At 71.0% G+C, this 55,950-nt stretch carries 56 protein-coding genes and 2 tRNA genes (2 of these 58 running past the window's edge); 24 read left to right on the top strand and 34 right to left on the bottom strand.

All coding sequences use genetic code 11. The annotated features are described in order from the left end of the window. On the top strand, positions 1-281 hold the end of the coding sequence (locus BA062_RS33495; RefSeq protein ID WP_110343137.1) for a bifunctional metallophosphatase/5'-nucleotidase. 1,564 nt of this gene lie to the left of the window's left edge; only the last 281 of its 1,845 coding nucleotides appear in the window; its start codon lies off the left edge, out of view; it ends in the stop codon at positions 279-281. A gap of 157 nt (positions 282-438) precedes the next feature. Beyond that, positions 439-1,659 (top strand): acetyl-CoA C-acetyltransferase, encoded by a 1,221-nt coding sequence (locus BA062_RS33490; protein WP_110343136.1) that lies wholly within the window; start codon positions 439-441, stop codon positions 1,657-1,659. Positions 1,660-1,662: 3 nt separating this feature from the next. Here the strand turns inward: BA062_RS33490 and BA062_RS33485 are convergent, their stop codons facing one another. Together BA062_RS33485 and BA062_RS33475 are read right to left on the bottom strand one after the other, a co-directional pair. Continuing rightward, positions 1,663-2,454 carry an LppU/SCO3897 family protein gene (locus tag BA062_RS33485; protein ID WP_245960131.1) on the bottom strand — a complete coding sequence of 264 codons (792 nt, stop codon included), beginning with the start codon at positions 2,452-2,454 and terminating at the stop codon, positions 1,663-1,665. 139 nt (positions 2,455-2,593) lie between these two features. Then, positions 2,594-3,412 (bottom strand): Bax inhibitor-1/YccA family protein, encoded by an 819-nt coding sequence (locus tag BA062_RS33475; protein ID WP_110343135.1) that lies wholly within the window; start codon positions 3,410-3,412, stop codon positions 2,594-2,596. 264 nt (positions 3,413-3,676) lie between these two features. On the opposite strand from BA062_RS33475, the gene BA062_RS33470 reads away from it, so the two are divergent. The 4 genes from BA062_RS33470 to BA062_RS33455 all read left to right on the top strand — a co-directional run bounded on the left by BA062_RS33470 (position 3,677) and on the right by BA062_RS33455 (position 8,929). Further along, positions 3,677-5,086 (top strand): MSCRAMM family protein, encoded by a 1,410-nt coding sequence (locus BA062_RS33470; protein WP_110343134.1) that lies wholly within the window; start codon positions 3,677-3,679, stop codon positions 5,084-5,086. Next, positions 5,083-5,808 carry a class F sortase gene (locus BA062_RS33465; protein ID WP_110343133.1) on the top strand — a complete coding sequence of 242 codons (726 nt, stop codon included), beginning with the start codon at positions 5,083-5,085 and terminating at the stop codon, positions 5,806-5,808. Before BA062_RS33470 ends, BA062_RS33465 begins: the two co-directional genes overlap by 4 nt. Positions 5,809-5,820: 12 nt before the next feature. Further along, positions 5,821-7,815, top strand: a complete 1,995-nt coding sequence (locus tag BA062_RS33460; RefSeq protein WP_110343132.1) for an SDR family oxidoreductase — start codon at positions 5,821-5,823, stop codon at positions 7,813-7,815. 118 nt (positions 7,816-7,933) lie between these two features. Then, positions 7,934-8,929: a coiled-coil domain-containing protein gene (locus BA062_RS33455; RefSeq protein ID WP_110343131.1), complete on the top strand. Its 996-nt coding sequence runs from the start codon at positions 7,934-7,936 to the stop codon at positions 8,927-8,929. 62 nt (positions 8,930-8,991) lie between these two features. Here the strand turns inward: BA062_RS33455 and BA062_RS33450 are convergent, their stop codons facing one another. From BA062_RS33450 to BA062_RS33420, 7 genes are read right to left on the bottom strand one after another with little or no spacing between them, the layout of a single operon-like run. Then, the gene (locus BA062_RS33450; RefSeq protein ID WP_110343130.1) at positions 8,992-10,314 is read right to left on the bottom strand and encodes an amidase; all 1,323 of its coding nucleotides are present in this window, start codon (positions 10,312-10,314) and stop codon (positions 8,992-8,994) included. Then, entirely contained in the window at positions 10,314-11,312 is a 999-nt protein-coding gene (locus tag BA062_RS33445; RefSeq protein WP_110343129.1) for an ABC transporter substrate-binding protein, read from the bottom strand. The genes BA062_RS33450 and BA062_RS33445 overlap by 1 nt, the downstream gene beginning before the upstream one ends. A 47-nt stretch (positions 11,313-11,359) precedes the next feature. Then, on the bottom strand, positions 11,360-12,754 hold the full coding sequence (locus tag BA062_RS33440) for a PP2C family protein-serine/threonine phosphatase (RefSeq protein WP_110343128.1): 1,395 nt from the start codon (positions 12,752-12,754) through the stop codon (positions 11,360-11,362). Beyond that, complete coding sequence (locus BA062_RS33435) at positions 12,751-13,749, bottom strand: ATP-binding SpoIIE family protein phosphatase (protein ID WP_110343127.1); 999 nt, start codon at positions 13,747-13,749, stop codon at positions 12,751-12,753. The genes BA062_RS33440 and BA062_RS33435 overlap by 4 nt, the downstream gene beginning before the upstream one ends. Continuing rightward, a complete protein-coding gene (locus BA062_RS33430) occupies positions 13,746-14,174 on the bottom strand; it encodes an anti-sigma regulatory factor (protein ID WP_110343126.1) in 429 nt (142 codons plus the stop codon). Before BA062_RS33430 ends, BA062_RS33435 begins: the two co-directional genes overlap by 4 nt. Next, positions 14,171-14,533: an STAS domain-containing protein gene (locus BA062_RS33425; protein WP_110343125.1), complete on the bottom strand. Its 363-nt coding sequence runs from the start codon at positions 14,531-14,533 to the stop codon at positions 14,171-14,173. Before BA062_RS33425 ends, BA062_RS33430 begins: the two co-directional genes overlap by 4 nt. A gap of 5 nt (positions 14,534-14,538) precedes the next feature. Beyond that, entirely contained in the window at positions 14,539-15,396 is an 858-nt protein-coding gene (locus BA062_RS33420) for an STAS domain-containing protein (RefSeq protein WP_110343124.1), read from the bottom strand. 152 nt (positions 15,397-15,548) lie between these two features. On the opposite strand from BA062_RS33420, the gene BA062_RS33415 reads away from it, so the two are divergent. From BA062_RS33415 to BA062_RS33405, 3 genes are read left to right on the top strand one after another with little or no spacing between them, the layout of a single operon-like run. Next, the gene (locus BA062_RS33415; protein WP_110343123.1) at positions 15,549-15,929 is read left to right on the top strand and encodes an STAS domain-containing protein; all 381 of its coding nucleotides are present in this window, start codon (positions 15,549-15,551) and stop codon (positions 15,927-15,929) included. Further along, entirely contained in the window at positions 15,922-16,320 is a 399-nt protein-coding gene (locus BA062_RS33410) for an ATP-binding protein (protein WP_110343122.1), read from the top strand. The genes BA062_RS33415 and BA062_RS33410 overlap by 8 nt, the downstream gene beginning before the upstream one ends. Positions 16,321-16,378: 58 nt before the next feature. Then, positions 16,379-17,350, top strand: coding sequence for a LysR family transcriptional regulator (locus BA062_RS33405; RefSeq protein WP_110343121.1), 972 nt, complete (start codon positions 16,379-16,381; stop codon positions 17,348-17,350). A gap of 188 nt (positions 17,351-17,538) precedes the next feature. On the opposite strand, the gene BA062_RS40055 is transcribed toward BA062_RS33405, so the two are convergent. Next, positions 17,539-17,697 carry a hypothetical protein gene (locus BA062_RS40055; protein ID WP_168214162.1) on the bottom strand — a complete coding sequence of 53 codons (159 nt, stop codon included), beginning with the start codon at positions 17,695-17,697 and terminating at the stop codon, positions 17,539-17,541. Between the two features lie 354 nt (positions 17,698-18,051). Here BA062_RS40055 and BA062_RS40045 point away from each other — a divergent pair, with 354 nt between their 5' ends. After that, the gene (locus tag BA062_RS40045; RefSeq protein ID WP_168214161.1) at positions 18,052-18,204 is read left to right on the top strand and encodes a hypothetical protein; all 153 of its coding nucleotides are present in this window, start codon (positions 18,052-18,054) and stop codon (positions 18,202-18,204) included. 65 nt (positions 18,205-18,269) lie between these two features. Here the strand turns inward: BA062_RS40045 and BA062_RS33395 are convergent, their stop codons facing one another. Beyond that, positions 18,270-18,776 (bottom strand): MarR family winged helix-turn-helix transcriptional regulator, encoded by a 507-nt coding sequence (locus tag BA062_RS33395; RefSeq protein ID WP_110343119.1) that lies wholly within the window; start codon positions 18,774-18,776, stop codon positions 18,270-18,272. Positions 18,777-18,804: 28 nt separating this feature from the next. Then, positions 18,805-19,692, bottom strand: coding sequence for a hypothetical protein (locus BA062_RS33390; protein ID WP_245960130.1), 888 nt, complete (start codon positions 19,690-19,692; stop codon positions 18,805-18,807). A 204-nt stretch (positions 19,693-19,896) separates the two neighbouring features. On the opposite strand from BA062_RS33390, the gene BA062_RS33380 reads away from it, so the two are divergent. Next, on the top strand, positions 19,897-20,205 hold the full coding sequence (locus BA062_RS33380) for a hypothetical protein (protein ID WP_245960129.1): 309 nt from the start codon (positions 19,897-19,899) through the stop codon (positions 20,203-20,205). Between the two features lie 454 nt (positions 20,206-20,659). Here the strand turns inward: BA062_RS33380 and BA062_RS33375 are convergent. From BA062_RS33375 to BA062_RS33365, 3 genes are all read right to left on the bottom strand, one after another. After that, a tRNA-Leu gene (locus BA062_RS33375) sits at positions 20,660-20,733 on the bottom strand. Between the two features lie 26 nt (positions 20,734-20,759). After that, positions 20,760-22,082 (bottom strand): NAD(P)/FAD-dependent oxidoreductase, encoded by a 1,323-nt coding sequence (locus tag BA062_RS33370; protein ID WP_110343117.1) that lies wholly within the window; start codon positions 22,080-22,082, stop codon positions 20,760-20,762. Positions 22,083-22,165: 83 nt separating this feature from the next. Next, positions 22,166-22,873, bottom strand: a complete 708-nt coding sequence (locus tag BA062_RS33365; protein ID WP_110343116.1) for a uracil-DNA glycosylase — start codon at positions 22,871-22,873, stop codon at positions 22,166-22,168. Positions 22,874-22,905: 32 nt separating this feature from the next. On the opposite strand from BA062_RS33365, the gene BA062_RS33360 reads away from it, so the two are divergent. Next, positions 22,906-24,405 (top strand): S10 family peptidase, encoded by a 1,500-nt coding sequence (locus tag BA062_RS33360; RefSeq protein WP_110343115.1) that lies wholly within the window; start codon positions 22,906-22,908, stop codon positions 24,403-24,405. Between the two features lie 69 nt (positions 24,406-24,474). Here BA062_RS33360 and BA062_RS33355 read toward each other — a convergent pair whose 3' ends face one another. From BA062_RS33355 to BA062_RS33320, 8 genes are all read right to left on the bottom strand, one after another. After that, on the bottom strand, positions 24,475-26,208 hold the full coding sequence (locus BA062_RS33355) for a S8 family serine peptidase (protein WP_110343114.1): 1,734 nt from the start codon (positions 26,206-26,208) through the stop codon (positions 24,475-24,477). Between the two features lie 80 nt (positions 26,209-26,288). Continuing rightward, positions 26,289-27,242: a Ppx/GppA phosphatase family protein gene (locus BA062_RS33350; protein ID WP_110343113.1), complete on the bottom strand. Its 954-nt coding sequence runs from the start codon at positions 27,240-27,242 to the stop codon at positions 26,289-26,291. A gap of 9 nt (positions 27,243-27,251) precedes the next feature. Continuing rightward, complete coding sequence (locus tag BA062_RS33345; protein ID WP_245960128.1) at positions 27,252-28,349, bottom strand: lytic transglycosylase domain-containing protein; 1,098 nt, start codon at positions 28,347-28,349, stop codon at positions 27,252-27,254. 130 nt (positions 28,350-28,479) lie between these two features. Continuing rightward, a complete protein-coding gene (locus BA062_RS33340) occupies positions 28,480-28,980 on the bottom strand; it encodes a DUF501 domain-containing protein (protein ID WP_391353932.1) in 501 nt (166 codons plus the stop codon). Positions 28,981-28,996: 16 nt separating this feature from the next. After that, complete coding sequence (locus BA062_RS33335; RefSeq protein WP_110343111.1) at positions 28,997-29,524, bottom strand: FtsB family cell division protein; 528 nt, start codon at positions 29,522-29,524, stop codon at positions 28,997-28,999. An 8-nt stretch (positions 29,525-29,532) separates the two neighbouring features. After that, complete coding sequence (gene eno / locus BA062_RS33330) at positions 29,533-30,819, bottom strand: phosphopyruvate hydratase (protein ID WP_110343110.1); 1,287 nt, start codon at positions 30,817-30,819, stop codon at positions 29,533-29,535. A 101-nt stretch (positions 30,820-30,920) separates the two neighbouring features. After that, the gene (locus BA062_RS33325; protein WP_110343156.1) at positions 30,921-31,379 is read right to left on the bottom strand and encodes a VOC family protein; all 459 of its coding nucleotides are present in this window, start codon (positions 31,377-31,379) and stop codon (positions 30,921-30,923) included. Between the two features lie 40 nt (positions 31,380-31,419). After that, the gene (locus BA062_RS33320; RefSeq protein ID WP_245960127.1) at positions 31,420-32,448 is read right to left on the bottom strand and encodes a hypothetical protein; all 1,029 of its coding nucleotides are present in this window, start codon (positions 32,446-32,448) and stop codon (positions 31,420-31,422) included. A gap of 122 nt (positions 32,449-32,570) precedes the next feature. Here BA062_RS33320 and BA062_RS33315 point away from each other — a divergent pair, with 122 nt between their 5' ends. Then, positions 32,571-32,975: a tetratricopeptide repeat protein gene (locus BA062_RS33315; protein WP_110343109.1), complete on the top strand. Its 405-nt coding sequence runs from the start codon at positions 32,571-32,573 to the stop codon at positions 32,973-32,975. A 42-nt stretch (positions 32,976-33,017) separates the two neighbouring features. On the opposite strand, the gene BA062_RS33310 is transcribed toward BA062_RS33315, so the two are convergent. The 4 genes from BA062_RS33310 to BA062_RS33295 are packed head-to-tail and all read right to left on the bottom strand — an operon-like array spanning position 33,018 to position 36,401. Further along, a complete protein-coding gene (locus BA062_RS33310) occupies positions 33,018-33,851 on the bottom strand; it encodes a lysozyme family protein (RefSeq protein ID WP_391353878.1) in 834 nt (277 codons plus the stop codon). A 9-nt stretch (positions 33,852-33,860) separates the two neighbouring features. Then, positions 33,861-34,826, bottom strand: coding sequence for a nucleoside triphosphate pyrophosphohydrolase (locus BA062_RS33305; protein ID WP_110343108.1), 966 nt, complete (start codon positions 34,824-34,826; stop codon positions 33,861-33,863). After that, complete coding sequence (locus tag BA062_RS33300) at positions 34,823-35,770, bottom strand: SurA N-terminal domain-containing protein (RefSeq protein ID WP_110343107.1); 948 nt, start codon at positions 35,768-35,770, stop codon at positions 34,823-34,825. The genes BA062_RS33305 and BA062_RS33300 overlap by 4 nt, the downstream gene beginning before the upstream one ends. Before the next feature lie 13 nt (positions 35,771-35,783). Beyond that, the gene (locus BA062_RS33295; protein ID WP_168214165.1) at positions 35,784-36,401 is read right to left on the bottom strand and encodes a TetR/AcrR family transcriptional regulator; all 618 of its coding nucleotides are present in this window, start codon (positions 36,399-36,401) and stop codon (positions 35,784-35,786) included. A gap of 84 nt (positions 36,402-36,485) precedes the next feature. Here BA062_RS33295 and BA062_RS33290 point away from each other — a divergent pair, with 84 nt between their 5' ends. Continuing rightward, a complete protein-coding gene (locus BA062_RS33290; protein WP_110343105.1) occupies positions 36,486-36,722 on the top strand; it encodes a hypothetical protein in 237 nt (78 codons plus the stop codon). Here BA062_RS33290 and mfd read toward each other — a convergent pair whose 3' ends face one another. Further along, positions 36,723-40,304, bottom strand: coding sequence for a transcription-repair coupling factor (mfd, locus tag BA062_RS33285; protein WP_110343104.1), 3,582 nt, complete (start codon positions 40,302-40,304; stop codon positions 36,723-36,725). Between the two features lie 132 nt (positions 40,305-40,436). On the opposite strand from mfd, the gene BA062_RS33280 reads away from it, so the two are divergent. Further along, positions 40,437-41,654, top strand: a complete 1,218-nt coding sequence (locus BA062_RS33280; protein WP_110343103.1) for a PQQ-dependent sugar dehydrogenase — start codon at positions 40,437-40,439, stop codon at positions 41,652-41,654. A 12-nt stretch (positions 41,655-41,666) separates the two neighbouring features. Here BA062_RS33280 and BA062_RS33275 read toward each other — a convergent pair whose 3' ends face one another. After that, the gene (locus tag BA062_RS33275; protein ID WP_110343102.1) at positions 41,667-42,266 is read right to left on the bottom strand and encodes a TetR/AcrR family transcriptional regulator; all 600 of its coding nucleotides are present in this window, start codon (positions 42,264-42,266) and stop codon (positions 41,667-41,669) included. A 159-nt stretch (positions 42,267-42,425) separates the two neighbouring features. Then, positions 42,426-43,376, bottom strand: a complete 951-nt coding sequence (locus tag BA062_RS33270; protein ID WP_110343101.1) for an acyl-CoA desaturase — start codon at positions 43,374-43,376, stop codon at positions 42,426-42,428. A 163-nt stretch (positions 43,377-43,539) separates the two neighbouring features. Between BA062_RS33270 and BA062_RS33265 the strand changes: the two genes are divergently transcribed. The 9 genes from BA062_RS33265 to BA062_RS33225 all read left to right on the top strand — a co-directional run bounded on the left by BA062_RS33265 (position 43,540) and on the right by BA062_RS33225 (position 51,202). Next, positions 43,540-43,611: transfer RNA gene (locus BA062_RS33265), tRNA-Gln, on the top strand. Positions 43,612-43,702: 91 nt separating this feature from the next. Beyond that, positions 43,703-45,409 (top strand): GGDEF domain-containing protein, encoded by a 1,707-nt coding sequence (locus BA062_RS33260; protein WP_110343153.1) that lies wholly within the window; start codon positions 43,703-43,705, stop codon positions 45,407-45,409. Positions 45,410-45,449: 40 nt separating this feature from the next. After that, complete coding sequence (gene glmU, locus BA062_RS33255) at positions 45,450-46,922, top strand: bifunctional UDP-N-acetylglucosamine diphosphorylase/glucosamine-1-phosphate N-acetyltransferase GlmU (RefSeq protein ID WP_110343100.1); 1,473 nt, start codon at positions 45,450-45,452, stop codon at positions 46,920-46,922. Beyond that, positions 46,919-47,899, top strand: a complete 981-nt coding sequence (locus tag BA062_RS33250; RefSeq protein WP_110343099.1) for a ribose-phosphate diphosphokinase — start codon at positions 46,919-46,921, stop codon at positions 47,897-47,899. Before glmU ends, BA062_RS33250 begins: the two co-directional genes overlap by 4 nt. 127 nt (positions 47,900-48,026) lie before the next feature. Beyond that, complete coding sequence (locus BA062_RS33245; protein ID WP_110343152.1) at positions 48,027-48,902, top strand: TIGR03621 family F420-dependent LLM class oxidoreductase; 876 nt, start codon at positions 48,027-48,029, stop codon at positions 48,900-48,902. Between the two features lie 196 nt (positions 48,903-49,098). Further along, complete coding sequence (locus tag BA062_RS33240) at positions 49,099-49,755, top strand: 50S ribosomal protein L25/general stress protein Ctc (RefSeq protein ID WP_110343098.1); 657 nt, start codon at positions 49,099-49,101, stop codon at positions 49,753-49,755. A 10-nt stretch (positions 49,756-49,765) separates the two neighbouring features. Further along, on the top strand, positions 49,766-50,359 hold the full coding sequence (pth, locus tag BA062_RS33235; protein ID WP_110343097.1) for an aminoacyl-tRNA hydrolase: 594 nt from the start codon (positions 49,766-49,768) through the stop codon (positions 50,357-50,359). Positions 50,360-50,521: 162 nt separating this feature from the next. Continuing rightward, positions 50,522-50,854 carry a DivIVA domain-containing protein gene (locus BA062_RS33230; protein ID WP_110343096.1) on the top strand — a complete coding sequence of 111 codons (333 nt, stop codon included), beginning with the start codon at positions 50,522-50,524 and terminating at the stop codon, positions 50,852-50,854. Beyond that, positions 50,855-51,202, top strand: coding sequence for a DivIVA domain-containing protein (locus BA062_RS33225; RefSeq protein WP_110343095.1), 348 nt, complete (start codon positions 50,855-50,857; stop codon positions 51,200-51,202). A gap of 113 nt (positions 51,203-51,315) precedes the next feature. Here the strand turns inward: BA062_RS33225 and BA062_RS33220 are convergent, their stop codons facing one another. The 4 genes from BA062_RS33220 to BA062_RS33205 all read right to left on the bottom strand — a co-directional run. Further along, positions 51,316-53,001 carry a fatty acyl-AMP ligase gene (locus BA062_RS33220; RefSeq protein ID WP_110343151.1) on the bottom strand — a complete coding sequence of 562 codons (1,686 nt, stop codon included), beginning with the start codon at positions 52,999-53,001 and terminating at the stop codon, positions 51,316-51,318. Positions 53,002-53,082: 81 nt separating this feature from the next. After that, positions 53,083-54,867, bottom strand: a complete 1,785-nt coding sequence (locus tag BA062_RS33215) for an ABC-F family ATP-binding cassette domain-containing protein (protein WP_110343094.1) — start codon at positions 54,865-54,867, stop codon at positions 53,083-53,085. A gap of 31 nt (positions 54,868-54,898) precedes the next feature. Continuing rightward, a complete protein-coding gene (locus BA062_RS33210; RefSeq protein ID WP_110343093.1) occupies positions 54,899-55,867 on the bottom strand; it encodes a 4-(cytidine 5'-diphospho)-2-C-methyl-D-erythritol kinase in 969 nt (322 codons plus the stop codon). Between the two features lie 22 nt (positions 55,868-55,889). Beyond that, positions 55,890-55,950 carry the 3' end of a TetR/AcrR family transcriptional regulator gene (locus BA062_RS33205; RefSeq protein ID WP_110343092.1) on the bottom strand. 494 nt of this gene lie beyond the right edge of the window, so only the last 61 of its 555 coding nucleotides appear in the window; the start codon falls outside the window, past its right edge; the stop codon is at positions 55,890-55,892.

The following is a 55,950-nucleotide window of genomic DNA, read 5'->3' as shown; positions in this document are numbered from 1 at the left end:
CGATCGTCACGCCCGGCGAGCGGGTCCGCGACGTCGTGCTGGAGGACGGCACGGTGCTCGTGCGGGACGGCGTGGTCGTGGACGGCCCGCCCGTCTCGATCGCCACGAACGACTTCTCCGCCCGCGGCGGCGACGGTTACCCGTTCGAGGGCCTGCCGTTCACCCCGGTCGGCACCACCTACCAGCAGGCGCTGCAGGACTACCTGACCGACGGCCTCGGCGGCGCGGTCACCTCCGCGCAGTACCCGGTGGGCGGTACGGGCCGGATCGTCGCCCTGTAGCCCATGCAGTGAAGGCCACCTTCACTGTGTTCAACGCAGTGAAGGTGGCCTTCACTGCACTCAACGCAGCCAGGGTGGCCTTCACTGCTGTCAGGATGCAGGATGAAAGGTGAGCTGAGCGCTCGCTTAGTCGTCGTCGTGCAAAGGAGTACGCACCATGCCCGAAGCCGTGATCGTCTCTGTCGCCCGCTCGCCCATCGGCAGGGCCGGCAAGGGTTCGCTGGTGGACCTCCGGCCCGACGACCTCGCCACGCAGATGGTGCGGGCCGCGCTCGACAAGGTTCCCCAGCTCGACCCCGCCGACATCGACGACCTGATGCTCGGCTGCGGCCTGCCCGGCGGTGAGTCCGGGTTCAACATGGGCCGCGTCGTGGCCGTGCAGCTCGGCTACGACCACCTGCCCGGCTGCACCATCACCCGCTACTGCTCGTCGAGCCTGCAGACCACGCGCATGGCGCTGCACGCCATCAAGGCCGGCGAGGGCGACGTGTTCATCTCCGCGGGTGTGGAGACCGTGTCGCGCTTCGCGAAGGGCAGCTCCGACTCGTGGCCCGACACGCACAACCCGCTGTTCGCCGACGCCGAGGCGCGCACCGCGAAGGTCGCCGAGCAGGGCTCCGACACCTGGACCGACCCGAGGGAGAACGGCGACGTCCCCGACATCTACATCGCGATGGGCCAGACCGCCGAGAACCTGGCGCGGCTCAAGGGCGTCACGCGCGAGGAGATGGACGAATTCGGCGTGCGCTCGCAAAACCTCGCCGAGAAGGCCATCGCCGACGGCTTCTGGGCCAAGGACATCACCCCGGTGACGCTGCCGGACGGCACGGTCGTGGCGAAGGACGACGGCCCTCGCCCGGGCGTGACGCTGGAGGGCGTCGCCGGGCTCAAGCCGGTGTTCCGGCCCGACGGCCGCGTCACCGCGGGCAACTGCTGCCCGCTCAACGACGGCGCCGCCGCCGTGGTGATCATGAGCGACACGAAGGCCAAGGAGCTGGGCGTCACGCCGCTGGCCCGCATCGTGTCCACGGGCGTCTCGGGCCTCTCGCCGGAGATCATGGGCTACGGGCCGGTCGAGGCGTCCAAGCAGGCGCTCGCGAGGGCCGGGCTCGGCATCGGCGACATCGATCTCGTCGAGATCAACGAGGCGTTCGCCGCGCAGGTGATCCCGTCCTACCGTGACCTGGGCATCGACATCGAGCGGCTCAACGTCAACGGCGGCGCGATCGCGGTTGGCCACCCCTTCGGGATGACCGGCGCGCGGATCACGTCGACGCTGATCAACTCGCTGCAGCACCACGACAAGCAGTTCGGCCTCGAGACGATGTGCGTCGGCGGCGGCCAGGGCATGGCGATGGTGCTCGAGCGGCTGAACTGACGGCTAAGCGGACTTGGGCTGTGCCAGGCAGACCACGGTGGGCGGTTTGGTGTAGACCGCCCCCGTGGCGGCCTCGGTGCCGGCGCACGCCTTGGCCGGGTCGGTCTGGCCCTCGACGACCTTGACGATCCGGATCTCGGCGGTGGGATCCGTGCAGGGCACCCGCGCGTAGCCCTTGGTCTGCGAGGTGACGTTGGCCCAGCACTCACCGGCCTTCGCGTTGAGCATGAGGCAGAGCTTGATGTCGGAGAGGGCGAGGTAGTCGTAGTCGCCCTGGGGGCAGCTGCCGCCGTCGGTCAGGCGCACGGCCACCTTCACGTTGGCCTCGGGGTCGGCGCAGTCGACCTTCTCGGGGTTCTCCTGCGCCCTCATCGAGAACTCGGGGACGCTGAGGCACTCGCCCTCCTCAGCGCTCCAGCCGCCCAGCGGGAGGTTCCTGACGATCGCGCCGAGCCCGAGGAGTACCAGCACGACGGCGGGCACGCCGACCCGAAGCCAGAGCCTGCGCTTCTTCGGCGGGGGCGGCGGGTCGCCGAACGGCGCGGGCTGCAGCGGCGGGGTGCCGTAGGCGCCCTGCTGCTGGCCGTACCCCGGCTGGCCCGGCGGCGGGTACTGCCCGTACCCGGGCTGCTGCGGGTACTGCGGCGGCTGACCGGGTTGCTGCGGGTACGGCCGGCCCGGCTGCTGCGGGTACTGGGGTGGCTGGCCGTACGCGGGAGGCTGGCCCGTCGGCGGTGGGCCGTAGGGGTTGGGCCTGCCCGGATCGGGCTGGCCTGGGTGGGGCGGAACCGTCACCGGACACCTCATCGCAGACACGTGAACTGGACGGATCCATCTAACACGGGGTGATCACCGCGACCACGATCGGGTGATACAACGAGGGGCGCCCGGCCGATCCGGCCGGGCGCCCCTTCGTCCAGGAGCCGAGTCCGTGTTATTCGCTCTGCAGGTACGAGAGCAGGCGCAGGATCTCGAGGTACAGCCACACGAGCGTGGTCATGAGGCCGAAGGCGACGTACCACGCGAACTTGGCGGGCACGCCCTCGCGGATCGCCTTGTCGGCCATGTCGAAGTCCAGCAGGAAGCTGAACGCGGCGATGCCGATGCAGACGAGGCTGAACACGATCGCGAGGCCGCCGCCGTCACGCAGGCCCATGTTCACGCCGAACAGGCCCAGCACCAGGTTGGCGAGCATGAGCACGGCGACGCCGCCGACCGCGCCGATGATCCACTTGGTGAGCTTCGGCGTCACCTTGACGGCGCCGGTCTTGTAGACCACCAGCATCACCACGAACACGGCCGCGGTGCCCAGCACCGCCTGCAGGGCGATCCCGGGGAAAAGGAGCTCGAAGACACCGGTGATCGCACCGAGGAACACACCCTCGGCCGCCGAGTAGGCGAGCGTCAGGGGGCCGCTGGCGAGCTGCTTGAAGATGATGATCAGCGACAGCACGAGGCCGACGAGCATGCCGCCGATCATGGCGCCCATGATCGGGCCCATCGCGTCGGCGGCGGCCTGGCCCTGCGCCCAGATCGCCGTGACGATGCCGACGAGCAGGGTGACGCCCAGGCTCGCGCCGGTCTTCATCACCACGTCGTCGACGGTCATCGGGCGGTCGGCCGAACCGGCCGGGGCCTGCGGCGCGCCGTAACCGGGGACGCCGCCCTGCGGCTGGTTGAAGCCGGCGTACGGCCCGGCTGCCGCGGTGCTCGTCGGCAGGTTCCGGAACGCCGGGTTGCTTGAGGTTCGCACCTGATCCTCCTGGATCTCCTGGCACTTGCATTGGGCTTAACGACCGCGTGCGCCGGCCGGTTCCCGTAGGTCAGTAAAGGCGACTTTACCCACAATCGCGATCGTGCAGTGTGCACCCACCGTAAATGTTCGGTGCCATTTACCGTCCGGCGACGTCCACCGCTCGGCCGATTGCCCTGCTCACCCGTTTCGGGACATTCTCACCACCAGTGTCCCGATCTTGCCCGAAGGCGTGTCGGGATTTATCACACAAGGGGGGAACTGGTGGGTTCGACGACACGCCGGGCTACCGTCGTGCGCCTGTTGATCGCGTGCGCGCTGGCCGCGTTGTCACTGGTCGTGGTGGCTCCGGCCGCGTCGGCGGCCGTCGAGGAGGGCTCCGGCTACCGCACTACGCCGGGGCAGCCCTGGGGTGGCCGCGACCGCGCCTACGACTGGGTCGGCTCCTACCGGGTCGGCGGCAAGCAGGTGTTCTGCGTGTCGTTCGCGCTGAAGGCGCCCGACAGCGGTGAGGTGTACCGGCCCGGCGACGAGCTGCTGACCAAGTGGGGCGACAAGCTCTCCCCCGAGGTCGCCGCCAACATCTCCTACCTGCTCCTTCGCTACGGCGACACGGAGAGCCCCGACGAGGCCGCCGCGCTCGCCCACCTGCTGCACTCGTGGACCGCGGCGCCGCGCTCGCCCGCCGACCTCGACCCGGACAAGCCGTTCACCGAGATCGGCTACGACGTCGACCTGCAGTACGGCAAACTCCCCGCGAGCGCCCAGCAGGCCGTGGAGCGCCTGCGTACCGACGCCGAGGCCAACCGGGGCCCGTGGACGGCCGCCGTCGCGGCGCCCGAGGAGGCCCAGACCATCGGCACGCCCGGTGAGTGGACGATCAGCGTCACCAACGCGGCGGGCAAGGGCGTGCCGGGAGTACCCGTGGCGCTGACGCTCACCGATGCCGAGGTCGACGGCGAGCAGACCGTCACCACCGGTGAGGACGGCACCGCCACGCTGCGGGTGGTGCCCACCGGCGAGAACCCGAAGGTCTCCGGCACACTCTCGGCCCCGGCCGAGCGGCCGTACGTGCAGGACCCGGTCACCACCGACACCCAGCGCGTGGTCTCGACCGGCGGCGAGCAGGCGCTGACCGCCGAGGCCACCACGCAGGCCGTCACGCCGCCCGGCATCGTGCGGGTCGCGAAGGTCGACGCCGCGACGGACAAGGGCATCGCCGGGGTCCCGCTGCGGATCACGGCCGCCGACAAGACCTCGCCCGCGCTGGGGCAGGACGGCCAGCCGCTCGTCGGCGAGGACGGCAAGCCCGCCGTCGTCACCACCGAGGGCGAGGACGGCGTGGTGACCGTGGAGAACCTGCGCACGCCGCAGGAGATCTGCGTGGTCGAGGTGAGCCCGCCGAACGGTTACGACGACGCGTTCGATCCCGCGAACCCACCGTCGGCGTGCGGCACGGTCCAGCCGGGCGAGACGCTCGTGCTGACGATCGAGAACGTCGCCGACCAGGTTCCCCGCACCATCCCCGCCGGCGAGAAACCGACCACGGTCGCACAGAGCGCCACCACCACGAGCACCCCGGTGGGCGCGCTCGCCGGGATGGGCGTGCTCGCGGTGATGGTGTCCGGGCTCGTGGGCCTGGTCGCCAGAAGGCGGTTCACGCGGGACCGATGACGTACTCCAAGCGCGGCAGGGGCAGGTGGGTCAAGGCCTACCTGCTGGGGGCGGGCACGGTGCTCGCCGCCGAGCTGGCCGTCTTCGGTGCGGTGCTGCTGCCGCCGACCGTCGCGGTCGCGGGCAGCGCGCAACCGGCCGCCGTCGCACAACCACCGGAGCAGGCGGCGCCGCAGACCACCACGGCGACCCCGGAGCCCGAACCGGCGCCGCCTCCGGCGAAGCCCGAGCCGAAACCGGAAGCCGCGCCGCCGCCCGCGCAGGACCGGCCGGTCGCGAGCGGGCAGCGCCCGGGCACCATCCAGCTGCCCCAGGGCGGCACGGCCGAACTCGTGCGCAGGGAGGTCGGCCCCGACGCGGTGCTGCCCGTGCCGGACGACCTGGACGAAGCGACGTGGTGGGGCGCGGGACTCGACGCGCCGAGCGGCGCGAGCGTGTTCGCGGGGCACGTCAACTGGAACGGGCGGACGGGACCGTTCGCCGAGCTCTGGGACATCGGCGTCGGCGAGGAGGTGACCGTCAGCGACACCGGTGGGAAGGTGTGGCGCTACCGCGTCGCCCAGATCGTCACGCTGCACAAGGACGAGCTGCCAGCCCGCGCGACCGAGCTGTTCAGCCAGAGCGGCGGGCACCGGATCGTGCTGGTCACGTGCGGCGGACGGTGGCTCGGCGGAAACACCGGATATGCCGAGAACCGAGTCGTCATCGCCGAACCCGCCTGACACAATGCGCCAATGGCGACGTATCTGGTGACCGGCGCGACGGGATTGATCGGGCGTCACTTCACGCGGCTGCTGCTCGGCAGGGACGACACCGAGCACGTCTCGCTGCTCGTGCGCGAGGCCTCCCGGGACCGCCTCGCCGATCTCGTGCAGCAGTGGCCGCACCCGGAGAAGGTGTCGCTGGTGACCGGCGACCTCGCCGCAGAAGGCCTCGGTGTCGGCGAGAGCGAGCGCGACCGCCTGCGCGGCAACGTCAGCCACCTCGTGCACCTGGCCGCGCTGTACGACCTCACCGCCGACGACGAGGCCAGCGTCAGGGCCAACGTCGACGGCACCCGGCACGTCCTCGACCTGGCCGCCGACCTGCGCGTCGGCTGTCTGCACCACGTGTCCTCCGTCGCCGTCGCCGGCGACTACGCCGGGGTGTTCACCGAGGACATGTTCGACGCGGGCCAGCGCCTGCTCACGCCGTACCACCGCACGAAGTTCGAGGCCGAGCGGCTCGTGCGCGAGCAGCACGACGTGCCGTGGCGCGTCTACCGGCCCGCGATCGTCGTCGGGCACTCCGAGACCGGCGAGATGGACAAGATCGACGGCCCGTACTACCTGTTCAGCGCCATCAGCAGGCTCGCGTCGCTGCCGAACCTGCCCGTGGTGGGCCCCGACATCGGCGACACCAACATCGTGCCGGTCGACTACGTCGCCAAGGCGCTGCTGGAGCTCGTCTCCAAGCCCGGCCTCGACGGCCGCGCCTTCCACCTCGTCAACCCCGAGCCGCAGCCGGTGGCGTCGGTCTACAACGCCTTCGCCCGCGCCGCAGGGGCCCCCACGATCAGCGTCGAGCTCGACGAGCGGATCTCGCGCGGCGTGGTCGGCCTGGTGAAGCTCTCCGAGCACGTGCCGGGCGTGACGATCGCGCGCAACGCCGTGCTCGGCCGCCTCGGCATCCCGCCGGTGCTGCTGGAGAACCTCACGTTCCCTTCGGTGTTCTCGTCGGCCTCGACGCGCAGGGAGCTGGCCGGGTCCGGTGTGGACGTTCCGTCGCTGGAAGGCTACGCGCCCGCGCTGTGGCGGTACTGGCGCGAGCACCTCGACCCGTTCCGCGCGCGCAAGCACGGCCCCCGCGGCGAGCTGGACGGCCGCCGCATCGTGATCACCGGTGCGTCGTCGGGCATCGGGCGGGCGACCTCGCTGAAGGTGGCGGCGGAGGGCGGGGTTCCGCTGCTCGTCGCCAGGCGCAGGCCCGAGCTGGAGGAACTGCGCGACGAGATCGTCGCCGCGGGCGGGCAGGCGTCGGTGTACCCGGCCGACCTGACCGACGAGGAGTCGGTCAACAAGGCCGTCGAGGCGATGCTCGCCGACCACGGACGCGTGGACATGCTGGTCAACAACGCCGGCCGGTCGATCCGGCGCTCCGTGAAGCTGTCCTACGACCGCTTCCACGACTTCGAGCGCGCGATGGCCATCAACTACTTCGGCGCCGTGCGGCTAATCCTCGCGCTGCTGCCGCACATGGCCGAGCGGAAGTTCGGGCACATCGTCAACGTGTCGTCGATCGGGGTGCAGGGCATCGCCCCGCGGTTCTCCGCGTACGTCGCGTCGAAGGCCGCGCTCGACTACTTCAGCAAGATCGTCGCGACCGAGACGCACGGCGACGGCGTCACGTTCACGACCATCCACATGCCCCTCGTGCGCACGCCGATGATCCGCCCGACGAAGATCTACGACGCGTTCCCGACGAAGTCCCCCGAGCAGGCCGCGGGAATGGTCGTGCGCGCGCTGAAGGAGCGGCCGAAGCACATCGGCTCTCCCGAGGGTTACCTGATCCAGGCCGCGTACGCCGTCGCACCGAACCTGGTGAACGCGATCGCGTACGAGGGATACCGGGTTTTCCCCGACTCCACCGCCGCGGGCGGCACCGGAAAGCTGAACATCGGCAAGGGTGACCGCCACCTGTCGAGAGCGGCGGGCGCGCTGGTCAAGCTCACGCGGGGATTCCACTGGTGACACACCCTCGGTAACCGCGGCCCTCGCGGATACCACGAACTCTCAGGTGGACAGACACCACACCCTTTCTCGGCCTGCCTGATGCCGACGACACCCCGTGCGCGGGTACGGTCGGGGCATGGCTTCCGAGCACGACAACCGCCTGCTGCCGCTCCGGCGCGACTTCACCCAGGCGTGGCACGGGTTCGACCGCAACCAGGTGCTGCAGTACGTCGACCACCTCGAAGCGCAGATGCGGCGGGTACTCGCCGAACGCGATTCGGCGATGGCGCAGTCGAGCACCGTCTCCCGCGAACTGGAGAACGCCAGGCGGGAGCTGGGCAGGCTGCAGAACCGCGTGGAGGAGCTGAAGAAGCCACCGGAGCGGGTCGAGGATCTCGACGAGCGCATGCAGCGCACCGTCCAGCTCGCCAACACACGCGCCGAGGAGATCGTCGCGCGCGCGGAGGCCGCGGCGGAGAAGAACTGGGCGGAGAGCAGCGACGTCTCGAAGAAGCTGCACGAGCGCTACATGAAGCTCGTGGAAACGCTCGACCGCCACGCGAAGGCGTTGCAGGAGGAGCACGAGGAGGCGCTCGCGGCCACCAAGGCCGAGGTCGAGGCGCTGACCTCCACGGCGGCGCGCCGGCGTGAGCAGCTCGATGCCGAGGCCGAGCGCAAGCGGCGCAACATCGAGCGCGAGTTCGACGCGAAGACGAGCGCGGAGCGTACGGCGCTGGAGAAGCACATCGCCGACCAGAAGACGGCCAGCAAGAACGCGGCGGAGCGGCGGATCGCGGAGGCGACGGCCGAGGCCAAGCGCCTCGTGGACGAGGCCACGGCGAAGGCCAAGCGCCTGCTCGAGGAGGCCACCAACGAGGCCGACCGGCGGACCACGGAGGCCAACGACACGGTCGAGCGGCTCACCAAGATCCGCGAGGAGGCCCGCGCGCGGCTGCGGGAGGCCGACGAGGTGCTCCAGCGCGGTGAGTCCGCCCTCGTGCCGGTGGAGGACGAGGACAGCGAGCTGGCCGGTCTGCCGTCGTCGGACGGCAAGCGCGACAAGCCGCGCCCCACGCCCAGCGCCGACCGCCAGAAGACCTACTCGGTCTACGCCACCAAGCCGTCCTCCTGACCAGCTGCGCCGGTCCGCAGTGAAGGCCACCTTGCCTGCGTTGAACGCAGTGAAGGTGGCCTTCACTGCATCCAGGTGGTCTCCTCCAGCTGCGCCGCCAGGGCCAGAAGGGTCGCCTCGCCGCCCGGGGCGGCGACCAGGTGCACGCCGATCGGCAGGCCGTCCGCGAAGTGGCCCGCGGGCACCGACATGGCGGGGAAGCCCGCCAGGTTCCACAGGCCCGCGAAACCGGCGAGCCGGATCGACGGGGCCGCGTTGGCCAGGCACGACCGTTCGTGCCAGTTTCGCGCCTTCGGCGGCTTCGCCGCGAGCGTGGGCGTCACCAGCACGTCGTGGTCGGCGAAGAACGCCTCCGCGCGCCGGGTCCATTCCCGCGCGGAATCCTCGCGGACCAGACCTGCCCTGCGCACCGCGTTGCCGATCCGCACGTGCGTACGGGTGCGTGGTTGCAGCAACGCCGGGTCGACGCCGAAGTCGTCCGCCTGCTCGGCGGGCCCGGCGAACCAGCGCGTGAGCAGGCCCAGCGCGGCGGCTCCGTAGGCAGGCGTCGCGGCGACCACCCGGTGCCCGGCCGCGCCGAGCCGCACGCCCGCACGCCGCACGGCGTCCCGCATCGGGCCCGGTACCGGGGCGTGCGTGAGCGGCACCTGTGTCGACACGGCGACCCGCAGCCTGCCGGGGTCGCGCGGCGTGCGCAGGTCGGGGCGTTCGGCGAGCACACCGAGCAGCAGGGCGGCGTCGGCCGCGGTCGTGGCGATGGCGCCGTGTGCGGACATGCCGAACCACTGCGGGTCGCTGGACTCGGCCACCACGCCCCGGCCCGGCTTGATGCCGACCACGCCGCAGATCGCCGACGGCAGGCGGATCGAGCCGAGGCCGTCGGTGCCGTGCGCGATCGGCACCAGGCCCGCGGCCACCGCGGCCGCGCTGCCCCCGGACGACCCACCGGCTACATAGGACGGTTGGCGCGGGTTGCGGGCGATCCCTTCCGGGGTGTCGCTCATGGGCCAGATGCACAGCTCGGGCACGCGCGTGAGCCCCACGATCACGGCGCCCGCCGCCCGCAGGCGGGCGACGACCTCGTGGTCGCCGCCCGCCGGGGCGTGGTCGGTGGCGCGGGAGCCCCATTCGACGCTCTCGCCCGTGACGCTCACGACGTCCTTGACCGCCACGGGAACCCCCGCCAGCGGCAGCTCGCGCAGGTCGGAACGGTCCCGCAGGGCCTTGGCCTCGGCGAGCGCCTCGGCGGCGCGGACCCTGCGGAACGCGCCGACGGCGCCGTCGGCGGTCTCGATCCGGGCGAGCGCGTCCTCGGTCGGGCGCACGGGATCCAGCTCGCTCGCCCGCACTGCCGCGGCGATGTCCACGGCGCCGGAAGTCACCATCAGGTGACCTTACGCGAACCCTCCAGGTTTTCGGCCAGTTTGTTCAGTGTGCGGGCCTGCGCGACGTAGTCCATCGAGCTGAACTCCCACGGGAACACCTGACGGGCCTTGCCCGCGGGCGTCTCGGCGAACGTCGGCTGCTTCAGCATGTCCTCGCCGCTCATCGCGCGCAGCGAGTACAGCACCACATCGACGGGGTGGTCGACGATGTTCTCCCAGCTCACCTGCTGCCAGAAGTACTCGGAGCCGCCGGGGTCGGGGTAGTTGAGCCCGAGCTCGGTGTAGCTGCGCAGTGCGGGGTCGTCCTTCGCCTTGGCGATGTAGATGCCATCGCCCTGGTAGGCCGCGACGGCCATGACCGAGAGCCCGGACTTCGCGGCGTTCTCCAGCCGGGCGCGAGCGGCCTCGTAGTCCTTGCGCGGCCCCTCCAGCGTCTGGCCGGTGACGCCGATCGACTTCGCGAACTCCACGGTGCGGTCCACGACGCCTGCCGCCGAGCCCTTCATCGCGAGCGCGACGATCGGGGCGATCTCCCCGGCGAGCTTCTGCTGCTGGAGGTCCTTGAACCCGAACAGCGGCTTCGAGGGGTCGAGCTTGCCCGAGGAGTCCACGGGGTAGGCGTGGGTCAGGATCAGGTCGGGGGCCAGGTTGGCGAGCTGCTCCAGGTTGATCTCGCCGTGGGTGGTGCCGAGCTCGGTGACCTTGGAGAGGTCCCTCCCCTTGAAGTTGACGTCGTCGGCTAGGCCGGTCTGCCCGAACGAGCCGACCGGCGCGATGCCGTAGTTCCACAGCGACGCGATGGCGTCATTCAACCCGGCGATCTTGGTGGGCCTGGCGTCGAGCTCCACCGTGGCGCCCGTGTCGTCGGTGAAGGACCAGGCACCCGAGCCGGACGCCGCGTTGTCGGAGCCGCCTCGGCCACACGCGGCGAGCAGGCCGGAGGCCGCGACGGCCGCGGCGCCGCCGAGCAGGCTGCGACGGGAGAGAGTGGAAACCATGCCGGTTAACTTAGCCAAGCCTAAGTACAGCGGGAAGCGAGTGTGACCTATGCCGACGCGGTTTCGCCGGAACGTTCCGGGCCTGCCCACCGGCACAGCAGCAGGCACACGTCGTCGTCGTGGTCGCTGCCGCCGAGCATGACCTTCAGAACGTGCTCGGTCCGCTCCTCCAGCCGCACCGCCTCGCACGTGGTGAACGCGTCCGCGAGCCGCTCCATGCCCGCGTCGATGTCACTGGAGCGCCGCTCGATGAGCCCGTCCGTGTAGAGCACCACCGACGAGCCGGGCGACAGTGGGCGCTCGTGCTCGGGGATGTCGTACGGGATGTTGATGCCGAGCATCGGCCCGTGGTCCACGTCGAGGAACTCCACCTCGCCGGTCGGCGCCTGCACCAGCGGCGGCGGGTGACCCGCGCTCGCCCAGCGCATGACGCCCGTGCCGAGCTCGACCTCGGCCACCACCGCGGTCGCGAACAACGTGCCCGGCTCGCCGCGCAGCAGGTCGTGCACGAGCCGCAGCGACGCCGCCGGGCCGTGCCCCTCGATCGCGTACGCCCGGAGCACGTTCTGCAGCTTGCCCATCACCACGGCGGCGTCGAGCCCGTGCCCGGTGACGTCGCCGACCGTGAGCACGACCGTGCCGTCCGGCCGGTGGAAGGCGTCGTACCAGTCGCCGCCGACGTGCACGCCGCGCGTGGCGGAGCGGTACCGGGCGACGATGTCGAGCTCGTCGTGAGAAGCGAGCGCGGGCAGCATCGCACGCTGGAGCCGTTCGGCCAGCTCGTGCTCGCGCTCGTACTCGTTGGCGTTGCGCAGGCCGACGGCGGCCCGGTTCGCGACGGCCTTCGCGAGCGTGATGTCGTCGTGGGTGAACGGGGCGGAATCCCGGTGAAGGTCGAAGACGCCGAGCACGTGCGGTCCCGCGGTGAGCGGCACGCTGACGCGGTGGTCACCGTCCTGGACGGGCTTGTGGGAGGCGAGCGCCCTGCGCGTGGTCACGTCGGGCTTGCGGTGCGGGTCGGCGGGGCAGACGAGACCGTCGCCCGCGGCCGTCCACACGCTGGTGCGATCGGCAAGCCCGTTGCCACGGACCAGTGCCGCGACCTCGTCCAGCATCTCCACGCTGTCCAGCGAGGTCGCCGACGCGCGGCTGACGTCGTCGAGGAACGCCGTCCGCCGCCGCTGCCGGTCGATCTCGGCGTGCAGGGCGAGCAGCCCCGCGTTCGTCTGCTCGAGCTCCGACTGGTGCCAGCTCAGTTCGCCCCGCTGCTCGCGGATGACGGCGGTGAGCGCCTCCAGCACGTCACCGATGAGGCTGTCCGGTTCGATGGCGTCGAGCTCGGCCGTGATCGCCTCCCAGGCACGGGGAGGGAGGTCACGCGTGCTCAGCACGCGCTCCACCTCGGCCTTGAGCTCGTTGGTGAGGCGAGGGTCCGCGGTCACGAAGCCTCACCTCCCGCGATCGCCAGCACGCAGGCGTCGTCGCGCCACCGGATGTGCTGTCCCAGCAGCCAGCCCGCGACCGTGGCGGGATCGTGGCCGAGGAGACCTGGCCATTCGGCGGCGTTCCATCGTTCGGACACTCCGTCGGTGTGCATGATCAGCCAGCTGTCGGCGGACCACGGTCGGACCAGCGGATCGGCCCGCCGTCCCCGCCGCTGCCTCCTTCCCACTATGCCCGGAACCGAGACCAATGTCTCCCGAGTCCCACCCGGCCCGAGCAGGCGCGCGGTGACGTTGCCGACCCCGGAGAAGAACAGTGTGCCCCGTGCGAGATCGAGTTGCACGAGTGCGACGGCGGAGCCACGCGAAGAGGCCGGGTCCTCGTCCATCGCCGCGAGCATGACGGGCAGCGAAGCACCGGGGTCGGCCGCGACGTGACCGATCGCCGCCGCGCTGGCCGCGGCGGCCGCGGGCCCGTGACCGAGCCCGTCGGTGAGGACGATCGTCACGAGCCCGTCGGCGTCGACCGCGGTCCAGCCGTCGCCGCTGACCGACTCGCCGGGCGCGGCGAAGAGCACACTCCCGACACGCACGCCGCGCCAGTGGGGCGTGCCGATCAGCCAGCGCGCCAGCACGGCCGTGCCCGAGCCGAGGCGCGAGTAGAGGTCGAACTCGTCGGCGAGCCGTCGCACCGCGCCGAGGCCGGTGCCCATCGAGCCGGTGGTGGAGAAGCCGTCCCGCATGCTTTCGTCCACGTTGCGCAGCCCCGGACCCCGGTCGGCCGCGACGAGGTCGAGTCCCAGCGGGCCGCGGGTGATCGCGAACAGCCCGCCCCTGGCGTACTTGAGCAGGTTGGTCGCCAGCTCGGACGCGGCGATGGCGATCCGGTCGACCGTCGCGGACGGCAGCCCCGCGTCGCGCGCCGCCGTGGTCGCGAGCGACCGGGCCTGCCCCACGTGCACCGGCTCGGTGACCGGCAGGACCGTGTCCCTCACCGTCGGGCCGGCTTGCGTGCCCGGAACCCGACCGAGACCGTGGTGCCCTCCCCCGGCGCCGTCCTCAGATCGAACTCGTCGGCGAGCCTGCGCGCACCACTGAGCCCGAGGCCGAGCCCGCCTGCGCTGCTGTACCCGTCGGTGAGTGCGAGATCGACGTCGGCGATGCCGGGACCCTTGTCGGAGAACACGAGCCGCAGCGTGGTGGTGCCGTCGTCGGCCTTCTCCAGCTCGATCCTGGCCTCGCCGCCGTGGCCGTGGACCCGGGTGTTGCGCGCGAGCTCGCTCGCCGCCGTGACGAGCTTGGTCTGCTCGACGAGGGAGAAGCCGATCGACACGGCCACCTCCCGGACGGCCTGGCGAACGTGAACGATGTCGATCTCCTCGTTGATCCGCACCTGCTGGACGGTGAGGATGCTCGTCATCGTCGCCTCGCGGAGCCGTTCAGCCTGTCCAACCCGTCCGCGACCGTCAGCGCCGTGCCGAGGCCGGGCAGGGTCAGTCCCAGCTCCACGAGTGTGATCGCCACTTCTGGCCGCATCCCGACGACCACCGTCTCCGCGGCGAGCAGCGCGCTCGCTCCCGCGATGTCGTGCAAGGTCCTGGCGAGGAAGGAGTCGACGAGGTCGAGCCCGGACACGTCGATCAGCACGCCCCGGGCGCTGCTCCTCGCGACGTTGGTGGTGAGCTCCTCCTGCAACGCCATCGCGTCTTCGTCGGTCAGCTCACCCTGAATGGTCACGAGCAGCACGTCCTGCAGCTCGACGACGGAGGTCGCGCTCATGGCCGCTACCCCGCAGCGCGCTCGTCGGGGCGGACGGTGAGGCCGATGATGCCCAGCGCCCGCGCGAACGCGTCGGCGAGCGTCGCCCTGGTGGCCACCTCGCCGAGGTCGATGCCGAGCTGCACCATCGTCTGCGCGATCTGGGGGCGAATCCCGCTGATGATGCACTCCGCGCCCATCAGCCTCGCCGCCACGGCCGTCTTGAGCAGGTGCTGCGCGACAAGCGTGTCCACGGCGGTGACGCCGGTGATGTCGAGGATCGCCACGCGCGCCTGGTGGGCGACGATCTGCTCGAGCAGGCTTTCGGTCGCGACCTGGCCACGCGTGCTGTCGAGGGTGCCGATGAGCGGGATGGCGAGGATGCCGTCCCACAGCTTGATCACGGGGGTCGACAGCTCGGTGAGCTGTGCGCGCTGCGCGAGAATGGTCTCCGCACCGGCAGACAGCTCGATCTCCAGCAGCGCGATGCGCAACGTGTTGAGCACGTTGGACAGCACCAGGTCGCCGCTGTGCACGATGTCCTCGGGCAGATCCTGTTCGCGCCACAGCCGCAGCAGCGGGCCCTTCAGCACGGTGACGTCGGGGCGGTCGCTCCCGGAGGGACCACCCGCGGAGCGGGCGGCGAGCGAGGCGAGCACGGGACGCACGGTCGCGAGGCCGTCGGCGGAGGGGTCCTCCTCGCCACCGGTCTCGATCACGTGCCTGAGCCCGGTGAGCAGTTCGGCGCATTCCTCGGCCGCGTCCGCGGGGCGCCGGGCGGTGAACACGGGCGTCGCGGCCCACGCGCGTTCGATGTCGGACCGGTTTTCCTTCAGGAACTGGGCCACCCTGTCACGGATGGTCTGGCCGGTACCGGCGGTCATGCCCCACATCCTCCGTCGCGCCTTGAGCCATTTCTCGTTGTGCTGAGGATTCGCTTACCTCCTGGCAAACTTAGGGCACAGCATGACCCACCTCCAGGGGAGGTACAAACCCAGGCGCCTGCGAAGCGCGCGTGACCAGGAGTGAGCTGACGATGACCAACGGCCACGAGAACAACGGCGCCACCGCGAATCCGACGGTGGTGCGTGCCGAGCTCGTCAGTGACGGCGAGGGTCACATCGCGCTCAGTGGGGAGATCGACCACGGCGTCGCGCCTCAGCTCGACGCCGCGCTGGAATCGCTCTTCTCCGCCGGGGCGGGCAGACTCGTGGTGGACTTCGCGCGCCTTTCGTTCTTCGACTCTGCGTGCATCAGTGCGCTGGTGCGCGCGCATTCAACGGTGACCGAGCGCGGCGGGACGGTGAGACTCGTCAACGTCGACCGGTACGCCCACCGGGTGCTGCAGATCGCCGGACTCGTGCCGCTCTTCGAGATCGAGCAGGCGACCGGCCCCGACACCGAGCCCGATGACTGAGCGGACGGGGCGACGGCCACCCGACACATTGCTGCTGGACCTGCGGCTTCGTGCCGACGACAACGCGCCCTCCGAGGCAAGGCACGCCACCGACGGCGCACTCGGCGCCGTCGCCGACGGGGTGCGCCAAAGCGTCCTGCTGATCGTCACCGAACTCGTCACCAACGCCGTCGTCCACGCGCGCTCCGCCAGCTCGCTGCGCGTGCTCGCCGGTGGCGGCCGCGTGCGGGTGGAAGTCGCCGACAGCGCGCGGGAGCCCCCGGTGGTGCGCAGTCCCTCGCCTCGGCAGCCGCACGGCCGCGGGATGCTGCTGATCTCCGCGATGGCGGACGAGTGGGGGGTGCGGCACACGGACGACGGCAAGGTCGTGTGGGCCGAACTGCGCCCGTGACGTGGTCCGATCTGGTAGTAGTGCCTGGTCAGGGTGATTCGTCGGGAAGTGGGTCGGCGTGGAGCTGCGCGAGGTCGAGGTGTTCCTGGCACTGGCCGAGGAACTGCACTTCGGTCGTGCCGCCACCCGGTTGCGGCTGACGCAGGGCCGGGTCAGCCAGACCATTCGCGCGTTGGAGACCGAGATCGGCGGCGCGCTGTTCGAACGCACCAACCGGCAGGTGAGCCTCACCCCGCTGGGCGCAAGGTTCCGGGTCGGCGCGCAACGCGGCTACGAGGAGCTGCACCGCGCGTTGCGGGACTGCAGGGCCGCGGCCCGCAACATCACCAGTCAGCTGCGGGTCGGGTACCTGCCGAGCATGGGCAACGACGTGGTCACCCGCATCGTGGGCGCCTTCGAGCGGCGGCATCCCGAATGCCACGTCTACCTGCACACCCTGCATCTGCGGCACAGTCTCGACCCCGAGCCGGCGCTGCTGGCCGGGGAGACCGACATCGCGCTGTGCTGGTCGCCGGGCGGTGACGGCCGCGCGCTGGAGACGCCGAGGCTCGTGGTCGGTCCCGTGCTCGAACAGGTGCCGAGAGCGGTGCTCGTGCCCGACGACCACCCGCTGGCGAAGCGCGGCAGCGTCACCCTCGACGACCTCGCCGACTGCGTGCTGCTCAACCCGTCCAAGTCGGCCCCGGTGCAGCAGCGCGAGCTGTGGAGCCCGCCCGTGACGCCGTCGGGGCGGCCGCTACGGCACACCGGCGAGGACATCGTCGGCCTGACCAACCGCGCCGAGCTGACGGCCGACGACGTGCTGACGCTCGTCGCCCGCGGTCACGGCCTGCATCTCACCGTCGCGACCCTGCTCGAGCACATTCCGTTCCGGGGCCTCACGCTGGTCCCTGTGACGGACCTGCCGCCGATGGCGCTGGTTCCGGTCTGGACGGCCAGCACGGAGAACGCCACCTTCCGCGCGTTCGCGCAGGCAGCGGCCGAGGCGGCGAAAGCGATGCAGCACAACAGGAAGCCGAACATTAGCTAGGCTAATCGGTCCATTAGTAAACACGCATTGATCGGCCACCAAAGACTCCGGCAGACTCAATCCGCCGCCGGGTGGAACAACCGTGGCGGTGTTGTGTCGCTCCTGCAGACTCGGGTCGGCAGTCGCTCGACTGGGGGTGCGGCTGCCGGCCCGTCACCGCACGGGTCCGCAGCCGCCTTATCCCGGCCTCATCCGCGCTCGGAAACCGTGATCATCTCCGCGGAGGTCAGAGCCTGGGTGGCTGAGCGGGCCCGGCCGTGCCGCTCCCCGCGTCGCTGGCCGCGGCGGAGATCGTTGGCCTCGCCGAGGGCGCTGGTGGAGACGGCGGGCTTCCGCGCGGTGACCATCGAGGGAACCACTGCGGCCGGCGCCGCGCTCGGCCGGTTCGTCCACACGGGACAGGGCGATCCGGTGGCGCTGCTCGCGGCGAGCCAGAGCCTTCTGCGCATCGAGGAGGCGGTTCCCGTCCTGCGGTGGCTGCGAGTGGAACGACGAGAATCCGCGCGATCCTGTCTCGATCGTCCACACGCCCGGGCCGGAGGAACGGTTCACGCGTCGTGCACTGGGGCGGACGCGCAGCAACGCGGGCGCGCCGCTGCGGGAGAAGCTCGGCCGCGGCTACGCGGTCGCGGCACTGACGAGAGGCTCGGGCTCGGCCTCCCTTGTGGACCTGGACGCACCGGCGACGGAAGCGGTGCGGAGTGGCGGTTCGCACCCGGATGATCGGGCTGGTCTACGATCCGGCGCGCGACCCCGACTTCCGCATCGACACGGCTGCGCGGCGGGCCTCCGTCGACGTGCTCGTGCATGCCCCTCAGATCAGCCCGGTGACGTTGTTGCGGGGCGGAACCTGAAGCGCCGCAACGGATTCTCGCCGAGTGCGGGCATAGATGTCCACAATGGACGACAATGGCGGCTCTCACTCGCCGCGGGCGAGCCGCCGCACGATGCGGTCGTGGAAGGAGCGCCGCGCGAGCGCGGCCTCGATGTCCTGGACGACCCTCGTCATCGCGTAGGGCAGCTCCTCCTCCAGCTCCGCGACGGCGTCCTCGGTGGCCCGCCACTCGGCTTCGAGGAAGGGAACGAGTTCGCGCGCGCGGTCGGTGAGCGTTACCTCGCGCGTGCGCGCGTCGGCCCCCGGACTGCTGGTGACCAGGCCCTCGCGGCGCATCGCGCTCACCGTCTGGCTCATCGCGGAATGCGTGACGCCCAGCGACTTCGCCAGCTCGCGGATGGTCATGGGCCCACGACGACTCAGGCGGATCAGCGGCATCGTGAACCTCGGCCGTACCCCGACGACACCGCGCTCGTCGTAGAGCTTGGCGATGTCGTCGTCCATCGCGTTCAGCAAGCGGCGCAGCGGACCCCACTGGCTCCGCTCGGTGGGGTCCGCGCCTTCGCCCGCGCTGTGCCCGGCGGTCGTCATATCGCCGATTGTAACAGCGCTTATATAGCTAGCCGATCACCCGATCCGTCCACCGGCTCTCATCGAGGCCGAGCAGCGTGACGCGGTCGAGCAGGCCCTGCGCTCCGCCGATCGGACCGAGGTCTGCGGCCACCGGCCGGTCGACGGTGACACAGGCCAGCAACTCGTTCTCGGTCTTGCAGACGGGGTCGCCGAACCTGGGCGGCGCACCGCCCGCCGGCTTCACATGGAAGGCCACGTTGGCGCCGTTGACGGTGTAGAACAGCTGGACCGCCCACGGAAGGCCGTCGTTCAGCTCGGGCCTGCGCAAGGTCGTGACGTCACCGAGACGGAAATTGTCCGGCAGGCCACTGATGTGGAGAGGCAAGGGCACCGCCCGGTCCTCGACCTTCACGTCGGCGGCGACCCTGAGCAGCGCCTGTTGCGGGTCACGGAAGTCGAGGTAGTAGGCGTTGATCTCCGCCCACCGTCCGTCCCCGGTCTCCCAGCGCAGGTAAGCGTAACCCCTGTTCAGCGGATCGCCGGGGTCCACCGTGACCCAATAGCCCTCGTGCGAGCCAACCTTGGCGGGAATACTGACCGCCTGGCCCCCCATTTTCCCCAGGCGGTCGAGCGGCGGCTCCTTGTCGTAGACGGCGAGCCAGATCATCGGCGGGTACTCCCCCTGCCCGACGGCCAGCGCGTAATCGCCGTGGTCTCCCACCCCGTACTCGACGCCGGTGATCACCTCCGGCAGCCAGCCGAACGATGCCTTGGCAACCAAGGGATTGTGCCGCCGGTCGACCATTCCTGTCGCCTCCTGCTCGTCGGGACCGGTCGTCGAGGTGGTCGTCGGCCGGTCGGGATCGGCGGCCTGAAACCCCGGGCCGGGCGAGCCGAGCGCCGCGGGGATCGCCAGGGCCGCAGCGAGCACCACGGCGGCGCACCCCGCGACAACCGAGGAGCTGCGAAGCCGCCGCTTCCGCCTACCCTTCCGCCTCGCGGCGTCGATGTCGAGCGCCATCGGAGGCAGAAGTACCGCAGCACCACGGTGGCCCGCTGGCGCGGCGGCAACTCGGCGAGCGCGGCCCGCAGGTCGACCAACCGGCGCCATCTGGTCCGCTGCCCGGCGAGGAAGGTGTTGACGATCGGCTTCTTGGTGATGCTGGACTGGACCAGGTCGTCAGCCCGGTGGTCCCCGCATGGAACCTTGAAAGTCAAGATCGGCGACCTCACCCTCCGGCATGTAGGTCGGACGCGGGTACGAATAGACACCGAGATCGAGGGCGAACGAGTCGCAGCGACTGGCTGGCTCAAGACGCGGCAGGCCGAGGACATGGACTGGGACACGAACGTCGTGACGACGGCACAGCTCGAGATCGGCCGGGTCGAACTGCACGACGTGCCCATCGAAACCGTGGTCGAAATCCCGGACACCCGCAACGCCTGAGCACGACACAGCCGTCGTATCCGCCTGGCTACGCAGAAGGGACCGTGCTCTCCGATCACGATCGCTGGCGGCGGACTGCGCCATACAGCCCAAGCTCGCGGGAGCAGTGGAGCGGTGCGGCACTCACTGGGCCAATAACAGACAGTGCGGCTCGGTCATGGCTCGTCGACTGTGGTCATCTCCTGGCCATTGCGGGGCGCTAGTTGGGGCACTTGATCTTGATGCGAGAAGAAACCTTGAACACACAGTCTCCGGACAGACGACCGCTCGCGTCCGGCTGGCACTCCCGAATCGCGGGCGTGCCTCGGTGAACTGGTTAGCTCGACGGCGGCTCGTTGACCGGCTCGGGCACTCCCGGCCGTCCATCACGCAGGATGCTGGCATGGGCTGGGGCGCAAATGGGCCGCCTGATCTTGGCGCCCCACTTCCACAGGCCGCTGATCAGCGCAGATAGTGCCCCCGACGGGACTCGAACCCGCACTGAATCGATTTTAAGTCGACTGCCTCTGCCGGTTGGGCTACGGGGGCATGAGCAGCTTAAGCCCCCGTAGCTGCTACGACTTGGATGCCCGCGTGAACTCTTCCTTCGGGTTGTTGATCTGCCCGAGCGAGACGACCTCGCGACGGAGCAGACCGCCCAGGAGCCAGTCGAGCATGATGCGGACCTTGCGGTTGACCGTCGGCATCGCCTTGACGTGGTACGCGCGGTGCATCAGCCAGGCGACGAAGCCCTTGACCTTGACGTTGAAGGTGTCCGCGACGCCCTTGTGCAGGCCGAGGCTGGCGACCGAGCCCACGTTCTTGTGGTAGTAGTCCACCGGCTGGCCGCCCCGCAGCACCTTGATGATGTTCTTCGCCAGGTGCCGCGCCTGCCGCACCGCGTGCTGGGCGTTCGGCGGGCAGGTGGCCGTCGGGTCCTCCTCGGTGCGCGAGAGGTCCGGCACGGCGGCGATGTCACCGGCCGTCCAGGCGTCGGGGTGGCCGACGACCTGCAGGCCAGCCGTCGCCTGGAGCCTGCCGCGCTTGTCGAGCGGGAGGTCCGAGTTCGCGAGCACCGGGTTCGCCTTGACACCGGCGGTCCAGATGATCGTGTCGCTCTCGAACTCCGTGCCGTCCGACAGCACCACGTGGCCGTTCTCGAACGACTTCGCGGCCGTCGAAAGGTAGACCTCGATGCCGCGTTTCTCGAGCTGCTCGACCGTCCAGACGCCGAGCGTCTCGCGGACCTCGGGCAGGATGCGGCCGGCCGCCTCGACGAGCACCCAGCGGATGTCCTCAGGCTGGATGTTCTCGTAGTAGCGCGTCGCGAAGCGGGTCATGTCCTCCAGCTCGGCGAGCGCCTCGATACCGGCGAACCCACCGCCGACCACGGTGAACGTCAGCAGCCGCTTGCGCAGCTCGGGGTCGAGAGTGCTGGCGGCCTCGTCGAGCTTGGTGAGCACGTGGTTGCGGAGGTAGATCGCCTCACCGATGGTCTTGAAGGCGATGCCCTCCTCGGCGAGGCCGGGGATCGGGAGCAGTCGCGCGACCGAGCCGAGCGCCACCACGAGCACGTCGTAGTTGAGCTGCTCGATGTGCCCGTCGGCGGCCTCGACCGTCACGGCCTTGCGCTCGTGCTCGATCTTGGTGACGCGGGCGGTCAGCACGTGGCAACGTCGGAGAGCCCTGCGCAGCGGCACGACCACGTGCCGCGGCTCGATGGACCCGGCGGCCGCCTCGGGGAGGAACGGCTGGTAGGTCATGTGCGGCTGAGGGTCGACCACGGTCACGGACGCCTCGTTGGCGCGGAGCTTCTTCTGAAGCCCCAGAGCCGTGTACAGGCCGACGTACCCGCCACCGAGAACGAGGATCCTCGTGGGTTCCGACTTGGCTGCCATGACTCCATGTTCGCACCGCGTCAAGCAAACCGCTCGTGGACCCTACCTGGCTGTGACCAGCGTCGCCACGTTACGCAAACGATTCAGTTGAGCCCCGCCAGTGATGCCGCTTTCGCGAAGATTTCCCGCAGCATCGCGGGGGTCAGCCTGCCCGTGAACGTGTTCTGTTGTGAAACGTGATAACAGCCGAGGAGGTGCAGGTCGGAGGGGCCTTCGAGGAGCACGTGCACGCCGTGCCCGAAGCGCGGCCTCGGCCTCGGGATCGCCCACCCCGCGGCGGCCAGCACGGGCAGCAGCGCCTGCCAGCCGAAACCGCCGAGCACCACCACAGCGCGCAGCGTGGGCTTGAGCAGATCGAGTTCACGTGCTAACCACACGCCGCACGTGTCGCGCTCGGCCGGCGTCGGCTTGTTGTCGGGCGGTGCGCAGTGGACGGGCGCGGTGATCCGGGTCCCGCGCAGGGTCAGGCCGTCGTCGCGGCGCACCGACGTCGGCTGCGAGGCGAGGCCGACGTCGTAGAGGGCCTGGAAGAGCACGTCGCCGGAGCGGTCGCCGGTGAACATCCGTCCGGTGCGGTTCCCGCCGTGCGCGGCGGGAGCGAGGCCCACCACGGCCAGCGACGCGTCCGGCGGGCCGAACCCCGGCACGGGCCTGCCCCAGTAGGTCTCACTCGCGTAGGAGGCGCGCTTGACCTCGGCGACGTGCTCGCGCCACTCCACCAGCCGGGGGCACGCGCGGCAGTCGCTCACCTGCCGGTCGAGCTCGGCCAGCGTCCTCGCCGTGATCACCACGATTCCATTGTCCCTTGATCTAGGTTGGACGCATGCCCGAGAAGACCACCAACGGCGAGACCGAGACCCCCGAGAACGGCGACGGCGCGACGGCCGAACCCGCCGAGCCCACCGACGACCTGGTGACCACACAGCACAGCCTCACCGTCAAACGCCGCAAGCTCGCCTACACCGCGCAGACCGGCCGGATCGTCCTCCGCAAGGAGGTCCTCACCGACGGCAAGTTCGAGGGCCACAAGCCCAAGGCCGAGGTGTTCGTCACCGCCTACACCCTCGACGGCGCGGACCCCGCGACGCGGCCGGTGACGTTCGCGTTCAACGGCGGGCCCGGCTCGTCGAGCATCTGGCTGCACCTCGGCGTGCTCGGCCCGCGCCGGATCGTCTCCGGTGACGTGAACGACCCCGAGCCGCCGCCGTACCGCCTCGCCGACAACGCGGACACCCTGCTCGCGCACAGCGACCTGGTGTTCATCGACCCGGTCTCCACGGGCTACTCGCGGGCGGCCAGTGGGGAGAAACCGAAGGACTACCACGGGTTCACGCCCGACGTGGAGTCGGTCGGCGAGGTGATCCGGCTGTGGACGTCGCGTAACGAGCGGTGGCTCTCACCGAAGTTCGTGGCGGGCGAGTCGTACGGAACGCTGCGCGCGGCGGCCCTCGCGACGCATCTTCAGGAGCGGCACGGGCTCTACCTCAACGGTCTGCTGCTGATCTCGTCGGTGCTCGACATGGGCACGATCGTCTTCAGCGAGGGCAACGACCTGCCGTACTCGCTGTACCTTCCGACGTACGCCGCGATCGCGCACTACCACGGCAAGCACGGCGACCGTCCGCTCGACGAGGTGCTTGCCGAGGCCGAGGAGTTCGCTTCGCGCGACCTGCCGTGGGCGTTGCAGCGCGGGGCCCGGCTCAGCGAGGAGGAACGCGCGGACGCGGTGGCGAGGCTCGCGTACCTCAGCGGACTCTCGGAGTCCTATGTGGATCGGGTGAACCTTCGTATCGAGCACGTGCGGTTCTTCACCGAGCTGCTGCGCGAGGAGGGGCTCACGACGGGCCGGATGGACGGCCGCTTCACCACGTGGGAGCCGGACGGCGGCCGCGAGCACATGAGCGACGACGCGTCCGTCTCGCGCATCATCGGCGCCTACTCGGCGGGCTTCAACCACTATGTGCGGGCGGAGCTGGGCTACGCCAACGACCTGCCGTACGAGATCCTCTCGATGGACGTCAACCGCGCGTGGTCGTACTCGGACTTCGAGGGCCGCCCGGTGTCCGTCGTGGACGGTCTGGGCGCGGCGATGCGCGCCAACCCGCACCTCAAGGTCCACGTGGCACTGGGTCACTACGACGGCGCCACGCCGTACTACGCGGCCGAGCACGTGCTCGCGCGCCTGCAGATCCCGGAGGAGCTGCGGGGCAACGTCGAGACGGTGTACTACCCGGCGGGGCACATGATGTACGTCCACGAGCCCTCGCGCGTGCAGCAGTCGAAGGACCTGGCGACGTTCGTGAAGTCCGCCGCCAACCGCTGACCCCTTATGCAGTGAAGGCCACCATCCCTGCGTTGACCGCAGGCATGGTGGCCTTCACTGCATGTGGGCCTACAGGTGACGGGCGCCGTGTTGCACGGCGGCGTAGGCGTCCACGGCTCCGTGGCCGTAGAAGCCGTTGAACTCCGGCGTGCCCGTGCAGGTCGCGGTGAACGACTCGTCACGGCCCTCATCGAGGTAGTCGACGGTGTTCGGCACCGGGCACGCGATCTCGGCGGCGGTGCCGAGCAGCACCCGCTCGACCGTGTCCGGGTCCATGCCGAACCGGTTTCCCCAGCCGCGGCCGTACTCCGACACGATCAGCGCGGCGACCCCGCTCGCGTGCGGCGCTGCCATCGACGTGCCCTGCAGGTACTGGTAGTACCCGACCGTGCCGTCGGCGGCGGTCGCCTTCTGCACGCCGAGCTCCACGCCCTGCGGCGTGATGTTGCCCTCGGCGTCCACGTTGCCCTCCGCGACCGCCACGTTGCGCGGGTAGGCCGAGAGGATCATGTTCTCGTTGGCCCGGAACCAGTCCGTGCCGAAGTAGTCGCGGTAGTAGCCGCCCGGGGCGGACACCGAGATCTGCTCCGTGCCGTAGTTGGAGTAGTCGGCCTTCGCCTGCGACGGACCGAACGAGGACACCGAGATCGTGTGCGCGCCCTCGGTGGGCATCGAGAGGCACGACGCGTTGTCGATGTTCCGCTCGTGCTCGTTGCCCGCCGGGTAGTTGGGACTGCTGGCGTCCGGCTGCGGCGCACCGAGATCGGTGTGCTGGTTGCCGAGCGCGACGACCTGCGTGACGCCCTTGCGGTGCGCGTACTTCAGCGCGCGGTTCACGGCCTCGACCGTCATGCGCTGTGCCGCCTGCTGCTCCGGCGAGTCAGCCGGGTTGGCCGCACAGTTGTACAGCCAGGGATCCACGTAGAACGACATGTTGATCACGTCGATGCCCGCGTCGCCCGCGTACGTGATGGCGTCGACCACCGGCTGGAGGAAGAAGTATCCGGCGTCCTGTCCGGCCCGCAGGTTCACGAGCGTGACACCGGGCGCGACGCCCGAGATGCCCGTGCCGTTCGCGGCGGCGGCGATGGTGCCTGCCACGTGCGTGCCGTGCCCGTTGTCGTCGTGGTCGACCGGGTCGACGCAGCCGCGGAACTCACACGGCCCGTCCACCTCGTTGCCGTTCGGGTCCGCGGGGATGTCGCGCACGAAGTTACGTGAGGTCTTGCGGTCGAAGTTCGGCGCGAGGTCGGGGTGCGTGCCGTCGACGCCGGTGTCGATCACGCCGACCTTGACCCGTTCGTCGCCGGGCTGCACGGTCCTGGCCAGGTCGGAGCGAACGGACTTCAGGCCCCAGAGCTTGTCGTCGAGCGGGTCGGTCCCGAAGGGCTTCGACGCCGGCCGCTTCGCCCGCGTCGTGGTGGGCTTGACGTGCTGGTTCTCCTTCTCCACCGCGTCGTGCGGCGTGACGGAGCCGTCCTGCTTCGGCGCCTCGCCGATCGGGCGGGCCTCGGCCGCACCGTAGACGGCCGGGTCGGCGGACACGCGCTCGGTGAAGCCGTTGGCCGGCGCGGTCGCCGTGATCAGTCCGGTGGCCGGGTTGGTGCGGACCACGGTGCCCCCGGCGTCACGCACGGCCTGTGCGGCGTCGGCGGTGCTGCTTCCCGCCTCGGCGAGCACGGTGAACTCGGTGGCCGGTCCGGACAGGGCGGGCTGCGCGGTCGCGACGGGCGCGGTGACGCCCACGACACCGCCGATGAGCGGCACGGCCAGCGCGGCGGCAAGGAGCCTGGGTTTTCTCACTCGGTTCCTCCTCGAGAATCGATGAGAGGAACCTATGACCGCGGTGCCGTCGTGGGCGCGAAAAACCGACGAAAGTCGGGTCAGGAGAGCGAGAGCGCGATGCCGTCCAGGATGTCGTGCTCGCTCACCACCAGGTCGGCAGGCCCGCCGCGCCGCGCGAGTTGCTCGGCGAGCACCTGCACGATCAGCGCGCCGCCCCCGATGACGTCCACGCGCCCGGGGTGGATGACGGGATTCGCCGCCCGCGTCTCGTGGTCGGCCGCGAGCAGCCCGCCCGCGATGCGGTCGATGTCGGCCCTGGTCAGCTTCGAGAGGTGGGTGCGCTCCGAGTCGTACTCCGGCAGCTCCTGCGCGACGGCCGAGAGCGTGGTGACCGTGCCGGCCACACCGATCCACGTCCGCGCCTTCGACACGTCGACGGCGGCGAAGGCGTCGGCCAGCACCTCGGCCGCCAGCTCACGGCCTGCGGCGACCTCCTCGGCCGTCGGCGGATCGCTGCGCAGGGTGCGCTCGGTGATCCGCACGCAGCCGATGTCGACCGAGCGCGCGGCGAGCACGTCGGCACGCTGCCCGTCCCACGTGCCGAGCACCAGCTCCGTGGAACCGCCCCCGACGTCCACGACGAGGAACGGCCCGTCGTCCGGGTCCTGCTCCCCGACCGCGCCCGTGAACGACAGCCGTGCCTCCTCGTCGCCGGTGATCACCTCGGCCTCGACTCCGAGCACGTCGCGGGTCATCGCGAAGAAGTCCTCGCGGTTGCTCGCGTCACGCGTGGCCGAGGTCGCCACCATGCGCACCTTCTCCACGCCCTTGCGCCGCGCGGCGATCGTGTACGCCGCCAGTGCCTCCCGGGTGCGCTCCAGCGCCTCGGGAGCGAGGCGCCCGGTCGCGTCGACACCCTGGCCCAGCCGCACGATCCGCATCTCGCGGTGCAGGTCGCGCAGGTCGACGGTGCCGTCGTGGCGGTGCGTCAGCTCCGCGACGAGCAGGCGGATGGAGTTCGTTCCACAGTCGATGGCGGCTACGCGTGGCATGCGGTCACCCTAGCTCGACGGCGTCACCTCCCCGGTCGTGGTCGTGGTCGTGGGCGGCGGGGTGGTCTCGCACCCCGGCGGCGCCGGGCTCGGCGACGTGGTCTCCGTCGGTGACGTCGGCGTCGTCGTGGGCGGCGGCTCGCACGTGCCGGTGGTGGGCGGAGGTGTCGTCGTCGTGGTGCGCGGCGGCGTGCCCGTCTCGCTCGGCAGCTGCGTGCCCGGGTTCGGCGTGGTGGCGGTGCCGCCCGTCGACGGCGGCGGGGCGCCCGCCGCGGGCGGAGGCGGCGCGACCGGTGACGGCGCCTCGGTGGCCACCACCTGCGGCACGGCGAGCGGCACCCGGCTGTCCGGCACGGTCGCGACCCCGTCGCGGTACGCCTGCGCCCAGAGGATCACGGTTTCGACGTAGGTGTCGGAATTGTTGTAGCGGTAGAGCGCGGCGCGCAGCTGGTCGTCCTTGGCGAGGTCCAACCCGCCCGAGCAGAGGTAGCGGCCGGTGGCCACCGTCGCGTCGAAGATGTTGTTCGGGTCGCGGACGCCGTCGCCGTTGCCGTCGGCGCCGTAGCGGGCCCACGTGGCCGGGATGAACTGGGTGGGGCCGACCGCGCGGTCCCAGGTGGTGTCGCCGTCGTAGCGGCCGCCGTCGGTGTCGGGGATCGCGGCGACCGGGCCGACGCCGTTGAGCACGGGCCCGAGGATGGGCTCCAGCGTGTCGCCGTTGGGTTTCACGTAGCCGCCGCGCGCGTGGTTGGACTCGATGCGCCCGATGCTCGCGATCAACGCCCAGTCGAGGTGGCACGCGGGGAACTCGGCGCCGACGACGCGGGCGGCGTTGCGGTACGCCTCGAGCGCCGTGCTCGGGATGCCGAGCGGGCCGGGAGCGGGAAGTTCGTAGGCGGTCAGGTCTTCGGGATCCGGGGCGTGCGGCAGGCTTCCGTCGACACCGATCTGGCCGGGTTCCGGCGGATAACCGCCTTCGAGAGCCAGGTTCCCGGAGTACTCGGTGGCGGCCGTGCTCACCCACCGGGCCGCGGTCTCGCTCATCAGCGCCGCGGGCAGCACGGCGAGCGCTCCGGCGAGCGCGGCGACGAAAGCCTTGTGCCGCAAGCCGAATCTTCGAAAGACGCCGAGTGTCCGGCTCGCGTCCACGGCCTGCCCCCCTTACCCGCGTGCCTGCGATGACCTGGGGTAAGACTGCCTCAACGGCAAGCCGGATTCAGCCGACGTCAGCGAATTCTCAGCAGGATTGCTCCGTCTGGACCAACGGAGCGCAGTCTCCTGACGGCCAACCCTCCGTTCGCAACAGCTCCAGCGTCTCGTCGCCGAACGGGTTCACGCCGGGGCCGCACGCGAGCGTGTGTGCGAGGTGGACGTGCAGGCACTTCACACGGCCTGGCATGCCGCCCGCGCTCACCTCGTGGCCGAGCGGGTCGATCGCGTCGCGCTGGGCCAAATAGGACTCGTGCGCGCGCTGGTAGGCGCCGGCCAGCTCGGGGTCCTCGCCGAGCCGCGCCGTCATCTCCTTCATGAGCCCGGAGGCCTCGAGCTTGCCCACGAGCGACGTGAGGGTCGGGCACGTCAGGTAGTAGAGCGTGGGAAAGGGCGTGCCGTCCTCCAGCCGGGGACTGGTCTGCACCACGCTCGGATGCCCGCTGGGGCACCGGGCCGCGACGGCCCGCAACGCCCTCGGCGGCCTGCCCAGCTGCTGCGCGATGATCTCCCGGTCCGCGTCGGTCACGGGCTCGAAGTCGGTCTCATTCACCCTTGGTCACGCTATCCCACAACATTTCGTACCAGGCCGAGCCTTGAGCCGGGGCGCGCTCGTCGCCCTCCGGCCGTTGCTCGGACTGCTTGTCCTCCGGCAGCTGCACCATGTACGGCGTCTCGCCGGGCATCACGTAGCGGAGCCTGCGCCTGGCCTCGGCCTCCACCTGCGCCGGGTCGCTCAGCTCCGCCTTGCGTGCCTCCAGCTCGGCCACCTGCCGCTCCAGGTCCGCCTGCCGCGCTTCCTCCGCGGCGACGTCGGCCCGCTGCGACAGGTACGTGCGCAGCGGCACGGCGAGCGTGAACGCGAGCGCGCACACGACGATCGCGACGACCGCCGCCCGCCGCGTGGTGGACATGCCCAGCACCTTCGCGGCGCCGGACGCCCGCTTCGCGGTCAGCCCACGGCGCAGGCGTGACCGGCGGTCTTCCCGCCGCGCACGCTGAGGCCGGCGGGGCGACGAGCTCTGCGCCCGTCCCCCGCCTCGCCTGCCGCGCGCCCTGCCCCGCTCGGCCACGTCTTCGCTCAGCTCTCCGGGGTGAATCTCGGGAAGGCCAGGTCGCCGGCATAACGCGCGGCGTCCGCGAGGGTCTCCTCGATCCGCAGCAGCTGGTTGTACTTGGCCACGCGCTCGCTACGGGCGGGGGCACCGGTCTTGATCTGGCCGACGCCGGTCGCCACGGCGAGGTCGGCGATCGTGGTGTCCTCGGTCTCGCCGGAACGGTGGCTCATCATGCACTTGTAGCCGTACGACGTGGCCAGCGTCACCGCGTCCAGCGTCTCCGACAACGTGCCGATCTGGTTGACCTTCACCAGCAGCGCGTTGGCGGCGCGGCGGGAGATGCCCTCCTCGAGCCGGTCGGGGTTGGTGACGAACAGGTCGTCGCCGACCAGCTGCACGCGCTCGCCGAGCTCCGAGGTGAGCCGCACCCAGCCGTCCCAGTCGTCCTCGGACAGCGGGTCCTCGATCGACACCAGCGGGTAGGCGTTCACCAGCTCGGTGTAGTAGCCGATGAGCTGCTCGGCGCTGCGCTTGGAGCCCTCGAAGGTGTAGGCACCGTCGTCGAAGAACTCGGTGGCGGCCACGTCCAGCGCGAGCGCGATCTCGCTGCCGGGCTTGTAGCCGGCCTTCTCGATCGCGGTGACGATGATGTCGAGCGCCTCGCGGTTGTTCGACAGGCTCGGCGCGAAACCGCCCTCGTCACCGAGTCCCGTGGAGAGGCCGCGGCCCTTGAGCACCGACTTCAGCGAGTGGTAGACCTCGGCGCCCCAGCGCAGCGCCTCGCGGAACGACTCGGCGCCGATCGGCGCGATCATGAACTCCTGGATGTCCACGTCGGTGTCGGCGTGCGCACCGCCGTTCAGGATGTTCAGCATCGGCACCGGCAGCACATGCGCGTTCGGCCCGCCGAGGTAGCGGAAGAGCTCGAGCTCGGCCGAGTCCGCGGCGGCCTTCGCGACCGCGAGCGAGACGCCGAGGATCGCGTTGGCGCCCAGCCGCGACTTGTCCGGCGTCCCGTCCAGGTCCAGCAGCTTCTGGTCCACGATGCGCTGGTCGACGGCGTCCACGCCGACCAGGTCGGGGCTGATCTCGTCGAGGACGGCCGCGACCGCGCGCTCGACACCCTTGCCGTTGTAGCGCTTCGCGTCGCCGTCCCGCAGCTCCACGGCCTCGTGCTCACCGGTCGACGCGCCCGAGGGGACCGCGGCCCGCGCCAGCGTCCCGTCGTCGAGGGCGACCTCCACCTCGACGGTCGGGTTGCCGCGAGAGTCCAGAATCTCGCGTGCGCCCACCTGCTCGATAACCGCCACGCCTTGCTCCTCACCGGGTAGTGCCTGCGACGACGGCACCAGCGTAGCCGCATGCGGTGGTCACCCGTTGGAGGCACGCACTCAGCGCGGGACACGGACCGTCATTGATCTCCGGGACGGATCTCCTGCCAGCCCGCGGGCAGCTCGACGGTGTCGGACACACGCTGCCAGAAGGCCCAGCTGTTGCCGCCGATGTCCTGCACGGTGAACAGCCTGGCGCCGTAGGGCTGGTCCTGGGGCCTGGTGATCTCCACCTGTTCGCCGACGGCCTCGCACACCCGCTCGTACTGCGCGTCGACGTCGTCGACGTACACCACGTTGAGCTGGCCGACGGGACCGTCGACGCCCTTGCCCTCCCAGTAGTCGGCTCCGACGCACGTGAGCTGGATCTCAGCCGAGCCCGCGATGACGGTGGCCTGGAAGACCTCGCCCGCCGCGTCGACGTAGCGGACCTTCTCCTCGAACCCGAAGACGCGGGTCAGCCACTCCAGAGCCTCGGTCGCGTCGGTGTAGTACAGGTACGGCGCGAGGCCGAGATACCTCGGGTCTTCGTCGCTCATGACGGGGTAGTCCACCACATGGGACGACCGGCCCCGGCACTCACCCCGCCTCGGGCGCCCCGCACGTGTTGACGTCGGGGATGGGCTTGGTGTGATCGAAGTACTCCGGCGGGCGCCTCGAATCGGGCAGCCCGAGCGCCGTCCGGTCGCTGTAGGCCGGCGCGAGCAGGCCCTTTCGCATCGCCTCGCACGACATCGAGTACGTGAACGACTCGGCGCGGTCGAGGAAGTAACCGCGGTCCCGCGGGACCCACCGCTCGCCCTCGTACAGCAGGTACGACACGTCGGCGCGGAAGACGGCGACGAGGTCGAGCGGGGCGGGCACCTCACGCGGGTCGTCGACGTCGAAGGCGTAGGCGAACACGTAGTTGGTGCGCACGCGCAGCGAGCCAGGCGCGGGCCCCGGCTCGGCGATCATGGTGCCGTTGATCCTCGGCGGCGCCGCGAGCAGGCGGAAGCCGGGCGCGATGCGGGTCGCGTAAGGAGCGGGCCACTCCGCCTCCCGGAACTGGCCGCGGATCTCCTCACGCTGCCCCTCGGCGAGCAGCGCGAGGAAGGGTTCCACCTCGCCGTGCTCGATCATCCTCGGGTCGAGGCGGGAGGCGACCAGCATGGCCTTGACCTCGTCGTACGCCCTGGCCACCCGCTCGGCGGTGAAGCCGCCCACGGCGACGGCCTTCGGCACGACGATGGCGTCGGCGCCCTCGGCCCAGTCGTGCGCGGGGGTGTCCGCGAACGGGCGGTTCAGGTCGATCGGGTCGGCCGCGGGCCGGTCGGCGTAAGTGCCGACGGGCTGGTCGTCACGTGCCTGCTGAATGAGGTAGATGCCACCGCCCGCGACAGCGAGCACCACCACGACCAGCGCGATCGCGCGGGTGCGCCGGAACCGCTTCTTCGGCTGCCGGCCCCAGTTCTCGACCTGCTGCTTGCGGACCTTCTTCGCCTCCCGGCGTCCCTTCCTGGCTCCCTTGCGCGCGTTGCGCTCGGCCTGCCGGGCCCGCTGGGGGTCTCGCAGATCGGGATGGTCGAACGGATCCGGCTCCGCCGGTGCCTCCAACTGAGTGATCACGAAAACGCTCGTTGATCGGCGGCGCAGCGGTTCTCGTTAGCGGAAACAGGCGGATCATGGCCGTTTCGAGATCTTGGCGGGGGTCGAGAAACGATGCGCCCGGAGGTACCGTCGAGAGAATCATGGTTGACGAGGAGCCAGTACCGGCGCCTTCGGGCGAAGCACGGTTCCGCGCGTTCCGTCAGGCAGAGGCGCTGGTACAGCGGCGGCGCCCGCTCGACGCGCTGAAGGCACTGGAACCGGTGCTCGACGCGGAACCGGACAAGCCGAGCGTGCAACTGCTCGCCGGCCGGGCCTACTTCCACTCCGCCCAGCTGAACCGGGCCGAACAGGCGTTGACGCGGGTGGTGGAGATGGATCCCTCCGATCACTACGCCCGCTTCGTGCTCGGCAGAACGTTGCAGCGCCTCGGCCGGTTGGTCGAGGCGCTCGCACAGTTGCGGATGGCGTCGGCGATGAACCCCGTGCCGGAGTACCAGGACGCGATCGGCGAGGTCAGCGCCCGCCTCGCACTCGGCAACACCTAGCACCCCTGGCGTTCACTGTGTGCGCGGCTCGCTTGCGGCGGCTCACTGGGGGCGGGTGGCCTCCGCGTAGCCGTCGGCGCCGCTGAAGACGTCCTGGCCGTAGTCGACCGAGCGGTTGTAGGCGAGCACCGCGTCCCACCAGCCCTGCGGCGTGGCGAGGTCGCGGCCCTGCGCGCACAGGTACCTCGCCGCCGCGAGTGCCGCGTCGTCGATGTCCTGCGGGTCCGGCTCGGCGCCGTCGCTGGTCGCCCGCGCGCCCCAGCGTTCCCACGTCTCCGGCAGGAACTGCATCGGGCCGACGGCGCGGTCCCACGAGATGTCGGCGTCGAGCCTGCCGTCGTCGGTGTCGCGGATCTCCCGCACTCCCGGCGAGCCGTCGAGCGCGATGCCGATGATCGGCCGCTCCGGCCTGCCGTCGTCGCCGATGCTGTTGCCGTCGAGACCGCCGTGCCGCGACTCGACCCGGCCGATCCCGGCGAGGGTGCCCCACGAGAGCCGGCACTCGGGCCGCTCGCCGCGCAGCCACATCTCTGCCCTGCCGTACGCGGAGGCGACGCGCGCCGGGATGCCCGTCGCGTCGGCGACCTGCTCCGCCCACGCGTCGAGTTCGGCCTGGTCGGACGCTCTGGGCCGGTCGACCGGGGCGGCGAGCGCCACTCTCGGCACGGTCTCGTGCGAGCGCGGGCGCTGGTCTGGGATCACCAGCGCGGCGTCGTGCTCGTCGTCTTCCTTGTGCACGCCGATGGTGAGGATCAGCGTGAGGCCCGTCGCCACGACCAGTAGCGTCAACGCGAGCCGGGCGAGGGCGGGCCGGGGTAACGGGCTGCGATGCCCGTCCGGCACGCGTGGTCGCCCGGACGGGGTGGGCTCGGTCACCCGGTCAGGTTACGTGGACTGGACCGGCCAGAAACGGCGCCACCCGTCCGCGTCGAGGGTCGCCGGGTCGAACCCGGCCTCGCGGGCCGCTCGCTCGGCGGCCCTGACGTCGTTGGCGAACGCCTTCGCCACCGCGCGCAGCGTGCCCTCGGGGTCGACCCCGCCCCTGCGCGCGCCCGCCGCGATGCGGAAGAGCTTCGAGCCCTCGTCGGTGCCGGAGGGAAACAGGTCGTACGGCAGCCCGGCCCGGCCCGTGCGGTGCCCGAGCTTCCCCGCCAGCGCCGCCGCGGGCTGACCGAGCGCCACACCATCCACAATGGACTCGCGACGCTTCTCGGCCTGCTTGAGCTCCTCCCACCGCACCTGCTGGCGCTCGGCCGTGTGCACGGCCTCGGAGCCGGAGAACACGTTGGGGTGCCTGCCGACGAGCTTGTCGACGAGCTCGCCCGCCACCTCGTCGATGCCGAACGGGTCGGTCTGGTGCTCGGCGGCGACGCGCGCGTGGAACAGTACCTGCAGGAGCACGTCACCCAGCTCCTCGCGTAGCGCGGCGCGGTCGCCCTCCTCGATCGCGTCGAGCAGCTCGTAGGTCTCCTCGACGAGGTACTGCCGCAGCGAGTCGTGCGTCTGCGCGGCGTCCCAGGGGCAGCCGCCCGGCGAGCGCAGGCGGTCCATCACCTCGGCGGCGCGGGCGAGCGGCGGCACGGGCGTCTCGACCACGGCCGCACCGGCGGCGACGAGCGCGGCCGCGCCCGGCTCATCGGCGCTGGTGGAGATGAGCACGACCCCGGAGTGGCGGGTCAGCTCGGCGGGCTCCGGCGCGGGTTTCGCGTCGAGTGCCGCGCGGGTCGCCTCAGGCAGGTCGGCGGCGGCGAAGACGTGCTCGGCCTGCCGCAGCGCGGTCAGCGCGGCGGCAGGGAGCGCCGTCGCCCACGCCGGGGAGACGAGCACCACCGTCGGGGAATGCCAGGTCATGGCTGCACGGTACGGGACTGGAACTGGTAACCGGAAAGCTCGTCCTCGCTGGCCGCCGGGGACAGGGCCGTCGCGTCCCACACGCCGTAGCGGGGGTTGACGCGCACGCCGAGCTCGTCGGCGATGGGCTGCAGCAGCCGCAGGCCCGCGAAGTACAGGTACTGCGGGTCGGCCTGCGCGGTGGAGGCGGCGCCGCCCGCGGACACGTTACGTTCCTCGACCAGCGCGACCAGCCACTCGGCCTGCTCCTGGCTCGGCTGGATCACCAGCACCGAGCCCTCGGAGGCGCCGAACACGGCGCTCGCCGCGATCTCGGGCTGGTTCTGCAGGGTCTGGGCCATCGGCAGCTCGCTGTCGATGAGCTGGTTGCCGCTCTGCCGCACGATCTGCTCTACGCCGCCGGGGTCGGCGGCGATGTCGCGGCCGATCTCCAGTGCCTGCTCCTTCGCGGTCGCGCCGGGGCTCTCGGTGACGATCGAGGTGCCCACGAGCCGCACGGAGACGCGGTCCACGTAGCGCTGCGCGAGCTGCTGCAACAGCACCTGGTCGGTCGCGAGCTGGCGGACCCGCTCGGGGATCACGCCTGCGCCCTGCGCGACCGCCTCGACGCCGCCGCTGCCCTCGATGAGAGCGTCGACCTCGGCGGGATCGGCCCGCAGGCCCTCGCGCTGCGCGGCGATCATGGTGAGCTCGTGGATGATCCGGCTGCGCACCACCTCGCGCGCCTGGAGGTCGAGCTTGCGCTGCTGCTTCGCCTGCTCGGCCTCGGGCACGTTGTCGAGCAGCCAGCGGACCTCCTGCTGGACGTCCTCCAGAGGGATCGACCGGTCACCGATGATCGCGGCGGAACCGACCTGGCTGGGCCCGGATCCACAGCCGGCGAGCACGAGACCGGCGACAACGGCGGTGAGGAGCGTGACGGGGCGGCGAATGATCCGGATCACAGCGCGTACCCTCTCACACCCCCGGGTGGGCCCCGCAACCGAGCACGCGGTCGAGGTGATAACGCATCGTCGCCATCGCCTGCTCGCTCGACGTCTGTCCGAACGCGACCTTGAGGCTGAGGCTGTCGGCGAGCGCCCAGATGATGTGCGCCTCCTGCCAGGGATCGAGCCCGGCGGGTGCCCGCCCCTGGGCCTGCGCGGTACGGACCACGCGGCAGGCCAGCTCGCGCAGCAGGGCGTCGTCGCCGAACAGGACCTCGAAGACCTCGGTGTTCTCCTGTGCGCGCGCGTAGTAGGCGACGCTCGCCCGGATCACCTGGCGGGTCTCGGGGTGGTCGCCGAGCACCTCGTCGATCGCGGCGCGCAGCACCTGCTCCTCGTCTCCCTCCTCAGGCAGGCGCCGCAGCCGCTCGGCGATGCGGGTGTCCATGCGCCGCATCGCGAGGCGCACGCCGTGCAGCAGCATCTCCTCCTTGGTCCGGAAGTAGTGCTGCACTCGGCCCATCGACACTCCGGCCTCGGCGGCGACCTCGCGCAGGCTCACGGCCTCCAGCCCGGACCGCGCGGCCAGGCGCAGCACGGCGGCGGCGATCTCGGCTCGCTGCGCTTCGACGTCGACCTTCCTCGGCACCCCGCCAGCGTAACAATGCGATCGCATTGACATCGGGAGCGCACCGCTTTTACGATGCGATCGCATCGCAATGGGGGAGGAACGATGGCGCAGGAACGCACCGGCGCGGCCAACGGCCTGCAGGGGCTCACCGCGTTCGCCGGGCTCATGCTGGGCGTGATCCCGCTGGCGGGGTGGCTGATCGCGGGCAGGCACAGCGGACCGTTCCGGCTGATCTTCGGCGAACAGCAGGGTGCGCTCGGCTACGTCGTGCCGCTGCTGGTGATCCTGGGCGCGGTCGTCGTCATCGCCGCGCTGGAGGCGTGGAAGAAACGCGCCTGATCACACGCCCGCGGGCTGCTTCGTCAGCGACGTCAGCAGCTTCGTGCACCAGTCGAGCAGAGCCTCGTCCCGCAGCGGCGGAGCACCGATGCGGCCACCCGCACCGCCCTCCGTGGGCTTCGGCACCGACACCGTGTGGGTCACCGCCTTGTAGATGGCCTTCGGGTAGAGCCGCTTCAGCCGCACCAGCTGCGAATCGCCCAGCTCCAGCGGCGTGAAGCGCAGGTTGTTGCCCTGCATGGTCACCTCGGTGACGCCCGCGTCGCGGCACGCCTGGCGGAACGCCGCCACCGCGAGCAGCCTGCGTACCGGCTCCGGCGGCTGGCCGTAGCGGTCGATCAGCTCGTCGAGCACCGCGTCAAGGCCCTCCTTGTCGGGAGCCGCCGCGATCTTGCGGTACGCCTCGAGCCGCAGCCGCTCGCCGGGCACGTAGTCGTGCGGGATGTGCGCGTCCACCGGCAGGTCCACCCGCACCTCGGTGGGCGCGGTCTCCTCCTCGGCCGCGCCGCCCGCACCCGCGTGCTTGCGGAAGACGTCCACCGCCTCGCCGACGAGCCGGACGTAGAGGTCGAACCCGACGCCCGCGATGTGCCCGGACTGCTCGGCACCCAGGATGTTGCCCGCGCCGCGGATCTCCAGGTCCTTCATGGCCACGGCCATGCCGGCGCCCAGCTCGGTGTTCTGCGCGATCGTCGCGAGCCGGTCGTGCGCCGTCTCCGTCAGCGGCGACTCCGGTGGGTACAGGAAGTAGGCGTAGCCGCGTTCCCGGCCCCGGCCTACCCGGCCACGCAGCTGGTGCAGCTGGGCAAGGCCGAGCAGGTCGCCGCGCTCGACGATGAGGGTGTTGGCGTTGGAGATGTCCAGTCCGGTCTCGACGATCGTGGTGCACACCAGCACGTCGAACTCGCGCTCCCAGAAGCCCTGGATGATCTGCTCGAGCCGGTGCTCGTTCATCTGGCCGTGCGCGGTCACCACGCGTGCCTCGGGCACCAGCTCTCGCAGCCGCCGCGCCGCCTTCTCGATCGAGGAGACCCGGTTGTGCACGAAGAACACCTGGCCGTCACGCAGCAGCTCACGCCGGATCGCGGCGGCGACCTGCTTGTCGTCGTAGGCGCCGACGTAGGTCAGGATCGGGTGCCGGTCCTCCGGCGGCGTCAGGATCGTCGACATCTCGCGGATCCCGGCCATGCTCATCTCCAGCGTGCGCGGGATCGGCGTCGCCGACATCGTCAGCACGTCCACGTGGGTGCGCAGGGCCTTGATGTGCTCCTTGTGCTCGACGCCGAACCGCTGCTCCTCGTCCACGATCACCAGGCCGAGGTCCTTGTACCGGACGCCCGTCTGCAGCAGCCGGTGCGTGCCGATCACGATGTCGACCTCACCCGAGGCCAGTCCCTCCAGCGTCTTCTCCGACTCGGCGGGCTCGGTGAACCGGGACAGGCCCTTGATCGTCACCGGGAACGAGCGCATGCGCTCGGAGAACGTGTTCAGGTGCTGCTGCGCGAGCAGGGTCGTCGGCACGAGCACCACGACCTGCTTGCCGTCCTGCACCGCCTTGAACGCCGCGCGCACCGCGATCTCGGTCTTGCCGTACCCGACGTCACCGCAGATCACGCGGTCCATCGGCACGCCGCGTTCCATGTCGGCCTTGACCTCGTCGATGGCGCCGAGCTGGTCGGCGGTCTCCACGAACGGGAACGCGTCCTCCAGCTCCCGCTGCCACGGGGTGTCCTGCCCGAACGCGTGCCCCGGCGCGGCCTGGCGGGCGGCATAGAGCTGCACCAGTTCCGCGGCGATCTCCTTGACCGCCTTGCGCGCCTTGGCCTTGGTGTTCTTCCAGTCCGAGCCGCCGAGCTTGTTCAGCGTCGGCAACTCGCCGCCGACGTAACGCGACACCTCGTCGAGCTGGTCGGTGGGCACGAACAGGCGGTCGCCGGGGTGCCCGCGCTTGGACGGCGCGTACTCCAGCACCAGGTACTCGCGCGTCGCCCCGCCGACGGTGCGCTGCACCATCTCCACGAACCGGCCGATGCCGTGCTGGTCGTGCACCACGTAGTCGCCGGACTTGAGTGCGATCGGGTCCACCGCGTTGCGCCGCCGCGACGGCATCTTCGTGTTGAGGTCGCGCGTCGAGCGGCCCGCGGTCGCGCCCCGGCCGGTGATGTCGGCCTCGCTGAGCACCACGAGCGCCGAGGAGGGCGCCACGAAGCCCTCGGTCAGGCCGCCGCACGTGACCGTGACGACGCCCGCCTTCGGCGGCTCGGTGAGGCTCTCGGCCTGCGTCGCGGGCACGTCGGCGGCGGACAGCTGCTCCACGGCGCGGGTCGCCGTGCCCGCCCCCGCCACCACCACGACGGCGCTACCACCCGCGGCGGTGTGGGCGCGCAGGTCGGTGCTCACGCGCTCCAGCTCGCCCCGGTAGGCGGGCGCGCCCTCGATCGCGACGTGGTAGACATCCTGCTCGCTGGTGAGCTGCGACAGCGTCCACCAGGCCCTGCCGGTGTCGCCCGCGTGCGTGCGCACCTCGGCGAGGCTCCGGTACGCCGACGCGCCGAGGTCGATCGGCGCCGCGCCTCCCCCGGCCGCGCTCATCCACGACGCCTCCAGGAACTCCTGGCCGGTACGCACCAGGTCGCCCGCGCGGGCGCGGATCTTCTCCGGGTCGGTGAGCACCACGTGGGCGCCCTCCGGCATGGCGTCGGTGAGCAGCTCCAGCTCGCCCTCGCACAGCACGGGGATGAGGGCCTCCATGCCCTCGCACGGGATGCCGTCGGCCAGCTTGGCGAGCATCTCGGCGAGATGCTCGTCGGCCGCATGCACCTCGGCGAGCTTCGCCGCCCTGGCCTTGACATCGGCGGTGAGCAGCAGCTCGCGGCACGGCGGCGCCATGACCTCGGCGATCTCGCCGGGCAGCGACCGCTGGTCGGAGACGGCGAACGCGCGGATCTCGCTCACCTCGTCGCCCCAGAACTCGATGCGGTGCGGGTGCTCGTCGGTGGGCGCGAAGATGTCGAGGATGCCGCCGCGAACGGCGAACTCGCCACGCTTCTCGACCATGTCCACGCGCGCGTAGGCGAGCTCGACCAGCCGGTCGAGCACTCCCTCGAACTCGCTCTCCTCGCCGACCTTCAGCTCGATCGGGGCGAGGCTGCCGAGTCCCGGCGCCATCGGCTGGATGAGGCTGCGCACGGTCGCCACGACCACGCGCAGGCCGCCGTGGTCCGGCCGCGCGAGCCGGTGCAGCACCGCGAGCCGCTTGCCGACGGTGTCGGCCCTCGGCGAGAGCCGCTCGTGCGGCAGCGTCTCCCAGGACGGGAAGTCGGCGACCACATCGGGGCCGAGGAAGCTGCCGAGCGCGGCCGTCAGCTCCTCTGCCTCCCTTCCGGTCGCCGTCACCGCGAGCACGGGCTTGCCGGCGCCCTGGTCGGAGGCCAGTGCGGCAAGCACGAGCTGGCGCGTCGCCGGGGCGCCGTCGAGGTCGAGCAGCGGCGCGCCCGCGCGCTCGACGACACCGCGCAGCGCGGGATCGGGAAGAACGGCGGAGAGCAGCCCTGACAGCGACGGCGCGTTCGAGTCGGCCACGAATTCCCCTCACCTGAGTAAGAGCCACACGAGAACAGACCCCTGCCCGGGACGAAGAGGCGGCAGGGGCTCTCACTCCCAGGGTATGCGGTTCACGGCGAGGAGACCTGCTACGGGGGCAGACTGTTCCCCATGCGCGCGCGAAAGATCGGCATTGTCGCCTTCGCCCTGCTCGCCGGAGTCGCCACGTCGTGCACGGGGGACGCCGCCGAACCCGCCCCGAGCCAGGGCACGCCTTCGGCGCCCTCGGCCTCCGACGGCTCCACCGCGGGCGTGCCCGCGCTGCGCGTCGAAGAGGTCGCAGGCGGGCTCGAACACGGGTGGGACCTGGGCTTCCTTCCCCACGGCCGGATCCTCGTCACCGAACGGCCCGCCCGGTTCAAGCTGATCGACGACGGCGCCGTGAGCGAGGTGCGCGCCGATCTCTCCGACGTGTACGTCGCGGGCGAGGGCGGCCTGATGGGCATGGTGGTGCATCCGGACTTCGAGCGGTCCCGGCAGTTCACGACCTGCCAGACGCACCAGGAGAACGGGCAGGCCGTGGACGTCCGCCTGGTCACGTGGACGCTGTCGGAGGACGGCACGAGCGCGAGCCGCGTGCGCGATCTGCTCACCGGATTGCCGATCAACGACAGCGGCAGGCACTCCGGCTGCCGGCCGACGATCGCCCAGGACGGGGCGTTGCTGGTGGGCACCGGCGACATCGCCGAGGACCCGACGATCCCGCAGGACCGCACCAGCCTCGGCGGCAAGGTGCTCCGCATCGACCTGCGGACGGGTGAGGGTCTGCCGGACAACCCGTTCGCGTCGTCGGCGAACGCCAACGAGCGCCGCGTCTACACCTACGGGCACCGCAACGTGCAGGGCGTCGCCGTGCGTCCCGGCTCGGGTCAGGTGTTCACCTCCGAGCACGGCCCGACGGGCTTCGACGAGATGAACCGCTCGCAGGCGGGCGCGAACTACGGCTGGGATCCCTCACAGGGCGGCACGGTCGACTTCTACGACGAGGACGTGCCGATGACCGACCTCGAGCGCTTCCCGGACGCGGTCTCTCCACTGTGGACATCCGGTGAGACGTCGACCGAGGCGCCCTCCGGCGCGGCGTTCCTCTCGGGCGAGCAGTGGGGCGCGCTCGACGGCAGGCTCGCGGTGGTGGCGCTGCGCGGTCAGAAGGTGCTGCTCTTCCAGCTCAACGAGCAGGGCACCGAGGTGACCGACCTGGCGCTGCCGAAGGAGCTGAACAACTCCTACGGCAGGCTGCGCGGCGTCCGCACCGGCCCGGACGGCGCCCTCTACATCACCACGTCCGAGGGCTCCGACGACAAACTCCTGCGCGTCACCCCGGCCTGACCCGCCTGGGGCTCACGAATCGGTCAGGCGCAGTTTCGGTTTGTGCTCAAGATGCGAGAGGCCGTTCCACGCGAGGTTCACCAGGTGGGCGGCCACCTCGTCACGCTTGGGCTTGCGCGCGTCGAGCCACCACTGGCCGGTCAGCGCCACCATGCCGACCAGCGCCTGCGCGTACAGCGGCGCGAGCTTGCCGTCGTATCCGCGCGCCGAGAACTCCTTGCCGAGGATGTGCTCGACCTGGCTGGCGATGTCGTTGAGCAGGGTCGAGAACGTGCCGGTGGAGCTGGCGACCGGGGAGTCGCGCACCAGGATGCGGAACCCGTCGTGGGACTCCTCGACGTAGCTGAGCAGCGCGACCGCGGCCTGCTCCAGCATCGCGCGAGGGTGCCCACCGTGCAAAGTGGACACCATCCGGTCGAGCAGCAGCTGCGTCTCGCGGTCCACCACGACGGCGTAGATGCCCTCCTTGCCGCCGAAGTGCTCGTAGACGACGGGCTTCGAGACGTTCGCGCGGTGGGCGATCTCCTCGATCGAGGCGCCGTCGAAGCCCTTCTCGGCGAACAGCTCGCGGGCGACGTTGAGCAGCTGCTGCCTGCGCTCGGTGCCCGTCATCCGCACCCTGGGCACCGGGGCGCTCGGCCGCGCCCCGGCCGCCTCACGCCTCGCTCGCCGTCTCGCCGCCATTCGGAAAGAGTAGCCGCGTCGCGCGGCGACTCCGCCCGGGTGGTGGCGGGAGACGGACGGGCGGCCTGCCGGGGTCTCCGTGCTCGGTTACTTCGCCGCGACCGAGAGCTTCTCCAGCCTGGTCGGCGTCGGCCAGCGCACGTTGTACGCCCAGCCGAACCTCTCGAACAGCCAGATCAGCCGCGCGGAGATGTCGATCTGACCGCGCTTGACGCCGTGCCGCGCTGACGTCGGGTCGGCGTGGTGCAGGTTGTGCCACGACTCGCCGAACGACAGGATCGCCAGCGGCCAGAAGTTCGCCGAACGGTCCCGCGCCGCGAACGGGCGCTCGCCGATCATGTGGCAGATCGAGTTCACCGACCACGTCACGTGGTGCAGCACGCAGACCCGCACGAGCCCGGCCCAGAAGAACGCCGTCACGCCGCCCCACAGCGACCACGTCACGAGCCCGCCGATGATGCCCGGCAGCACCAGCGACAGCAGGGTCCACAGCCAGAACAGCTCGTCGACCTTCTTCAGCGCGTTGTCCTTGAGCAGGTCCGGCGCGAACCGCTCGGCGTTGCTCTTGTCGCGCTCGAACAGCCAGCCCATGTGCGCGTGCCAGAAGCCCTTGGCGATCGCCAGCGGCGAGGTGCCGAACAACCACGGCGAGTGCGGGTCGCCCTCACGGTCGGAGAACGCGTGGTGCCTGCGGTGGTCGGCCACCCACGTGATCAGCGGACCCTGCACGGCCATGCTGCCCGCGATGGCCATCACGACCCGCAGCCACGGCTTCGCCTTGAACGAGCCGTGGGTGAAGTGCCGGTGGAACGACACGGTGATCCCCAGCCCGGAGACCGCGTAAAACACCACGAACAAGGCCACGTCGACCCAGGTGAGCCCCCAGCCCCAGGCGAAGGGCACGGCGGCGATCAGCGCTGCGAGCGGAGCGATGACGCCGAAGTACACCGCGAACTGGACACCTGGGCCGCGTTTGCCGTCGAGAATCGGTTTCGGGCCCTTGGCGGGAGCGGGGGAACCTTCGAGCGTCGCCGTCATGCGCGTCACTTCTTTCCACGAACAGACCTTGGCAAGGGTCGCCTTACCTACGTTTCCGTAAGTTACGGTACAGGAGGTTTTGCACCCTCGGGAGAGGCCGAAAGCGGCGTCTTCACCCCTTGCCGGTACCCGATCTCAGACTGGCTATCCTGACCAGGCGCGATCCGCCGTAGTGTAATTGGCAGCACTTCAGATTTTGGTTCTGACAGTCCAGGTTCGAGCCCTGGCGGCGGAGCAACGGAGTTTCGGGTGGCCCGTAGGGGGTGAGGCGGCTGCACGGCGAGGAACTTGACGCGGAGGAGACCCGCCGCCCGGCGTTGGGCGACATGTCCGACGCCTGGCTGCTGGGCCGCGCCCGTGAGCTGATCGCAGCCGTACAGCGCACCGAACGCAGCGAGCAACTCAAGGTCATCGAGACCCTCGACGAACTGCTCGACGAGACCCAGCGCAGGGGCGAGCCCGTGCTGGTCGCACAGCTACTGAGGGCCGCCGCGCTCGCCAGGCTCGTCACCCGCGGCATGGTCGACGAGGCCGAGCAGCTACTTGACGAGATGCTCGCGCACACCAAGCGCCACGGCCTCGCGCTGCTGCGCGCCGACGCACACGCGCTGCGGGGCAGGCGGCTCGTCCTGGCAGGCCAGGAGGACGCGGCGCTCACTGAGATCGCCAGGGCGCTGGCCCTGCTCGACGACGCACCGAGCGCCGACCTGCAGATGGGCAGGCGCGCGTGGGACCGGCTGCTGTCGTCCGCGCTCAACGACTGCTGGATCGTGCTCAACCAGCTCGGCGTCTACGAGGCCGCCGAGGAGGTCATCACACGCGCCCACCAGGCGATCCGCGACAGCGCGGGCCCGCACGAGATCACGCTGCAGCTGATGAACCGCGTGAAGATGCTGCTCGGCTGGGGCCTGCGGCTCGAACGGGTCGGCCGCTACGACGAGGCCGGGGAGAAGTTCCGCACCGCGGCCTCGATGGCGATCGCCGTGGAGGCCCCGTTCGCGGAGTCGCTGTTCCCGCGCGAGGCCGGCGTGCCCGCGGTGGACCAGGTAGGGGTGCTCGCCGCGTCACTGGCCTTCGCCGCCCCCAACTCCGCGCACATCGACCGGCTGCGGCGCCTGCACGGCACCCAGGGCTACCCGCACGAGAACATCCTGGTCACCATCGCGCTGTCCCGCTGCCTCGAGGTCGACGGCCTTCGCGACGAGGCGCTCGACGTGCTGCTGGAGGCACGGCACACCCAGGCCGAGGACAACTCGCAGCCGTCCATGCGGCTCAACCTCGTGCGTGAGCTGGCCCGCCTCGGCGACGGCGAGCAGGGCGGCGACGCGAAATCCTCCGTCGAGCCGGAGAGCAAACCCACGAGCCCGCTCGCCGACTACGCGGCGACGCTGGAGGCCGAGCTGTGGTCGCTGCGCGAGTCGCAGATCGCCACCCTCGACACCCGCCGCGAACACGAACGCCTCTCCGCGGAGCACGGCGCGATCACGCAGCAGGCCCTCCAGGACCCGCTCACCGGCCTGCCCAACCGGCGCGCGCTGGACGAGCGGCTGCGTTCGCTGGCCGCCTCCGCGATGGCCCAGCCGCTCGCGGTCGCGCTGGTCGACCTCGACGGCTTCAAGGACGTCAACGACCAGCACTCGCACGCCGAGGGCGACGACGTGCTGCGCGTGGTCGCCAGCACGCTCCGGGACGCGCTGCGCGGTGACGACCTCGTGGCCCGCTACGGCGGCGACGAGTTCATCGTGCTGCTCCCCGGCGCCCCGCTGTCGGCGGCGACACAGGCGCTGAACCGCTCCGTGAAGGCGGTCGCGTCACTGCCCCACCACCTCTCGCACGGGGTGACCCTGTCGGTGGGACTCGTCTCCCTGCGCCCGCAGGAACGCGCCGAGGAGGTGCTCTCGCGCGCCGACGCGGCGATGTACCAGGCGAAACGTGGCGGCGGCAACCAGATCGCCTCCTCGCCGCAGCCCGGCGGCGAGCCCGAGGAACAGCCGGTGGACGACCCCACGTTCGACGCGGGCGAGCACACGTAGGATCGTGGCCCGGTACAGACCTGGCGAAGTGAGGAGTGCCGTGACCGGCCCGCTGAGCACCGTGATCCTGGCCGCGGGTGAGGGAACCCGCATGCGCTCGGACCTCCCGAAGGTGCTGCATCCCATCGCCGGCAGGCCGCTCGTCGAGCACGCGGTGCGGGCGGCGGCCGGACTCGATCCCGAACAACTGGTCGTCGTGGTCGGCCACGGCCGCGAGGCGGTGACCCAGCACCTCGGCACGCTGGGCGAGACGCTCGGCAGGACCGTGACCACCGCAGTGCAGGAGAGCCAGAACGGCACCGGGCACGCCGTGTCGTGCGCGCTCGATGCGCTGCCCTCCGGCCTTTCCGGCACTGTGCTCGTCACCTACGGCGACGTGCCCCTGCTCGACACGGCGACGCTGGCGAAGCTGCTGGAGGAGCACGAGCGCACCGCCAACGCCGTGACGGTGCTGACCTCGGTGGTGGCCGACCCGACCGGCTACGGCCGGATCGTCCGCGACGCCGCCGGTGACGTGGCCGCCATCGTCGAGCAGAAGGACGCGACCGAGGAGCAGCGCGCGATCCGCGAGATCAACTCCGGCGTCTACGCGTTCGACGCCGCCGTGCTCGCCGACGGGCTCTCGCGCCTTTCCACGGACAACGCGCAGGGTGAGCTCTACCTCACCGACGTGCTCGGCATCGCGCGCGGCGACGGCAAGCACGTCGGCGCGCACGTGGTCGAGGACACGTGGCTCACCGAGGGCGTCAACGACCGCGTGCAGCTGTCGGTGCTCGCGGCCGAGCTGAACCGCCGCATCGTGCGCCGCTGGCAGCTCGAGGGCGTCACCGTGACCGACCCGGCGACGACGTGGCTCGACGCGGGCGTGACGCTCGCCCGCGACGTCGTACTGGCGCCGAACGTGCAGCTGCACGGCGACACGTCCGTCGGCGAGGGCAGTCACGTCGGTCCTGATTCGACACTCACGAACGTGACGGTCGGTGCAGGCGCCAGCGTCGTCCGTACACATGGGAGTGACTCGGAGATCGGCGACGGCGCCTCCGTCGGCCCGTTCGCCTACCTGCGGCCGGGCACCCGGCTCGGCGTCAAGGGAAAGATCGGCACCTTCGTCGAGACGAAGAACGCCGAGATCGGTACGGGCACGAAGGTGCCGCACCTGACCTACGTCGGGGATGCGACGATTGGCGAGTACAGCAACATCGGCGCCTCGAGCGTGTTCGTCAACTACGACGGCGTCACGAAGAGCCACACGACGATCGGCTCCCACGTGCGGACTGGATCGGACACCATGTTCGTCGCGCCGGTCACGGTCGGGGACGGCGCGTACAGTGGCGCGGGCACGGTGATCCGCCGCGACGTCCCGCCAGGAGCGCTCGCGGTCTCGGGGGCACCACAACGGAATATCGAAGGCTGGGTACCGCGGCGCAGGCCGGGTACCCCAGCGGCGGAGGCAGCGGAAAGGGCACTCGCCGCACAGCAGGAAACCGATACCGACGGGGAGTCGCCAGAATGAGTCCGAAGTCCGGCACGCCGAAGAAGAACCTGATGCTCTTCTCCGGCCGTTCACACGTCGAACTCGCGGAAGAGGTGGCCAAGCACCTCAATGTGACGATCACCCCGCAGACGGTGCACACCTTCGCCAACGGCGAGATCTACGTGCGCTTCCAGGAGTCGGTGCGCGGCACGGACGCGTTCGTCGTCCAGAGCTACCCGCCGCCCATCAACGAGTGGATCATGGAACAGCTCATCATGGTCGACGCGCTCAAGCGCGCGAGCGCCAAGCGCATCACCGTGATCATGCCGTTCTACCCGTACTCGCGGCAGGACAAGAAGCACAAGGGCCGCGAGCCGATCTCCGCGCGCCTCATCGCCGACCTCTTCAAGACCGCGGGCGCCGACCGGATCATGACGGTCGACCTGCACACGGCGCAGATCCAGGGCTTCTTCGACGGTCCGGTCGACCACCTGCTCGCACAGACGGTGCTCGCCGACCACATCCGCGACACCTACGGCGACGCCGACATCACGGTCGTCTCGCCGGACTCGGGCCGCGTGCGGCTGGCCGAGAAGTGGGCGCAGCAGCTCGGCGACCGGCCGATCGCGTTCATCCACAAGACGCGTGACCCCGACAAGCCGAACCAGGCGGTCGCCAACCGCGTCGTCGGTGAGGTCCGCGGCAGGCTGTGCGTGCTGATCGACGACATGATCGACACCGGTGGCACGATCACGAAGGCCGCCGACGCGCTGCTGGAGGAGGGCGCTGCCGACGTGGTCATCGCCTCGACCCACGGCATCCTCTCCGACCCGGCCACCGAGCGGCTGGCCAACTGCAAGGCGCGCGAGGTGATCGTCACCAACACGCTGCCGATCCCGGAGGAGAAGCGGTTCGGCAACCTGACCGTGCTCTCCATCGCGCCGCTGCTGGCTCGCGCGATCCAGGAGGTCTTCGAGGACGGCTCCGTCACGAGCCTCTTCGACGGCAGCGCCTGACCCTTTCGCCCACCGGCCCCCAAGGCCACCTTCGGTGCGTTGAGCGCAACAAAGGTGGCCTTGGGGGCCGTTTGCTGTGCGCGAAAGGGGCTCCCACGGCGGGTAGCGGATCAATAGCGTGCCGGTCATGAGCACGCGAAGGTTCCGGTTCGGGATCAGTTTCCGGTCCGTCGGCGGCCGGGACGAATGGGTCGCCAAGTGCCGCAGGGCCGAGGAGCTCGGCTACGACGTCATCGCCGTGCCCGACCACCTCGGCGAGGGCAGGGCCGCTCCACTGCCCGCGCTCGCGGTCGCCGCCGCGGTGACCGAGCGGCCGCGTGTGGTGCCGTTCGTGCTCGACGTGCCGTTCTACAACCCCGCGCTGCTGGCCAGGGAGGTCTCCACGGTCGCGGGCGTCACCGGCGGCAGGCTCGACCTCGGCCTCGGCGCCGGGCACATGAAGTCCGAGTTCGACGACGCCGGCCTGCCGTGGCGCCCTGCGCGCGAGCGTGTCGCCTTCCTCGCCGAGACGGTCGCCGAGCTGCGGAGCAGACTCGGCACCGGCCTGCCGCCGCTGCTCATCGCGGGCAACGGCGATCTGGTGCTCGACCTCGCCGCCCGCGAGGCCGACATCGTGGGCTTCGGCGGGCTGCGTCAGGTCGAGGGCGAGCCGCCGGGAACGCTCACCCTGATCAGCCCCGAGGAGCTGCACGAGCGCACCACGTTCGTCCGCGACCGGGCCGGCACGCGCGCCGACGGGCTGGAGTTCAACCTGCTCGTCCAGTACGTCGCGACCTCCGACGACCCGAAGGCCGAGATCGAGGCGTGGGCCGCGCCGATCCAGGGCCCGAAACCGGACATCGGCCGGCTGCTCGAGGCACCTCAGCTGCTGGCGGGCACCCCCGACGAGATCGCCGCGACCCTGCACGAACGACGCGAGCACTACGGCTTCTCCTACCTCACCGTGTTCGAACCCGCGCTCGAGACCTTCGCGCCCGTGCTGCGCGCACTGGCCGGGGAGTGACGGCCCCGTAAAGAACCGGAATCGGGCTCGACTAGACTGTGCAGGTTGTCTCGGCGAGGCGGGCTCCGGGTGCACTCGGTGTCCGACGTGATCGACGCGGCGGCTTGAGCGGCCACCCGTGTGCGTACACGTCGTGGAACTCGCCGCCGGACAGCCACCAGCACGCAGAAGACCCCACCGCAAGGAGTGCATCCCCGTGTCCGAGGTACGTCTGACGGTCGAACCCCGCACCGAGTTCGGCAAGGGCGCGGCCCGCCGAACCCGCCGTTCCGGCAAGATCCCTGCGGTCCTCTACGGCCACGGTGTCGACCCCCGACACCTGGCGCTGCCCGCCATCGAGTTCGCCCGCGTCATCCGTGAGAACGGCCAGAACGCCGTGCTCACCCTGGACGTCGCAGGTGCCGCCGAGAAGGCCGAGAAGGCCACCGAGCTGGCGCTGACCAAGACGGTCACCATCCACCCGCTCAAGAACTACATCGAGCACGTCGACCTGCTCATCGTGCACCGCGGCGAGAAGATCACCGTGGACGTCCCGGTCGCGCTGACCGGCGACCCCGCCCCCGGCACCCTGGTGAACCAGGACCTCGACACCATCCAGATCGAGGTCGAGGCGCTGCACATCCCCGAGCAGTTCGAGGTCTCGATCGAGGACGCCGAGGCCGGCACCCAGATCCTCGCCTCGCAGATCACCCTGCCGAAGGGCGCCGAGCTGGTGACCGACCCCGAGGCGCTCGTCGTCGCCGTCAACGAGGCGCCGTCCGAGGCCGCGATGGAGGCCGAGGTTGACACCGAGGGCGCCGGCGTGGTCGAGGACCAGCCGGAGACCCCCGCCGAGGGCCAGAACGGCGAGTAAGGCCACGTCCGTGGAGCAAGATCTGCCGGGAGCCGGCGAGCAGGTGCTGCTCGTCGGCCTCGGCAATCCCGGGCCCCGCTACGCCGGCAACCGGCACAACGTGGGCTCTCTGGTGCTGGACGAGCTTGCCGCCCGCATCGGCGGCAAGTTCAAGGCACACAAGGGCGGGGCCGAGGTGCTCGAGGGGCACCTCGCCGGGCGCAGGGTCGTGCTGGCCAAGCCCCGTTCGTTCATGAACCTCTCCGGCGGGCCCGTTTCGGGCACCGCCCGCTTCTACAAGATCCCGCCGAGCGGCGTCGTCGTGATCCACGACGAGCTGGACATCCCCTACGGTGCGCTGCGGCTCAAGCTCGGCGGCGGCGACAACGGCCACAACGGACTCCGGTCCATCACGAAGTCGCTCGGCACCAAGGACTACTACCGGGTCCGGTTCGGCGTCGGCCGCCCGCCCGGCCGGATGGACCCCGCCGACTTCGTGCTCAAGGACTTCTCCACGGTCGAGCGGCGCGAGCTCGCGCTGAACCTCGATCGCTGCGCCGATGCCGTCGAGGAGCTGGTCGGCAAGGGCCTCACCGCGGCGCAGAACACCTTCCACGTGGGCTGACGCATTCGTCGCTGTCGGTGATCTGACGGTCACTCGATGGCGTTGTCGCGCGCACCTGGTCGAGTCGACAAACCTCCCTGAGTCTTCCCGCTGCGTTCACCGGGGGCTAGGACGGAATGCGGGATGACTCCCGACCCGAGCCGAACCCAGGAGAGGCCCTACATGTCGTTCACGGCAGACGACGTCCGCGACGTCGAGTTCCGCAACGCCCCCATCGGCCGCCGTGGCTACGCGAAGAACGAGGTGGACGAGTTCGTCCAGCGGATCGTGAAGACCCTCGCCGACGAGGACGACCTCACCGCCGCCGAGGTGCACCACGTCCAGTTCGGGCGGCCGCTCATCGGCAAGCGCGGTTATGACGAGCGCGAGGTGGACGAGTTCCTGGACGAGGTGGAGGAGACTCTCCTCGTCAGGACCGGTGTCCGGCCGGGCTCGCACCACGTGCCCGCCGCGCGGACCGCGTCCCCCGCCATCGAGCCGGTGCGGGATCGCTAGATGACCGTGACGTCCGACGACGTGCGCGACATCCGGTTCCCGGAGGCGCCGTTCGGGACGCGCGGCTACAACGAGGTGCAGGTCGACGCGTTCCTCGATCGCATCGCGGCGACCCTCGACGGGGAGGACGACGTGAGCGCGACGGAGGTCCACGACGTCGCGTTCCGGCTCACGCCGCTGGCCAAGCGGGGTGGCTACGACCAGACGGCGGTGGACACGTTCCTGCGTGCCGTGGAGACCACGCTCGCCGCGAGGTCCGGAGCGGCGGCCCCGAGCGGCCCCTACGTCGCCCCGGCGCTGGAACACACCCACGCCCGCAAGCCCCTGTGGCGCCGCGCCCGCAGGTGACCAACCAGTTGCAGTGAAGGCCACCTTGCCTGTGTTGAACGCAGTGAAGGTGGCCTTCACTGCGGGCGAGGAGCGGGCGTCGCGCAGCGGGGCGGGGGTTGTTCAGCGCGCTCCTAGGCCCGGGCGTCGATCTGGGCGCGGAACTGGACGGCGGTGGCGGCGCGCTTGACCTTGCCGGACGGTGTCTTGGGCAGGCTGCCCGCGGGCAGCACCACCACCGCGTAGGGCCGGGCGTCCACGGCGTCGCGCACCCGCGCGGCGACCTCCTTGGCGAGCCGCTGCTCCTCGGCCTCGTCGCCGGCCAGTTTGGACTCCAGCACCACGGCGAAGCGCTCCCGCCTGGTGCCCGCGTCAATCCGGACGGCCACCGCGTTGCCCGCTCGCACGCCCTCCACGGAGCCCGCGGCGCGCTCGATGTCGGTCGGGTAGACGTTGCGGCCGCCGAGGATGATCACGTCCTTGCTGCGCCCGCAGATGACGATCTGCCCGCCCTCGACCAGGTAGCCGAGGTCGCCGGTGGCGAACCAGCCCTCAGCGTCCTGCGTCGCCGCGGGACCGTGCACGGTCAGGTAGCCGGGCGACACGGCCTCTCCCCGCAGCCGGATCTCGCCGACCTCGCGTTCGCCGAGCACCGTGCCGTGCTCGTCGACGATCTGAGCGGTCAACCCGTCCAGCGGCGGGCCGAGCACCGCGAACCCGCGGACGTCGTCGGTGCCGCGGCGCGGGTCGCCCTCCGGCACCGGAACCGCGCGGTTCTCGGCCTCCAGCGCGTGCGCCTCGATGACGTCCACGGCCAGGCCGGTGAACAGCGGCGCGAAGGACACGGCGAGCGTAGCCTCCGCCAAGCCGTAGGCGGGGAACACGCATTCGGCCGACATCTTGAACCGAGCGCCCGCATCGGTGAAGGTCTCCACCGCGGAGGGGTCGATGGGCTCCGCGCCGTTGAGCGCGATCCGCAGGCGGGAGAGGTCGTAGGCGTTGTCGTCGTCGACCCTCGCGAGCCTGCGGCCGACGATCGCGTAGGCGAAGTTCGGCGCGGCCGTGACGGTGCCCCCATAGCGGCTGATCAGCTCGGGCCACAGCAGCGGCCCTGACAGGAACTCGACCGGGGTGACCTTGACGAGCTCGACGCCGAACGTCATGGGCAGCGTCAGGAAGCCCACCATGCCCATGTCGTGGAAGGTCGGCAGCCACGACACCATCACGTCGGTGTCGAAGTCCAGCTCGGCGCGGCCGACCATCGCGCGGATGTTGGAGTAGAGGTTGCCGTGCGTGATCCGCACGGCCTTCGGCTCGGCGGTGGAGCCGCTGGTGAGCTGCAGCAGGGCGAGCGAATCCTCGCCGACGGGCACGGGCTCGGCGATCGGTTCGCCGGCGAGCAGGTCGTCGATCTTGCGGTAGTCGATGCCGTGTTCGGTGAGCACGGGAGCGAGCTGGTCGAACGGCTCGCCGAGCAACACCAGGCGCGAGCCGATCATCTCGAGCACCTGGATGGTGTCGGCGGCCCACTGGCCGAGGTCGGTGCGCGGCGTCGGCTGGTGCAGCATCGTGACGCTGCCGCCCGCGAGCCACGTGCCCTGCACGGTCGGAGCGATCAGCTCCGGCGCGGCGGCGAGCACGGCGACGGCGCTGCCCGGTTCGAGCCCACCCCGGACCAGACCACCCCCGACCCGGCGGGCACGCTCGTGCACCTCGAACCACGTCCTGCGGACAGGCTCCCTGGGTTCCCCCGTGACCATGCCCCGCCGCCGGCCGACCGCGTGGGCGGTGGCGACCATCGTCTCCACGAACCGACTCATGCTCTGATTGAACACAGCGGCGCGAAGCGCCACCACAGGGGGTGGCCGGTCGGGCGACGGGAGTGCCTCAGCAGCGGGTTTTCACTCCACGGCCTCAGAGGTCTCCAGCCATTTCTGCTCCAGCTCGTCCTTTTCCGCGAGCACCGTCTTCAGCTCGGTGTTGAGCTCCATGAGGCGCTCGGGCTCGGTCGCCGCGGCGGCCAGCGCCTCGTGCAGCTTGGCCTCCTTCTCGTGGACGACGTCGAGCCTGCGTTCCAGTCGCGCCAGCTCCTTGGTGACCGCCCGCCACTCCGCGGCGGAAACCTTTCCGTTCCCGCCGTCCGAACCGCCCCCGAGGTCGCCTTGAGGCCCGACCGGCTTGGGCGCGAGTGGAGCTTCGGCGCGGCGGGTGAGGTACTCGTCGATGCCTCCGGGCAGGTGGGTGATCTTGCCGTCGCCCAAGAGGGCGACCACCGTGTCGCACACGCGCTCCACCAGGTAGCGGTCGTGCGAGACCACCACGAGCGTGCCCGGCCACGAGTCGAGCAGGTCCTCCAGCTGCTGGAGGGTGTCGATGTCCAGGTCGTTGGTGGGCTCGTCGAGCAGCAGCACGTTCGGCTCCGCCATCAGCAGCCGCACGAGCTGTAGCCGACGCCGCTCGCCTCCCGAGAGGTCGTCGACGGGCGTCCACTGCCGCGCCGGCGGGAACCCGAGCTTCTCGGCCAGCTGCGAGGCCGACAGCTCCTGCTTGCCGAGCGTCACCCGCCCCGCAACGGCCTCAACGGCCTGCAGGACGCGGAGATCACCAGGTAGATCGTCGAGTTCCTGGCGTAGGTGCGCGAGCCGCACCGTCTTGCCCTCGATCCGCCTCCCCGTCTCCGGCTCCGACTCACCCGCCAGCAGCCGCAGCAGGGTCGTCTTGCCCGAGCCGTTGACGCCGACGAGGCCGATCCGGTCGCCGGGGCCGATGCGCCACGTGACGTCGTCGAGCAGCGTGCGCTCCCCCGTCCCGAGCGTCACGTCCTCCAGCTCCAGCACGGTCTTGCCGAGCCTGCGCTTGGCGAACGTCAGCAGCTCCACGGAGTCGCGGGGCGGGGGCACGTCCGAGATCAGCGACTCGGCGGCCTCGATGCGGTAGCGCGGTTTCGACGTGCGGGCCTTCGCGCCGCGCTGGAGCCATGCGAGCTCCTTGCGCGCCAGGTTCTGCCGCTTCTCCTCCGCGGTCGCGGCGAGGCGGGCCCGCTCGGCGCGCGCGTAGACCCAGTCGGCGTAGCCGCCCTCGTACTGCTCGACCTTGCCGCCGACGACCTCCCACGTCCGGCCGCACACGGTGTCGAGGAACCACCGGTCGTGGGTGACCACCACGAGCGAGATCCGCCGCGCGAGCAGGTGTTCGGCGAGCCAGCGCACGCCCTCGACGTCGAGGTGGTTGGTGGGCTCGTCGAGCACCACGAGATCCAGCTCGGCCACGAGCGCCGCGGCGAGCGAGACCCTACGGCGTTCCCCGCCCGACAGCGTGGCCGTGGGCGTTTCCAGCCCGATCGCCGAGATGCCCAGTCCGTCCACAATGGAGCGCACGCGGGCGTCCGCGGCCCACTCGTGCTCGGCGGCGTACTCCGCCAGCACGACGTCACGCACGGTACTGCCCTCAGGCAGCGCAGTGCGCTGGGTGACCACGCGCATCCGCAGGTCGCGGACCCGGCTGACCCTTCCCGAGTCCGGTGGGGCGAGGCCGGCGAGCACCTCGAGCAGTGTGGTCTTGCCGCCCCCGTTGAGGCCGACGACGCCGATGCGCTCGCCCTCGCCGACGCCGAGTGAGACGCCGTCGAGCAGCATCCGCTCGCCGTAGGACTTGCTGACCGATTCGAGGTTGACCAGGTTGGCCATCCGGCAGGTAACCCTTCGAGAGCTGGAGAGATCAGGCGTGCACTTGGGGCGGTGTGGGGTGCCGGGGCGCGTCGTCACCGCCGACGACGCGCGCGCCCGGGACCGGTCCGTGTGCGACCCGCACCGTACGGCACACCCCGGCGCCTGCCAGCTCGGCCGCCACCTCCAGCGCGGCGTCGGCGCTCTCGCACAGGAACGCGCACGTGGGGCCCGAGCCGGAGACGGTGCCGGCGAGGGCGCCGGCGTTGACGCCCGCCCGCAGGGTCCGGCGCAGCCCCGGCCGCAGGGAGACGGCGGCGGCCTGCAGGTCGTTGCCGAGCAGCAGCGCGAGCTGCCTCGGGTCGCCGGAGGCGAGCGCCTCGACCACCGGTGCGTGGGAGCCGACCCTCGGCGGGTCGCCGTCGGCGCGCAGCCGGTCGAGCTCGCCGTAGACGCGGGGCGTGGACAGGCCGCGCTGGTCGAACGCGAGCACCCAGTGGAACGTGTGCCGGGACAGCACGGGCACGAGCTCCTCGCCGCGGCCGGTGCCCAGCGCGGTGCCGCCGTAGAGCGCGAACGGCACGTCACTGCCGAGCGTGGCGGCGATCTGCGCGAGCTCGTCCCTTGGCAGGTCGAGCTTCCACAACGCGCTGAGGCCGACCAGCGTGGCGGCGGCGTCGGCGCTGCCGCCCGCCATGCCGCCCGCGACGGGGATTCCCTTGCGCAGCACCACGCCGACCTTGTCGATGTCGTCGGCGCGGTCCGCGTGCTCGGCGAGCGCCCGCACAGCGCGCCACGCGAGGTTGCCCTCGTCGGTGGGCACCGACTTGGCGCCCTCGCCGAACACCTCGACGCCCGGCTCCTCAGCGGCGGCGACGGTGACCTCGTCGGTCAGCGACAGTGCCTGGAAGATGGTGGTCAGCTCGTGGAACCCGTCGTCGCGAACGTCACCGACGGAGAGGTGCAGGTTCACCTTGGAGGGCACCCTCACGGTCACGGGCGGTGGAACGACGGCAAGCACGCGTCAAGGGTACTTGGCGGGCTCAGCCGCGCGGCGCGACCAGCTCCAACGCGACCTGCAGCGCGACCCCCGGCGGCGGGGCC

This window comes from Prauserella flavalba (genome assembly GCF_003202235.1).
GTDB lineage: Bacteria > Actinomycetota > Actinomycetes > Mycobacteriales > Pseudonocardiaceae > Prauserella_A > Prauserella_A flavalba.
The sequence above is the reverse complement of the archived record's forward strand: the minus strand, read 5'-3'. Positions and strand labels throughout refer to the sequence as shown.

Excerpts from the sequence above, each read along its gene's own strand:
- BA062_RS33250 (WP_110343099.1), top strand. The coding sequence starts at position 46,919 with ATGAGTCCGAAGTCCGGCACGCCGAAGAAGAACCTGATGCTCTTCTCC.
- BA062_RS33325 (WP_110343156.1), bottom strand. The coding sequence starts at position 31,379 with ATGAGCGACGAAGACCCGAGGTATCTCGGCCTCGCGCCGTACCTGTAC.
- BA062_RS33430 (WP_110343126.1), bottom strand. The coding sequence starts at position 14,174 with ATGACGAGCATCCTCACCGTCCAGCAGGTGCGGATCAACGAGGAGATC.
- BA062_RS33275 (WP_110343102.1), bottom strand. The coding sequence starts at position 42,266 with ATGACGGGCACCGAGCGCAGGCAGCAGCTGCTCAACGTCGCCCGCGAG.
- BA062_RS33450 (WP_110343130.1), bottom strand. The coding sequence starts at position 10,314 with ATGGTGACTTCCGGCGCCGTGGACATCGCCGCGGCAGTGCGGGCGAGC.
- BA062_RS33215 (WP_110343094.1), bottom strand. The coding sequence starts at position 54,867 with ATGGCCAACCTGGTCAACCTCGAATCGGTCAGCAAGTCCTACGGCGAG.
- BA062_RS33415 (WP_110343123.1), top strand. The coding sequence starts at position 15,549 with ATGACCAACGGCCACGAGAACAACGGCGCCACCGCGAATCCGACGGTG.
- BA062_RS33490 (WP_110343136.1), top strand. The coding sequence starts at position 439 with ATGCCCGAAGCCGTGATCGTCTCTGTCGCCCGCTCGCCCATCGGCAGG.
- BA062_RS33425 (WP_110343125.1), bottom strand. The coding sequence starts at position 14,533 with ATGAGCGCGACCTCCGTCGTCGAGCTGCAGGACGTGCTGCTCGTGACC.
- BA062_RS33465 (WP_110343133.1), top strand. The coding sequence starts at position 5,083 with ATGACGTACTCCAAGCGCGGCAGGGGCAGGTGGGTCAAGGCCTACCTG.
- BA062_RS33370 (WP_110343117.1), bottom strand. The coding sequence starts at position 22,082 with ATGGCAGCCAAGTCGGAACCCACGAGGATCCTCGTTCTCGGTGGCGGG.
- BA062_RS33445 (WP_110343129.1), bottom strand. The coding sequence starts at position 11,312 with ATGGTTTCCACTCTCTCCCGTCGCAGCCTGCTCGGCGGCGCCGCGGCC.
- BA062_RS33230 (WP_110343096.1), top strand. The coding sequence starts at position 50,522 with ATGTCGTTCACGGCAGACGACGTCCGCGACGTCGAGTTCCGCAACGCC.
- BA062_RS33220 (WP_110343151.1), bottom strand. The coding sequence starts at position 53,001 with ATGAGTCGGTTCGTGGAGACGATGGTCGCCACCGCCCACGCGGTCGGC.
- BA062_RS33280 (WP_110343103.1), top strand. The coding sequence starts at position 40,437 with ATGCGCGCGCGAAAGATCGGCATTGTCGCCTTCGCCCTGCTCGCCGGA.
- BA062_RS33460 (WP_110343132.1), top strand. The coding sequence starts at position 5,821 with ATGGCGACGTATCTGGTGACCGGCGCGACGGGATTGATCGGGCGTCAC.
- BA062_RS33395 (WP_110343119.1), bottom strand. The coding sequence starts at position 18,776 with ATGACGACCGCCGGGCACAGCGCGGGCGAAGGCGCGGACCCCACCGAG.
- BA062_RS33260 (WP_110343153.1), top strand. The coding sequence starts at position 43,703 with ATGTCCGACGCCTGGCTGCTGGGCCGCGCCCGTGAGCTGATCGCAGCC.
- BA062_RS33245 (WP_110343152.1), top strand. The coding sequence starts at position 48,027 with ATGAGCACGCGAAGGTTCCGGTTCGGGATCAGTTTCCGGTCCGTCGGC.
- BA062_RS33315 (WP_110343109.1), top strand. The coding sequence starts at position 32,571 with ATGGTTGACGAGGAGCCAGTACCGGCGCCTTCGGGCGAAGCACGGTTC.
- BA062_RS33290 (WP_110343105.1), top strand. The coding sequence starts at position 36,486 with ATGGCGCAGGAACGCACCGGCGCGGCCAACGGCCTGCAGGGGCTCACC.
- BA062_RS33270 (WP_110343101.1), bottom strand. The coding sequence starts at position 43,376 with ATGACGGCGACGCTCGAAGGTTCCCCCGCTCCCGCCAAGGGCCCGAAA.
- BA062_RS33360 (WP_110343115.1), top strand. The coding sequence starts at position 22,906 with ATGCCCGAGAAGACCACCAACGGCGAGACCGAGACCCCCGAGAACGGC.
- BA062_RS40055 (WP_168214162.1), bottom strand. The coding sequence starts at position 17,697 with ATGGTCACCGCGCGGAAGCCCGCCGTCTCCACCAGCGCCCTCGGCGAG.
- BA062_RS33350 (WP_110343113.1), bottom strand. The coding sequence starts at position 27,242 with ATGCCACGCGTAGCCGCCATCGACTGTGGAACGAACTCCATCCGCCTG.
- BA062_RS33410 (WP_110343122.1), top strand. The coding sequence starts at position 15,922 with ATGACTGAGCGGACGGGGCGACGGCCACCCGACACATTGCTGCTGGAC.
- BA062_RS33420 (WP_110343124.1), bottom strand. The coding sequence starts at position 15,396 with ATGACCGCCGGTACCGGCCAGACCATCCGTGACAGGGTGGCCCAGTTC.
- BA062_RS33305 (WP_110343108.1), bottom strand. The coding sequence starts at position 34,826 with ATGACCTGGCATTCCCCGACGGTGGTGCTCGTCTCCCCGGCGTGGGCG.
- BA062_RS33225 (WP_110343095.1), top strand. The coding sequence starts at position 50,855 with ATGACCGTGACGTCCGACGACGTGCGCGACATCCGGTTCCCGGAGGCG.
- BA062_RS33455 (WP_110343131.1), top strand. The coding sequence starts at position 7,934 with ATGGCTTCCGAGCACGACAACCGCCTGCTGCCGCTCCGGCGCGACTTC.